Source organism: Chitinimonas lacunae, from assembly GCF_042650885.1.
GTDB classification, from domain to species: Bacteria; Pseudomonadota; Gammaproteobacteria; order Burkholderiales; family Chitinimonadaceae; genus Chitinimonas_A; species Chitinimonas_A lacunae.
Genome location: NZ_JBHSBU010000001.1, coordinates 2,918,514 through 2,976,184 on the forward strand (window position 1 = coordinate 2,918,514; position 57,671 = coordinate 2,976,184).

The window sequence follows — 57,671 nt, forward strand, 5'->3', positions numbered from 1 at the left end:
ATCGTAGAAGGCGGCATAGATCTCGTCGCGGCTCAATACCACCGACAGCGGCAGATAACCGCCCGTGATGCCCTTGGAGAGACAGAGGAAATCCGGCCGGATCGCCGCCTGCTCACAGGCAAACAGGCTGCCGGTACGGCCAAAGCCCACGGCGATCTCATCGGCGATCAGATGGATCTGGTAACGGTCGCACAGCTCGCGCAGCCGGCTCAGATAGACCGGGTCGTACATGGCCATCCCGGCCGCGCCCTGCACCAGCGGCTCGACGATCACCGCAGCGATCTGCTCGCTGCGCTCGGCAAATAGCTGCTCGGCTTCGGCAGCCATCCTCAGCGCATAGTCGTGGCCCGATTCACCGGGTGCCGCCAGCCGGCGATCGGGCGAGCCGATCCGGTGCGAGGGGCGCAGCAGCTCGGCGTAGGTCTCGCGAAACAGCGGTACATCGGTCACCGACAATGCCCCCAGCGTCTCGCCGTGGTAGCTCTGCGCCAGACTGACGAACTGGTTCTTGCCGGGACGGCCGCTGTTGCGCCAGTAGTGGAAGGACATCTTGAGCGCGATCTCGGTGGCGGAGGCGCCGTCCGAGCCGTAGAAAGCGTGGCCAAGCCCGCTCAGCGCGGCCAGCTGCTCCGACAGCTCGACCACCGGCCGCTGGGTGAAGCCGGCCAGGATCACATGCTCAAGCTGCTGCAACTGATCGGTGATGGCGCCGTTGAGTCGCGGGTGGCAGTGGCCGAACAGATTGACCCACCAGGAACTGACGCCGTCGAGATAACGGCGACCGTCGAAATCATACAGCCAGACTCCCTGTCCCCGTTCGATCGGGACAATCGGCAGGGTTTCATGGCGCTTCATCTGGGTGCAGGGATGCCATACCGCGCGCCGTGAGCGCGCCAGCCAGTCTTGATTGCTCATGCATTTTCCGCGGGATCGATCAGGCCATCATGATGGACCGGCCGGCCGCCCTGCGCCAGCCCGACGCTATAGCGGCCGCTGAGTCAGCGCCAACAGGCGCGCGAGCTCGGCCTGGCGCCGCGTGCCGGTCTTGCCGAACAGCGCCCGCAACTGGGTGCGGATGGTGGCCAGACTCACCCCCAACAGCTCGGCACATTCGACCGGGGAATGATCGTGAGCCAGCACGCCGGCCAGCCGCGTCTCGGCCGGGGTGAGGCCATAGAGCATCTGTAACCAGTTCGGATCAGGATCGATGGCCGCCCCCGGATCATCGATCAGCACCAAGGCCACCGGCTGGCTCAGGCTGGTGCGCCACGGCGATTCCGGGGCCAGCGGCAGGATGCTCAAGCGCAGCGAACAACCTGGTACGGCCAGCGTGCCGCCACGCGGTCGCACCGCGGTTGCGGCACTCAGCAGTTGCAACAGCCGGCTGGCCGCACCGCTATCGTGCGGCACCAGCCGCTGCTGGTGGCAATGCAAGGTCGTTTCCTGCTGGAACAGCCGCTCGGCGGCCGCGTTGGCGGCAGCGATCCGGCCATCGACTTCGAGCAGCAGCACGGCCGTGGCCAGGCTGTCGAGCGCCGCCCAACCAAGCCCGGCGCGCAATTGCAGCGCCCGCGCCCGGGCACCCAGCCGCGACGCCCGTTGCATATGGGGAAACAGCTGCGTCAGCCACTCCTTGGTGCCGGGGTCGAAATCGGGCTGGTCGAGCAGGCGCACGCAACTCAGGTAGTAATCGACCCCGTCGACCGCGTCGATCTTGACCGCCAGCACATGGCCCAGCCGGTGCGGCCGCATAAAGTCGCGGTAGAAGGGATCGTTAGCGAGTGTCCCGCCCAATTCCTGACTGTCGTGATACCAGCGGCCGGGTGCCCAGGCACCGAGCCGGGGGCGACTTGGGTCGAGACGGTAGAAATAGCGGTTGTAATCGGCCGCCGCGCCGCTGTCGTCGCCGACTGCGCTCAGCACCTGCCCGCCTTCCTCACTGCGGTTCCAGGCCAGCGCCGCGACCCGGGGGCTGCTACAGGCATTGGCCAGCGCCGCCATGGCATTGTGGTATTGAGCGCTGTCGAGGGCGCCCTCATAGAAAAGGGCCACGATCTCGTCATGGTTGGCCGAGCGTTGCATAGCATTTCCTCCTGACTGCCGCGCGTCGGTCACTTGGCCGCACGCTGGATTGCATTTCATCGATTTGGACGATGCCAGCCGCGCCAGCGCCCGCTAGTCTGCGGCGGGCAATGGCTGGGCGTCGCCTTCCACAGATATAGGAATAAATCGGCAGCAAGCGAAACGTCCGACGCATCGAGGAGGAGTCATGCAATCCCCACGCAACGGTAAGGCGGGCCGCCAGCTGCGGCTCGATCCCCCGATCAGCCGTCCGGTCCCGCGGCCGGCGGGCCATCACAACGGCCCCGACCGTCATGGCCCGGGACAGCGTCCCTGGCACCGGCCGGCCGCCGCGGACCCGGTCGCCATGCCGACTTAGAGAGGCGCGCGAAAAAGGCAGAATTGCTCCCTTCTTTTTTCCAGACCTTAACTGGTCAGGAACCGTTTTTTCCTTTTCTGATCTATCGGGCCGAGGTTCGCACTCGGGGCCGCTTGAGGCGACACAGCGGGAAGCAGGCTGTTATACGGCAGCGCAGGGCATCGGCGAAAAACTTGCCGACCCGCCCCTTGAAAACCTTACAGACGGTCCCTATTATTAGCACTCGTTAGCGACGAGTGCTAACAGTTGACTTCAAGTGATTGAATATTCACTGCTTGCATTCCGAACCGTCCCTATTAGGAGAGTCAATCCATGAAAATCCGTCCCCTGCACGATCGCGTGGTGATCAAGCGCGTCGAAGCCGAAGAAAAAACCGCCTCTGGCATCGTCCTGCCCGGCAACGCCGCCGAAAAGCCGGACATGGGTGAAGTGGTCGCCATCGGCCAGGGCAAGGTGCTGGAAAACGGCTCGGTCCGAGCCCTGCAACTCAAGGTGGGTGACAAGGTCATCTTCGGCAAGTATTCCGGCCAGACCGTCAAGGTCAACAACGAAGAACTGCTTGTAATGCGCGAAGAAGACATCATGGGTGTGGTTGAGGCCTAAGCCTCCCCCCGGTCTTTTTGCGACACCCCAACGAATTCGGAGAATCAACATGGCTGCTAAAGAAGTAAAATTCGGCGACTCCGCTCGCCAACGCATGATCGCCGGTGTCAACGTACTGGCCGACGCCGTTAAAGTGACCCTGGGCCCGAAAGGCCGCAACGTGGTGCTCGAGCGCAGCTTCGGCTCGCCGACCATCACCAAGGACGGCGTCTCGGTGGCCAAGGAAATCGAACTGAAGGACAAGTTCGAGAACATGGGCGCCCAGATGGTCAAGGAAGTGGCTTCCAAGACCTCCGATATCGCCGGCGACGGCACCACCACCGCTACCGTGCTGGCCCAGGCCATCGTGCTCGAAGGCATGAAATACGTGGCCGCCGGCATGAACCCGATGGACCTCAAGCGCGGCATCGACAAGGCCGTGACCGCCCTGGTCGGCGAACTGAAGGCCATCTCCAAGCCCTGCACCACCTCCAAGGAAATCGCCCAGGTCGGCTCGATTTCCGCCAATAGCGACGAGAGCATCGGCAAGATCATCGCCGACGCCATGGACAAGGTCGGCAAGGAAGGCGTGATCACCGTCGAAGACGGCTCCAGCCTGGAAAACCAGCTCGACACCGTGGAAGGCATGCAGTTCGATCGCGGCTACCTGAGCCCCTACTTCATCAACAACCCCGACAAGCAGATCGCTTCGCTGGACAATCCTTTCGTGCTGCTGCACGACAAGAAGATTTCCAATATCCGCGAACTGCTGCCGGTGCTGGAACAAGTCGCCAAGGCTGGCCGTCCGCTCCTGATCATCGCCGAAGACATCGAAGGCGAAGCGCTGGCTACCCTGGTGGTCAACAATATCCGCGGCATCCTGAAGACCGTCGCCGTCAAGGCCCCGGGCTTCGGTGATCGTCGCAAGGCCATGCTCGAAGACATCGCCATCCTGACCGGCGGCACCGTGATCGCCGAAGAAGTCGGTCTGACCCTGGAAAAAGCCACCCTGGCTGACCTGGGCCAAGCCAAGCGCATCGAAGTGGGCAAGGAAGACACCACCATCATCGACGGCGCCGGCAAGGAAGACGCGATCAAGGCCCGCGTGGTCCAGATCAACCGCCAGATCGAGGAAGCCACCAGCGACTACGACCGCGAAAAGCTGCAAGAGCGCAAGGCCAAGCTGGCCGGCGGCGTGGCCGTTATCAAGGTCGGTGCCGCGACCGAAGTCGAGATGAAAGAGAAGAAGGCCCGTGTCGAAGACGCGCTGCACGCTACCCGTGCCGCCGTTGAAGAAGGCATCGTCCCCGGCGGCGGTGTGGCACTGCTGCGCGCCCGCTCGGCCCTGGCCTCGCTCAAGGGCGACAACCATGACCAGGACGCCGGCATCAAGATCGTGCTGCGCGCCATCGAAGCCCCGCTGCGCCAGATCGTCACCAACGCCGGCGAAGAAGCCTCGGTGGTGGTGAACAAGGTGCTCGAAGGCCAAGGCAACTTCGGCTACAACGCCGCCAGCGGTGAGTACGGCGATATGGTGGAAATGGGCGTGCTCGATCCGACCAAGGTGACGCGCTCGGCCCTGCAAAACGCCGCCTCGATCGCCAGCCTGATGCTGACCACCGACTGCATGGTGGCCGAACTGCCGAAGGACGATGCACCGGTCGGCGGTGGCATGGGCGGTATGGGTGGCATGGGCGGCATGGATATGTAAGTCCGGCCCGGCCGAACCTTCCGCAGTACGCAAAACCCCGCCTCGGCGGGGTTTTGCTTTATCGACCGCCCATAACGACAGGGCTACCGCCTATCGCCACCGGGGTGCAAGCTGGCACCTCGGACACTACCATCCAGACAGCATACACAGACCGGAACCTGGCTCCGGCATTCCAGACCTCCTCGCGCTGATGGTTATGCTTATGCCCAAACCGCTTTGTTCCTCCCGCCGCACAGGCGGCTTCTCGCTGATCGAGTTGATGGTAGTGATTGCCTTGCTATCCATCCTGATGGCGATTGCCGTACCCAGCCTCAGCGATATGTTGCGCAATGGCACGATCAGCACCGAGAGCGCCAATCTCTATGCCGATCTGTCGATGGCCCGTACCGAATCGATCAAACGCAGCAGCGCCGTTACCGTCTGCCCCAGCAGCGACGGCAGCAGTTGCAGCGGCAGCAACGACTGGGCAGTCGGCCGCATCATCTTTATCGATGCCAATGCCAACGGTCAGATCGACACTCCCGACCTCGACCGCAACGGCGACAGCAATCTGACCTCGGCCGACGGCATCGCCGACCTCAACGGCGACGGCTCGCTGACCCTGGCTGACGCCGTGCTGCAAATCCGCGCGGCCTCGAGCCGCGGCGCCACGATCAGCTCGAGCCTGACCAGCAGTCCCTATGTGCTGACCTATCGACCGACCGGTACCTCACGCACCGGTGCCGTCACCTTTACCCTCTGCTATAGCGGCGCCACCTCGCTCAAGCAGCGCAATGTCCTGGTCAATGTCCTTGGCCGGGTGGAAACCCAGATAGCCTCGACCAACTGCACTTAAGGGCGCGCCAGAAAGGATCGACCATGCCAAGCCGCCGTACCGCCCATTCCGGTTTCACCCTGATTGAGCTGATGATTGCCGTGGCCATCATCGGCATTCTGTTGGCCATTGCCATTCCGTCCTACCGCAACTATGTCCAGTCCGCGGCCCGTTCCACCGTCAAGGCCGATCTGTCGGAAATCGTCTCGCTGATGGAGCGCCGCTTTACCGAGCAGGGCTTCTACGGCATCACCCGTGGCGTCAGCAGCGCCGCCAACTGTCCCTCGCTGACCACCCTGCCGTTCTTCAATGCCTCGCCCAAGGACAGCAATACCAAACACTACACGGTGGCCTTCCAAGGCAGTTGTGCCGACGACACCTACACCATCCGCGCCACCCCGATCGCCGGCGGCCTGATGAGCAGCGATGGGTATTTCGAAGCCAATTCGCAAGGGCAACGCCGTTGGGTCAACGGTAGCGTCACCAAATCCTGGTAGAGGCTTTATTTTTTAATATTTTTAATCAGTTAATTACTGTCTTGCATGGATTTTTCATAAAATTTTCCATTACTGCTTTGACCGCTTGATTGACCGCCTCTGTGGATAGCGGATAAGTGAGCACTCAGCGCAGTTTCAAGGCCAATTCGGTCCACTTGATAACAAAAACCCCATCAAACCGGCTCCTGCCGTGGCCTGATCGGCCTTAAGGTCCCTGTTTCCACCGCCGATCGGCCAACACAGCAGGCAAAAACCGCTGGCACGGTGCTTACGCCCGCTCGTCACCCTGGATTTTGGGGGTCAGACGGGCCTTGCTACGATCAGTGCGTGATACGGAACAACAGTCCAAATCACCCGCACCATCGGTCAATCTCCAGTCGCCTACACAGGGGAATTCGGCATGATCCGGCATCACTCCGCGCTTTCTCGGCAACAGGGCATGGGCATGATCGAAGTCATGCTCTCGATCGTGATCATCGCCATCGGCGTTCTCGGCCTCGCCGGCATCCAGGCCGCTGCCCTCAAGCACACCAATACCAGTTACGCCCGCGACCAGGCCATGCGGCTTGCTTACGACCTGGCCGACCGGATACGCGCCTACGACGCCCAGCAAGGTCAGGCCTCGGTCTTTGCCACTGTCAGCGGCACCACCCTGCTCACTCCCACCGTTACGGCTGCCTGCTACCAGACCTCCGGCTGCACCCGGGCCCAGATGGCCCAGAGCGAAGTGGCCTCCTGGCTGGCCGATGTGCGGCGCCTGCTGCCGCGTGGCGAAGCGCTGATCTGCCTCGATGACAACAACACTGACGAGGGCGCCACCGTGATCAATACGGCCAGCGACGGCGCCACCTACTCGGGCACCAACCACCGCTGTAGCAATACCGGCCCCACCTATGTCATCAAGATCTGGTGGGCCGATGATCGCTCCGGCCGTCTGACCCGCTACAACCTGGCCTACTAGGGGAGCCACCATGTCACGCAAGCGTCTTCTGGGTTTTACCCTGATCGAACTGATGGTGGCCATGACGCTGGCGATGCTGCTGCTCCTGGGCATCGGCCAGTTGTTCACACGTAACCGCCAGAACGTGACCCTGCTGGCCAATTTCTCCCGCTTGCAGGAAAACGGCCGCTTCGGCACCGAATATATGGGCACGCTGCTGCGGATGGCCGGTGCCCGGTCCGATATCGTGCCGCTGATGACGGTCTCCTTTCCGCAGGCCTCGATCAGTTCACCGGCATCCCTGACCTTCCCGGCCGGCGCCGTGATCGTCGGCCGCGACGGCAGCAGCAACTCGCCCGATACCTTCGCCATCCGCCAGACCGGCAGCATCAGCAAACCGGTGCAGGACTGCGATGGCCAGCAGGTTCCCACCAGTGGTGCCGCCATTACCCTGGTACTGACCTTCTTTGTCAGCAATGGCCAACTGATGTGCCATAGCAGCCGGACTTCCACCAGCGTGGCGCTGAGCGAGAACGTGGTCGACTTCCAGGTGCTGTACGGGCACGACAATATCCGCGACGACAACGCCGGCTTTCCCAACCGTTACCTCACTGCCACCCAGCTCGGCAGCACCGACTGGCGCTATGTGGTCGGTGTCCGCACCTGTCTGGCCCTGCGCTCGCGCGACAACAACATCACCTTGCAATCCCAGAGCTACCTCGGTTGCGGCTCGATCCTCGATCGCGGCAGCACCATGACCACCGCCTCGGACAAGCGCTTATACAAGACCTATGTCTCGACCTTCAATCTTCGCAACTCGGGAGTTGACGATGCCAAAGATGCCGCTACGTAACCGGGCGTTCCCGCCGCCACGCCGGCAGCAACACGGCTTCATTCTGATCACCACGCTGATCTTTCTGGTGGTGCTCACCCTGTTCGTGCTGTCCTCGGTCCGTACCGGCACCTTGCAATTGCGCATGGTGGGCAATCTGGCCGACCGCGGGGTAGCGTTCGAGAATGCCGATCTGGCTATCCGCGCGGGTGAACTGCAAGCCTATGGGTATAGCCACAACCTGCTGGCCTTCACGGCCGATTGCAATAAGAACGGCAACGCGACCCGGCGCGGTCTTTGCCTCGATCTGTCGAACAACTATTGGAAGACCTACCAATGGAATGACAACGCCTCGATGACGGTCCCGCTGAAAAACAGCGAGGCCGTCAGCCAGCCACGCTTCTATGTGGAATGGATGAATGAGGTCAAGAAGAACATTCTGGGGCAGGAACTCAAAGGTTCTGGCGGGAATGTCTATGTATTTAGCGTCGTCGGTCGTGCCCAGGGCAAAACCAATCAAAGCCTGGTCATCGCCGAGGAGATTGTCGCCATTCCCAAGCCGTCCCAGCAGCAGCAATGATGCGGCACAGGAGATTAGCCATGGAACTTCGATTGTTGAGCCGCTGCGGCGGCTATCTGTTGGCACTTGGCAGTGCCCTGTTGCCAGCCGCGGTGACGGCGGTGCCGCTGAATATTTCCGACACCCCACTATTTATTAAAGCCAAGGTCGCACCGCTCAATCTGCTGTTGATGGGACGTGACCATCGGCTGTACTACGAAGCCTATAACGACGCCTCCGACCTCGACGACGACGGCACGGTCGATATGCGCTACAAGCCGGACAATATCGACTATTACGGCTATTTCGACTCGTACAAGTGCTACAGCTACAACACCAGCAGCAGTATGTTCGTGCCCACTCGCACGACGGCCAATAAGCGCTGCACCACGGTCGATTCGGAATGGAGCGGCGACTTTCTCAACTACCTGACCACGGCACGGATCGACGCCATCCGTAAAGTGCTCTACGGCGGCTACCGCGTCACCGACACCGCGACCCAGACGGTGCTGGAACGCACCAGCCTGCCGCAGGACGCCCATAGCTGGGGCAAGGAATACAGCGACCCGGCCATCGACGGCTACGATATCCGCGACTATTCCCCGCTCGCGCTGCCTGGGGTATTCGACAGCACCAAGGCGGCTAACGACCCCACCCGTTATCGGCACCATCTGTTCGCCAATACCACTCTGCTCACCAATACCTCAGCCGGGCCGCTGCTGCGGGTAGTCACCACGCCCACCACCATCAGCGGGGTCAACTACAACTTCCGTATCTGGCAATGGCTGAGTGTGGAGCGGCCGGTTGCCGACGCCCAGTTCGACTCGGGCAACAATACCAAGCGGACCATCGCCCCGGCGCCGACCAACTACCGGGTCCGGGTACAGGTCTGCGTCGCCGGGCTGCTCGAGGACAATTGCCGGCTCTACGGTACCAGCGCCAAACCCGACGGACTATTGCAGGAATACGGTCGCAACGGCCGCATGCTGTTTGGTCTGATGAGCGGCAGCTATACCAATAACCTGGAAGGCGGTGTGCTGCGTCGCCCGATCGGCAATATCGACAACGAGATCAACTCGACCGACGGCACCCTGACCAGCACGGTGGGCATCATCCGCACGCTGGACCGGCTGCAAACCATCGAATTCGGCGGCAGCTATCAATACAACTGCGGCTGGTCGTTTGCCACCCAACAGCTCACCAACGGCAATTGCAAGATGTGGGGCAATCCGCTCGGTGAAATGATGTATGAGGCGATCCGCTACTACGCCGGCAAAGGCACGCCGATCTCCAGCTATACCAGCGGGATCACCAATCTGGACGACAGCGATGTCACCTTGCCGCTGGCCAGTTGGGACAATCCGTATGACCCGAACAAATTCGGTACTGGCAGCAGCGGCCGCGATGGGCGCGACTGGTGTTCCAAGGCGTTTATCACCACGCTCAGCGACGCCAACCCCTCGTTCGACGGTGAACTGCCGGGCACCGCTTTTGGCAGTGCCGTCAGTGGCAATGATCTGAGCGACCTCAATGTACAAAGCCTCGGCCAGGCCATGTGGGACAAGGAATTCGGCGCCGGCACCAGCCGCAGCATCTTCGCCGGCCAGGTCGGTTCGTCCAACAACGGTGCCCCGACCGCCAAGACGGCCTCGACCTTCGGCAATATCCGGGGCCTCGCGCCCGAAGATCCGACCCGGCAAGGGACCTATTACAGTGCAGCGGTCGCCTACTATGGCCGTACCCGTGACCTCAACAATGCCGTACAGGGTGTCCAGTCGGTAACGACCTACTCGATCGCCCTGGCTTCACCGCTGCCGCGTTTCCGCTTCAAGGTCGGCTCCGGCCATATCACCTTGATCCCGTTCGCCAAATCGGTTGGAGGTTCAAGCATCAGTGCCGCCAGCGGCGCATTCCAGCCGACCAACCAGATCGTCGATTTCTATATCGAAAGCATTAGTACCAACGCCAGTGGCGAGATGACTGGCGCGGTGTTCCGGATCAACTACGAAGACGTGGAAAACGGCGCTGACCATGATATGGACGCGATCGCCAAGTACACGGTGACCACCACCAGCAACCAGCTCAATGTGACGGTCGACTCCGACTACGCGGCGGGCGGCATCATCCAGCATATGGGCTATGTACTATCGGGCTCCAATAGCGATGGCATGTATCTGGTGGTCCGTGACCGCGATACGGCGGGCAGCACCGACCCCAACTACTATTTGGACCAACCGCACCCGGCCTCGTGTGCCAGCGGTGACCGCAACGGCGGCATCTGTCCGCTGCCGCTGACCGACAGCCGCAGCTTCACGGCATCCAGCTCCTCCAGCAGCGGCACCTTCCTCAACGGCCCGCTCTGGTATATGGCCAAGTTCGGCGGCTTTGAAGACCTCAAGGATGCCAACAACACCTATCAGTCGCTGGTGCTCGACGGCACCGATGAATGGGATGGCAATAACGATGGCGATCCGGACAACTACTTCCTGGTGATCAACCCGCTCAAGCTGAAACAGCAACTGGGCCGGGCGATCGACGATATCTTCCGCCGTTCCGCCAGCGCCGCCTCGGTCGCCACCAGCTCGACCTCGGTGCAGACCGACAGCAATATCTATCAGGCGCTATTTGACAGTAACTACTGGACCGGCGACTTGATCGCCCAAAAGATCGCGGTCAACAGCACGACCAACGAAGCCAGTATCGGTACCGTCACCTGGCGCGCCTCGACCATGAATCCGCGTGGCACCAGCGAAGCGGCTGCACGCAAGATCTTCACCACCAACAGCAGCACCCGCACCGGGGTCGCCTTTAACTGGGCCAACCTGTCGGCTGCCCAGCAGGCCGCCCTCAACTACAACCCCACCACCGGCACCACCGATACGCTGGGCCAGTCGCGCCTCAACTGGCTGCGCGGCGACGATGCGCTGGAACTGGACAAGGTAAACGGCATCTTCCGCAAACGCGGTAACGATATTCCCGGTCAGGCCAAGACCACCTTTCTTGGGGATATCGTCTACTCCAACCCGTTCTATGTCGGTGCCCCGGGCGCGGATATCGAAGATTCTGGCTATGCCACCTTCCGCACCGCCAATCAGAATCGGCGGCCAGCAGTCTATGTGGGCGCCAACGACGGTATGCTGCATGCCTTCGATGCCTCCTCGGTTCCGGCCGACCCGCCGCCCACTGCCCCCACCCAGCCCGGTGATGCCATCGCCGGCCAATCGGGCAAGGAGCTGTTTGCCTATGTCCCGAGCGCGATCTACCCCAATCTGAGCCAGTTGCCTGACAAGAACTATCAACACCTGTTCTATGTCGATGGTGCCCCGACGGTGGCCGATGCCCTGGTCAACAACGTTTGGACCTCGGTGTTGGTAGGCGGTCTCAACAAGGGCGGCAAGGCCATCTACGCACTCAATGTCACCGACCCGCTGACCTTCAGCGCCAGCAATGTGATGTGGGAGTTCAGCAGCAGCGATGACGCCGACCTTGGCTACACCTATAGCCAGCCGCAGATCGTCAAGCTCAATAACAATAAATGGGCGGTGATCATCGGCAACGGCTACAACAGCACCAACGAGAGGGCCGCGCTTTATATCGTGTTCCTCGATGGTCCGGGTGCCGACCGGATATGGAATATCAACTCCGAGTACATCAAGATCGACACCGGCTGGACCAACGCCAGCAATGGCCTGTCTTCGCCGACGCCGATCGATACCAATCTCGATGGCAAGGCCGACATCATCTATGCAGGCGATATACAGGGGAATATGTGGAAGTTCGACCTCAGCTCGACCAGCACCTCCGACTGGCGGGTCGGCCTGAGCGGCCAGCCCCTGTTCGTGGCCAAGGACGGCACTGGTGGTACGGCAAAACGCCAGCCCATCTATATGCGGCCCAAAGTCGCCCTGCATCCGGTCTATTTCAATCAGCAGCGGGTCAATACCAGTACCCGTAACTCCAATCCGGGTCTGATGGTCTACTTCGGAACCGGTAAGTATATGGAGGACTGCGACATCACCAATACCTGCGGCACCCACGCCAATATGCAGAGCTTCTACGGCATCTGGGACGACGATGTCACCATTGCCAGCCGCAACGATCTGCTGAGCCAGACCTATGCGCGCTACACGGGCAATACCGGTGCAGTGGAACAGGGCATCACCACCGATAACCCGATTGCCTGGCGCTTCTTCAATACCACGGTGCCCAATTCGGTGATGGGCTGGTACTTCGATATGACCACCGACCAGACCACCAGCCCAGCCAGCACCAATATCGGCGAACGGACGCTGTCGGCTCCGCTGATCGCTTCCAATCTGGTGATTGCCAATACCGTCAAACCTTCGCCACTGGCTTGTGACTTTGGCGGTACCGGCTGGCTGGTCTGCGCCAAGTACGACAATGGCGGCAAGTGCAGCAATATGAGCACCAAGGAAATCGGTGCAGCGCTCGGCGGTATCAACTTCGTCGACTCGTTCGCCCCGAGCGATCTGACCAAGCTGCGCCGGATCGACGAAGCCGTAGGCGGCTTCGGCAATACTACGGTGGCCATCATGACCACCACGGCTGGCGAAACCAAGGCGCAGAACGTCAGCCTGGAGCGCAAGATCCGCCGGGTCTCCTGGCGTGAGCTGACTTCGCAGTAGCACTCCCTCTCGCCCCCGCCGCGGTCCAGGCCCGGTGGGGGTGTTTTTTGGCAGTGCAGAGGTCTGCCATCCATCACATTAAAAAAAAGCGCCAAAACATCGGTAAAATCGAGGGGATCGGGCGGGACAGTCTCGCGCTTTATAGGTTCCCCTTCTCAAGCGCGACTATGACGAATCGGGCCCCAAACATCACGCCAATGTCATAGAAGGCTAATTTACGGAAAACCGCACCAGTACTGGTTTACAGACAGATCAGCTTATGCTCACACAGTATTTTCGTTGCGTTCTGCCGAGAGCTGAGCTTTAATGCCATTTCAATAATGCTTTGCAAAAGGCATTACAATTCCTACGCTTGTGGAAACAGTCTCAGAAAAGGATTGAACCGTGACCAAGGCTGCGCAATTTCTGCACACCCTAGCCGGTGTCAGGCACTGGGTGGTAGCCCTCTCCACGGTCGCTTTGGTGGCCTGTGGCGGCCCCTCCAGCGGCACGTCGGACAACACCACGCCCGGCCCCAAGAAAGAAGAACTCCAGATCGATATGGATCGGACCACCATCACCCCGGGAACCCCGGCTACAGTGAGCGTGGTATTGCGCAACGAGGCAGGTAAGCCGATTGCCAACGAGGTCGTCACTTTCTCGACCGTAACCGGTACTTACGCCACCTTCACCCCCGACTCCGCCACCGCCCTGACCGGCTCCGATGGCGTTGCCCGTATCATTCTGAACGCCGGCAAGACCTACGGCGCCGATACGGTGGTCGCCTCTGCCCGTGGCGCCACGGCCAAGAAGAGCTTCCAGGTCGGTTTTGACAATCTGACCGTCAACGATCTGCGCTTTGGCGTGCCAGCGCTGTCTGCCTATGGCACCACCAATGTCCAGGTCACGGTGAAGGCGGGTAATGCCCAGCTGTTCTCCCCGGTCGACGTCAACTTCACGTCGAAGTGTGCTGCCGCTGGCAAGGCCACGCTGAGCCCCAAAGTGACCACCATCGACGGCGTTGCCACTGCCCAGTACAAGGACAACGGTTGCGCCTCCGACGACGAGATCACCGTCACCGTGCCGGGCGCTGGCTCGATTACCGGCGTGCTGAAGGTGCAATCGGCTTCGGCAGGTTCGATCCAGTTCCTGAGCGCCACGCCCACCCGCATCGCCCTGAAGGGCACTGGCGGTGCCGGCCTGAGCGAGACCTCCGAAGTCAAGTTCCGCGTGGTCGACACTGGTGGTAAGCCGGCCAAGGCCGAAGTGGAATTCAGCCTGAGCACCTCGGTCGGCGGCCTGTCCCTGACCGCGATCCGTGCCACTTCCGATCCGAATACCGGTGAAGTCTCGACCATCGTCAACGCTGGTGTAGTCGCCACCCCGGTACGTGTGCGCGCCACGGTGCTGAACGCCTCGACCACCCTGGTCAGCCAGTCCGACCAACTGTCGGTCTCCACCGGCCTGCCGGATCAAGCCCACGTCTCGATCGCGGCCGAAACCCACAATATCGAAGGCTGGAACGTCGACGGTATCGAAAGCAAACTGTCGATCCGCCTGGCCGACCACTTCAGCAACCCGGTTCCGGAAGGCACCGTCGTCAACTTCGTTGCCGAAGGCGCTTCGGTGGATTCGACCTGTACCACCGATAAGAACGGTTACTGTGAAGCCGTGTTCCGCAGCCAGAATCTGCGGCCGCGTGATGGTCGTGTGACGGTGCTGGCCTACGCCATCGGTGAAGAAGCGTTTACCGACAAGAATGGCGACGGCGTACTGAGCCCGATCACCCAAGCTGACGGCACGGTCGAAAACTATCTGGAATTCGTCGATGCCAACGGTAGCAGCACCGATCTGACCGAAGCCTACGTTGACTACAACGAGAACGGCCAGCGCGATCCTGATGAGCCGTTTATCGACTTCAACCGTGACGGTAACTTCAACCTGGGCGACAAGCAGTACAACGGCTACCTGTGCAAGGAAAACTTCTTCCTGTGCTCGCCGCGCAAGAGCATCCATGTCCGTGATATGGATGTGATCGTGCTGTCCAGTAGCGATGCCCTGATCGGTGGTCCTGGTGTGGTCGATCTGTTCCGCTGCGGTGTGACCGTCGGTATCCCGGTCCAGATCACCGATGTGAACGGCAACCCGATGCCCAAGGGCACGACCATTACCTTCTCCGTGAACGGTAACGGTACGGCTGAAGGCACCACCAGCTACACCGTGCCGGACACCATCACCCGTCCGAATGGCCCCAACTACTTCTTCAAGGTGAAGGGCGATGCGCCGGAAACCAACGGCGTCTGCGGTGATGACAAGACCTCCAGCGGTACGGCCACGATTACCGTGACCACCCCGCGCGGTCTCAAGACCACGGCTGAAATCCGACTGATCAACTGATCACCGTCGATCCAGTCCGACAAAAAGCCACCGCCCTGCGGTGGCTTTTTGCTTTAGGGGGGGCCCCTGCCCTACTACCCCGGCTCCACGACCTCAGCCAGCCAACCAGTCGAACCACGCTGCGTGGACACGTGCCGAAGGATTGCCTCCGGTACTCCGGAGCCAGCCTGGACGCTGGCGCATTTCCAAGACACTGGGTGTTCTATCGTCCCGACACCAGGGGCAACCCGCGCGGCCAGCGGCTCCGCTTGAACACTCGGGTCGGCAGGCTGTCTCCCACGCAGGCCTCTCCAAGCCCGGAAGGGCAGCATCAACGCAGAGACCCACCGCACCATACGGCAACCTGCTTTACGCAAAAATAATAGCCGGCCCATTAATTGGACCGGCTATTTTCTTTTAATAACCCATAGTGCTTCGATTCTTGCACTACTTTTGCAGATTATTTTATTGAAGCTTCTCATCCGGGCTTCAGGAAGGAAAGCCCATCCTTCCCTCACCCTGGCTTCACACCTGCGGATGCGCCCGCTCCTCGTCACTGTTGAGCTTGCTCAACGCTGACAGATAAGCCTTGGCCGAGGCCGCGATGATATCGGTATCGGCGCCCTGGCCATTGACGATGCGGCCGTCGCGCGCCAGCCGCACGGTCACATCGCCCTGGCTGTCGGTGCCGCTGGTAATGGCATTGACCGAATAGAGCTGTAGCTCGCTTTCGCTTTTCACCACCGCCTCGATGGCCTTGAAGGTGGCATCGACCGGACCGGAGCCGGTGGAATGGCTGCGCCGCTCCACCCCATGGTCGGCAAACACGATTTCGGCATAGGGCAGCTCGCCGGTCTCGGTGCGGGTGGACAGCGACACGAACTTGTAATGCTCGCGCTCGGTCCCACTGGTCTCGGCGCTGACCAGGGCATGCAGGTCCTCGTCGAAGATTTCCGACTTCTTGTCGGCCAGCTCCTTGAAGCGGGCAAAGGCCAGATTGAGTGCTTCTTCGCTTTCCAGCTCGATACCCAGTTCCTTGAGCCGGGTGCGGAAGGCATTGCGGCCCGACAGCTTGCCCAGGGTCAGCTTATTGGCCTTCCAGCCCACATCCTCGGCCCGCATGATCTCGTAGGTCTCGCGATGCTTGAGTACGCCATCCTGGTGGATGCCCGACTCATGGGCGAAGGCATTGGCCCCGACCACCGCCTTATTGGGCTGTACCGGGTAGCTGGTGACGGTCGACACCAGTTTGGACGCCGCCACGATCTGGGTGGTATCGATGCGCAGCGACAGATCGAACACATCGCGCCGGGTCTTGACCGCCATCACGATCTCTTCGAGCGCCGCATTGCCGGCCCGCTCGCCCAGGCCGTTGATGGTGCACTCGACCTGACGGGCACCGGCCATCACGGCCGCCAGCGAATTGGCCACCGCCATGCCGAGGTCGTTATGGCAGTGGGCCGACCAGATCACCTGGTCCGAATTGGGTGTTCCCTCGATCAGGCGGCGGAAGAACTGGCCGCACAGTTCGGGAATCGCATAGCCCACCGTATCGGGCACATTGATGGTACGGGCGCCGGCCTGGATCACCGCATCGAACACGCGGCACAGGAACTCGGGCTCGGAGCGCAGCGCATCCTCGGCGGAAAACTCGACATCGTCGGTATATTCGCGCGCCAGCCGGACTGCCCGCACGGCCGCCTCGATCACCTGGTCGGGGCTCATGCGCAGCTTCTTCTCCATATGGATCGGGCTGGTGGCGATAAAGGTATGGATACGGCCGCTGGCCGCCGGACGGATTGCCTCGCCGGCGCGGCGAATATCGTTTTCATTGGCGCGGGCCAGCGAGCAGACGGTCGAGTCCTTGATCACCTCGGCAATCGCCCGGATCGACTCGAAATCGCCCGGGCTGGCGGCCGCGAAGCCCGCCTCGATGATATCGACGCCCAGTCGTTCGAGCTGGCGGGCGATACGGATCTTTTCCTCACGGGTCATTGCCGCGCCGGGGCTCTGTTCGCCGTCGCGCAGGGTGGTATCGAAGATATAGAGCCTGTCGGCCATGGTCGGTCTCCTAATAAAAACGTGGCGGCGGAACGCTCCACCCCGGGATTCAGTGGGTCGGCCGCAGCAGCGACAAAACCCGGACGCTTTGACTATCACGATACGCCGGCCCGGCCGCTTCGTGGGCGCGGAAACCCAACTGCTGCGCCAGGGCCAAACCAGCCTGGTCGGTGGGCGCCACAGACCAGACCACCTCGGCGATGCCATGCTGCCAGGCGCGGGCCAGGGCCTTTTCCAGCAAGGCCCGGCCTATGCCACGGCCACGATAGTCGCTCAGCACGGCAATCTCCAGTTGTCCTGACGCCTCGGCGCCGACGACGATATCGCACCAGCCCACTACCTCATGGGCGACAGTGGCCACCCAGCGCACCTCATCGCGGGCGATGGATTCGGCGATACGCGCCGTCACCTCGGCCAGCCGGGGCTGGTGTGGAGCGCGCACCACGCGGTCTAGCGCCAGACGCAGACCCGGCGCGTGATGGGGGCCGACAGGTTCGATCCGATACATGGTGCATGCTCCTGGAGTGATCAAAAACGAAAAAGCCGCCGGGCTGGGAGAGCCGGGCGGCGGTAGAGAGTGTTCTGCTTAGGATTCGGCGCGGGCGCCTCGTCAAGGCGCGGTCGCGTACAGCGGCCCGGCGAGGTCGTTCGCAGATAGTAGTAGCGAGTGCGGGCGGCTGGTAAGCATGGCAGGCAGGTTAAGAGTTGGGCCCTAGGCTTGTCAAGGCTTGGCAGCGGGACGCAGGCGGCGCCAGGCTGCATGGACATAGCCCGACACCCCATAGCTCAGAAACAACGCAAACAGCGCCACCGGCGGGCTGGCGGCAATCGCCACCAGTGCAAAGACCAGCGGCACCAGCACAAAGAACGGCACGGTCTTGCGGACGTTGATTTCCTTGAAGCTATAGAAGCGCACATTGCTGACCATGGTCAGCCCGGCAAAGGCCGTCAGCCCGAGGGCAAACCAGCGCAGCGGCTCGCCCTGCCATCCCATTTCGAGCGATACCCAGACCAGACCGGCCACCAGCGCGGCCGCCGTGGGCGAGGGCATGCCCTGGAAGAAGCGCTTGTCGACGACGTCGATATTGGTATTGAAGCGGGCCAGCCGCAGCGCAGCGGCCGCACAGTAGATAAAGGCCACCACCCAGCCCAGCTTGCCAAAACCCTGCAGTGCCCATTCATACACCACCAGCGCCGGCGCCACCCCGAACGACACCATATCGGACAGGGAATCGAACTCGGCGCCAAACGCGCTCTGGGTATGGGTCATTCGTGCCACCCGGCCGTCCATGCCGTCGAGCACCATGGCAATAAAGATCGCCACGGCCGCCGGTTCGAAGCGCTGGTTCATTGCCTGAACCACCGCATAGAAGCCGGCGAACAGCGCCGCCAGCGTAAACATATTCGGCAGCAGATAAATGCTTTGGCGGCGCAGATCGCGCTTGAGACCGTTCGAAGGCTGCGGACGCATGGCTTGGGATCAGTTCAGTTCGGCAAGAATGGTTTCGGTCGCTTTGACCTTATCGCCGACCGTGACCTTGGGCAGCGAATTCGGCGGCAGATAGAGATCGACCCGCGAACCGAAACGGATGAAACCGTAACGCTGCCCACGGGCCAGACGCTCGCCTACCTTGGTGTAGCAGAGGATACGGCGGGCGACCAGACCAGCGATCTGGACAAAGGTGATCTCTGTACCATCCGACATCCGTACCACCACGGCGTTCCGTTCGTTTTCGAGCGAAGCCTTGTTGAGGTCGGCGTTGACAAAGGAACCAGGGAAATATTCAACCTGCGTGACTTCACCATCGACCGGGGCACGGTTCGAGTGAACGTTGAACACGTTCATAAACACGCTGATCTTGAGTGCTTCACGCTTGAGATAGGGATCGGTGGTCTTTTCCACCACCACGATACGGCCATCGGCCGGACTCAGCACGCCGCGCGGCGAATTGGGTACGGTACGCGGCGGATCGCGGAAGAATTGCAGGACAAACAGGGCAATGATCCACAGCGGAACCAGGATCAGGGCCGCCACCAGCGTCGGCAGCGACAGCGCGCAGACCAGCCAGGTGGCGCCGGCGGCGACCGCTACGGCAATCGCCAGAAAGGGCCAGCCCTCGCGGGCAATAATCGGATGCGGATAATGACTCAAGTGGACCTCGGTCGACAGCGCCGGAGCGCGGGTTTTATCGGGCGGCTCATTCTACCGGCATTGCCAGGACGCCGCCATGCGAAGCCGGACAGCCTAAGCCTGCTACAGCAAGCCTTGTACCGCTAGCGCCAGGCAGTCCGGACAGCGGCTGCTCAAGCCGGGCCATCTTTGCCATCCTGCCGGCTGACATACCCTAGACGCATAGCTAGTTTTTATATCTACAAGACCAGCTCTGCCATACAACAAAAAAGCCATGCATGAAATGCATAGCTTCCGGACGCAACACTCCCCGATCGTGCCCGGCACGACCGGGGAGTCTGGCGCTTAGTTGCGGCTCTGGTCGACCAGTTTGTTGGCCTTGATCCAGGGCATCATATCGCGCAGCTTTTCGCCGACCACCTCGATCGGGTGAGCCGCGTTGAGGCGGCGGCGGGCGGTCATCTCGGGGTAGTTGGTGCGACCTTCGAGAATAAAGCGCTTGGCGTATTCGCCGCTCTGGATGCGTTGCAGCGCATTGCGCATCGCCGCACGCGAGCTTTCGTTGATCACCTCGGGGCCGGTCACATACTCACCGTACTCGGCATTATTGGAGATCGAGTAGTTCATATTGGCGATCCCGCCTTCGTACATCAGGTCGACGATCAGCTTGAGTTCGTGCAGGCACTCGAAATAGGCCATCTCGGGCGCATAACCGGCTTCGGTCAGGGTTTCGAAGCCCATCTTGACCAGTTCGACCGCTCCGCCGCACAACACGGCCTGTTCACCGAACAGATCGGTCTCGGTCTCTTCGCGGAACGAGGTCTCGATCACGCCGCCCTTGGTGCCGCCGTTGGCAGCGGCATAGGACAGGGCAATATCACGTGCCTTGCCCGAACGGTCCTGATACACGGCAATCAGGGAAGGCACGCCGCCGCCTTGCTTATAGGTCGAGCGCACCGTATGGCCCGGGCCTTTGGGGGCGATCATCACCACATCGAGATCGGCCCGCGGCACGATCTGGTTGTAATGGATATTGAAACCATGGGCAAAAGCCAGCACGGCGCCCTGCTTCAGATTGGGTTCGATATCGCGTCGATAGACGTCGGGCTGGTTCTCATCGGGCAGCAGCACCATCACCAGGTCGGCGCTGGCCACCGCTTCGGCCACTTCGGCCACCTTGACGCCGGCAGCCTCGGCCTTGGCCCAGGAGGCACCGTCACGGCGCAGGCCGACCGTGACGTCGACGCCCGAATCGGTCAGGTTGAGCGCGTGGGCATGGCCTTGCGAGCCGTAGCCGATAATGGCCACTTTACGGGCCTTGATCAGCGACAGATCGGCGTCTTTATCGTAGAAGACTTTCATGATGCTTTCCCTTCGGTATAAGGCGGACGAGGCGGCCGGCCATACGGCGCCGCCTCGACGGGTGGTCAGATTTTCAGGATACGCTCGCCACGTCCCACGCCCGAGGCGCCGGTGCGGACGGTTTCCAGGATCAGGGCGCGGTCGACTGCCTCGATAAAGGCGTCGAGCTTGGCGCTTTCCCCGGTCAATTCAATGGTGTAAGTCTTTTCGGTCACGTCGATGATGCGGCCACGGAAGATATCGGCCATCCGCTTCATCTCCTCGCGATCCTTGCCGGTGGCGCGCACCTTGATCAGCATCAGCTCGCGCTCGACATGGTCGGACTCGTTGAGGTCGATCACCTTGACCACTTCGATCAGCTTGTTGAGCTGCTTGGTGATCTGCTCGATCACATCGTCCGAGCCGTGGGTGACGATGGTCATCCGGCTCAGCGTGGCATCCTCGGTGGTGGCCACGGTCAGCGAATCGATGTTGTAGCCGCGGGCAGAAAATAATCCGACAACCCGGCTCAAGGCGCCAGCTTCGTTTTCAACGAGAATAGATAAAATATGTCGCATATCCGTCTCCTCAGCTCAGGTTGCCGTAATCGCGTTCCTTGGCGACCGGTCCTTGTTGCAGATTGCGCATATGCGGCGGCAGATCCATCTGGTTAAGGCCGCGATTGTTCTGGACCATTGGGAAGACGTTCTCGGTCTGGTCGGTGATGAAGTCCATAAACACCAGCCGCTCCTTGAGTCGCATCGCTTCCCTGAGCGCCGGTTCGACATCGGCCGGCCGCTCGATCCGCATGCCGACGTGGCCATAGGCTTCGGCCAGCTTCACGAAGTCGGGCAAGGCGTCCATATAGGACTCGGAATAGCGGTTGCCGTAGAAGAACTCCTGCCACTGCCGCACCATGCCCAGATAGCGGTTGTTCAGGTTCACGATCTTGACCGGGATGTGGTACTGCTTGCAGGTCGACAGCTCCTGGATACACATCTGGATCGATGCCTCGCCCGTGACACAGGCGACCGTGGCGTCGGGGTTGGCCAGTTGGGCGCCCATGGCGGCCGGCAGGCCGAAGCCCATGGTGCCGAGGCCACCCGAGTTGATCCAGCGGCGCGGCTTGTTGAAGCGGTAATACTGGGCGGCCCACATCTGGTGCTGACCGACGTCGGAAGTCACGAAGGCGTCGCCGCCGGTGATCTCGTACAGCTTCTGCACCACGAACTGTGGCTTGATGATGTCCGAACCCATATCGAATTTGAGGCAGTCGTGGCCGCGCCATTCCTCGATCTGTTTCCACCAGTTGCCCAGATGGTCGGGATTGGGCCGGCCGCCGTGCTGGCGCAGATGGGCCAGCATCTCGTCGAGCACATCGCGCACATTGCCGACGATCGGGATATCGACCTTGACCCGTTTGGCAATCGAGGACGGATCGATATCGATATGGACGATCTTCTTGGGCGAACTGAGGAAATGCGACGGCACCGAGACCACGCGGTCATCGAAACGCGCGCCCACGGCAATCAGCACATCGCAGTACTGCATGGCCAGATTGGCCTCATAGGTGCCGTGCATGCCCAGCATGCCCAGGCACTGCGGGTCGGTGCCGGGGAAGGCGCCCAGGCCCATCAGGGTATTGGTGCACGGCAGACCGAGCATCTTGACCAGCTCGGTCACCTGCTGCGAGGCATTGGACAGCACGGCGCCGCCGCCGACATAGACCAGCGGCCGCTTGGCGTCGAGCAGCAGATTGACCGCCTTCTTGATCTGGCCCGGATGGCCTTTCGAGGGCGGATTGTAGGAGCGCAGGCTGACCGATTGCGGATAGTGGAATTCCGTCCGTGCCAGCGTCACATCCTTGGGAATATCGACCACGACCGGGCCGGGGCGACCGGTGGTCGCGATATAGAAAGCCTTCTTGATCGCGGCCGACAGCTCGCGCACATCCTTGACCAGGATATTGTGCTTTACGCAAGGCCGGGTGATACCGACCATATCGACTTCCTGGAAGGCATCGAGACCGATGGCCGGGGTGGGCACCTGGCCCGACAGCACCACCAGCGGGATCGAATCGAGATAGGCGGTGGCCAGCCCCGTCACGGCATTGGTGGCACCCGGACCCGAGGTCACCAGCGCAACGCCGACCTTCTGGCTCGAGCGCGAATAACCGTCGGCGGCATGAACTGCGCCTTGTTCGTGACGGACCAGGACGTGCTTGAAGGCGTCCTGCTTGAAAATGGCATCGTAGATTTCGAGAACTGCGCCGCCAGGGTAGCCGAAGACGAATTCAACGCCTTCTTCCTGCAAACAGCGGACGACGATCTCCGCACCGGAAATTTCCATGTTGTACCCCTTTCGTGGAGGAGACACCGCAGCACGCTTTCGCGCGGCAGACGAACCGGATCGGAGCCAGATCCCGCACGGCGGGACCGGACATCGGCGCCTCATTGCCTCGGGCAATGCGACACGGCGATATCTTTACCGAAACGATCGCGAGACGTTGATGGACCGTCTCAAGCCGACTTGGATACGAAAATTGCGGACTGCGACCTTAAAGGTGCAGCTAAAAAGCCTTGTACGACTTTGTCAAAAAGCCAACCGGGCTCTCACCGGATGCCGCTTGTGGCGGGGGTGAGCATCGTGAAACGCTGCCGATGCGGCGCGCCGACAGCTGGTCGGGCACCGTCCGTGGCGGTAGGGATGCACGGAACATAGCCGAGCCCCGACAGACCGGTCAAGCCCTTTTATCGCGTTGCAGCAATGACTTGTCGCAGCCAGCAGGCGGATTTGCTAGTATCCCGCCCTTATTCAGGGGATGAAGTTGGCCAGCCACGAGGAATTGTCCGTCTTTCTCGCCGACGTAGAGCGACGTGCGTTCCGCCAGGCGCTGTACGCCGTTCACGACGAGGATGCCGCGCTCGACCTGGTTCAGGACGCGATGCTGCGGCTGGCCGAGCATTACGCCGAACGGCCGGCCGAGGAATTGCCGCTGCTGTTCCAGCGCATCCTGCAAAACGCCATCCGAGATTACTTCCGTCGTCACAAGGTCCGCTCGCTATGGGTGGGCCTGCTGTCGCTGCTCTCCCCGCGCCGCGACGACGAGGACGAGCCCGATCTGCTCGATACCCTGACAGTCGAGCCCATCAGCAGCGCGCTGCAACCGCCTGAGACGCAACTCCAGCGCGAACAACTGTTCAAACTTCTCGAAGAAGCCCTGACCCGCCTGCCGGCACGTCAACGCGAAGCCTTCCTATTGCGTTACTGGGAGGAACTGGACGTCGCCGACACGGCTGCCGCGATGGGTTGTTCAGAAGGCAGTGTCAAAACCCATTGCTCCCGTGCCACGCATACGCTTGCGGCGTGGCTCAAATCGAAGGGAGTCGAGCCATGACCGTACCCCAACACGACCAATTCAGCCGTCGCCTGACGCAGTGCCTCGACGATACTCCCCTGACCCCTTATCAGGCCCTGCGACTGCAACGCGCCCGCGAAGCCGCCCTGGCTGCCGCCCAGGCGCCCCGGCCACTGCGGCAGGAGCCGCGCCGCCGCTGGGCCCTGGGTTTCATGCTGGCCCTGGTCCTTGGCAGCGCCCTGTTCTGGGCCGGCAGAGAGGCCGACCATCTCGACGATGAGATCGATACCATGCTGCTGGCCGACGAACTGCCGCCCGATGTCTATCTCGATGATCAGCTGATCGAGCTGGTGCAGGAGTCCTGAGCGATGCAATCCTTCTGGATGCCCGGTCTGCTGGCGGCCTTGCTTGCCGCCGCCGCACCGGCCGCCTCGCTGGGCAAGACCGACTGGCACCGGCTCAGCGAGTCGGAGCGCCAGGTACTGGCCCCGCTCGCCGCCGAGTGGCCCAGCTATACGCCGACGCAACGGCAACGACTGCTTCAGGTGGCACGCCGCTATCCCAAACTCAACCCGACCGAGCAGGCGCGTATCCGGGAACGTCTGCAAGCCTGGTCGCGGCTCAGCATCGAACAGCGACGGCAGGCGCGCGAAAACTATCGCAAGGTCCAGTCGCTGCCGCCCGAGCGCCGCGCCACCGTCAAGCAGCGGCTCAAGGAAGCCCACCAATCGAAACAGGCCCAGACCGCGCCTTCGAGCGAGACGGCGCCAGAAGCCTCTCCTTCCACCGTTACCCCTTCCACCCCATGACCGAGACTTCCCCTCATCCAACGGCGCCGCGCTGGCGCCGGCTGGTTTCGCTGTGTTACGAAGCGCTGCTGCTGGTGGCCGTGCTGATGGCCTGCGGCATGCTGTTCGATCTGGTGCTCGGCCGGCTTGCGCCCGGCTCGCAAGGCCAGTCATGGCGTTCGCACCTGCAATTCGTCTATCTGCTGGCCATGCTGTGGGGCTATTTCATCTGGTGCTGGCGCCGCAGCGGCCAGACGCTAGCGATGAAGACCTGGCGGTTGCGACTCGATGCCCGCAGCGGCGGTCGCGCCAACCTCAAGTCGCTCAGTCTGCGCTTCACCCTGGCCGTGCTGATGCTGGGTCCGGCGCTGCCGCTGTGGATCGAGGCTCGGCACCGTCCCGAACTCAAATGGCTGGGCTGGGCCGCCCTGGTCTGGGCCGCCCTGCCCTATCTATGGGCCTGGCTCGACCGCGACCGCCAGTTCCTGCACGACCGGCTGGCCGGCACGCGCTTAGTGTTGCTGCCGATTGGATATGGCAAGGATTGAGTGAGTCCGCCGCTTACCGCCGGACCCGCCATAGCTGCCCCATCACAGCCTCCAGAGAGAGAAAAGGCGATTCAACCGAATCGCCTTTTTTGGCTATATATCTTCATATATCGATAAATAGCGCATCAGATTTTGCACACTATTTGCAACTATTTTTCCATTTGTGCTTTCCGCCGCCCACCCCACAGCGCCAGCACCCAGATGCCGCAGGCCAGCCAGACAAAAGGCTGATTTCCCCAGCCCATATAGGGCGTCTCGCCGCGATAGCCCTGCACGGTGGCGCTGAGCACCGCCTGGACCCGCTCGGGCAGACGGGCGCGGTAGCGGCCGTCGGGGCCGATCACGGCGGTGGTGCCGGTATTGGTGGCGCGCAACATGCTGCGGCCGGTTTCGAGCGCGCGGGCCTGGGCGATCTGGCCATGCTGGGCCAGCGCAACCGAGTGGTCGTACCAGGCCAGATTGGACAGATTCAGCAGCATCGTGGCCTGACGCGCCCCGGGCAGCAGTTCGGCACCGAACACGTCTTCGTAGCAGATATTGGCAGCGATCCGTTGCTCACCGACATGAAACGGCATCTGGCTCGGCCCGCCGGCGGTGAAATCGGCCAGGGGGATATTGAGCAGGCCGTTGTAGACCCAGCCGATCAGTCCACGCAGCGGGATATATTCGCCAAACGGCACCAGATGGGCCTTGTCATAGCTGGGTCGGTCGGGGTCGCTCAACAGTACGGCCGAGTTGTAATAGCGGATGCCCTCTTCCTGCCGTGGCGCCCCAACGATCAGCGCAGCCCCCTTGCGGCGCGACAGATCGACCAGCTCAGCCAGATAATCGGGCGGCAATTCCTGCAAGAAGATGGGCAGCGCGGTTTCGGGCAGCACCAGCAGATCGCCCTGGGCGGCCCGCACCTGATCGAGATAGGTGACGAGGTTGAAGCGCAGCAGTTCGGCGCTCCATTTCATATCCTGCGGAATCGCTCCTTGCAGCAGCGCCACCCGCAGCGGCCGGCCAACCGGGGTGGTCCAGGAGATTTCACCCAGCAGTCGCGGCGAAGCCAGCAGCAGCAACACCGTGGCGCCAAGCGCCAGACCGGGCCGGCCCGATACAGCACGCTCGCGCCAGACCAGATCGGCCAGCCAGGCAAGCACCCCCGCCAACACCGCCAGCAGCAGGCCGACACCATAGATGCCCAACAGTGGCGCATAGCCCGCCAGCGGACCGTCGGGAATCTGGCTGTAGCCCGCCGCCGCCCAGGGAAAACCGGTGAATAGCCAGCCGCGCAGCCACTCGGTCAACGCCCAGGCGGCCGGCAGGGCCAGGGTCAGGCGCCACAGTGGCTGGCGACAGGAACGATGGGCCAGCCAGCCGGCCAGTGCTGGATAGAGCGCCAGAAAAGCGGCAAAACCTGCGATACAGAACCCCGCCAGCGCAGCCGGCATGCCGCCGTAGCGGTGCAGCGCAATAAAGAGCCAATGAACAGAAGCACAGAAATAGCCGAAACCATATAGCCAACCGGTCGCTGCGGCAGCCCGCCCATTGGACGCGGTGGCCATCAGAAAGAAGCCGACTGCCAGTGACAGCAAGGTCGCCGGCCAGGCATAGAACGGGGCAAAGCCGAATACCGCCACCGCCCCGGCCAGTACCGCCACGACCGGGCGGGTTCCCAGACGTCGCCTCATAGCGGACCGCCCGCTGCCGTCTCGCGTTCGACCAGCAACATATGGATACGCCGGCTGTCGGCGCGCAGTACCTTGAAGTGGAAACCGCCCAGCGATATCGCATCGCCACGCTTGGGCACCCGGCCGAACTCGCCGACCACCAGTCCGCCCACGGTATCGAAATCCTCGTCACTGAACTGGCTGCCCAGTGCGCCATTGAGCTCGGCAATCGGCGTGATCGCCTTGATCCGCCAGCGGCCTTCGCGGTCGCTGCGGATCCGGTCGTCAACCGGATGGGTATCGTATTCGTCTTCGATATCGCCGACGATCTGCTCGACCACATCCTCGATGGTGACCAGCCCGGCGACCCCGCCGTACTCGTCGACTGCCACCGCCAGATGGTTGCGGTTGGCGCGGAATTCCTTGAGCAGCACATTGAGCCGCTTCGATTCGGGGATAAACACCGCCGGCCGCAGCAACTGGCGCAGCGGCAAGGGGGCGCCGGCGCCGAAACGCAGCAGATCCTTGGCCAGCAGCACGCCAATCACGTTGTCTCGACTGTCCTGATAGACCGGAAAGCGCGAATGACCGCTCTGGATCACAAAGGCAATGATGGCTTCGGGCGGATCGTCGACCGAGATCATGTTCATCTGGCCGCGCTGCACCATCACATCACGTACTTGTAGATCGCCGACCTGCAATACGCCTTCGATCATGGCCAGGGCATCGGCATCAAGGAGATGGCGCTCGAAAGCGGAATGCAGCAATTCCACCAGTTCTTCGCGGTCTTCGGGTTCACGCAACAGAAAGGCGGTCAGCCGTTCGAGCCAGGTGGGTTTGCTGGAGAGATGGCGCGAGGCCGGGCTAGAGGGTAAGTCCATGCGGGGGGGATAAAAACGCCGATCGGCCCATTATAGCCGGGTCAGGTCCGGCCACGGCGATTCAGCGCCGCTCGACCAGCTCGATCGGCAAACCGTCCGGGTCGGTACAGAAGGTGAAACGAGCGCCGGTATGAGGATCGACCCGCACCGGCTCGCAGCTCACTGCATAGTGGGCAAGCCGTTGCAGCGCGGCATCCAGATCCGCCACCGTCAGGGCCAGATGACGCAGCCCCAGGGCCTCGGGTCGGCTCAACCGCACCGGCGCCTCGGGAAAAGTGAACAGTTCAAGTTGGCCACCGCCTGGCAGCACCAGATCGACCTTCCAGGAAGCGCGCTCGGCCCGGTAATGCGCGGCCAGTTCGGCCAGGCCGAGCACTTCGCAGTAGAAACGCCGGGCAGTGGCCAGATCGGACACGATCAGCGCCACATGGTGGAAGGCCGTGATCATTCGAGACCGGGCGAGTGCTCGTCGGCATAGGGGTCGGGATAACCCAAGCCTTGCAGAATCAGGGTCTCCAGCGACTCCATCGTCTCGGCTTCGTCGTCTTCGAGATGGTCATAGCCTTGCAGATGCAGCATGCCGTGCACCACCAGATGCGCCCAGTGCGCTTCGAGCGACTTGCCCTGCTCGGCCGCCTCACGCGCCACCACCTCGGCACACAGCACCAGATCGCCGAACAGCCGGTCTTCCAGCCCCGGCAGCGGTTCGCCTTCGTTCAAGGCAAACGACAGCACATTGGTGGCGTAATCCTTGCCCCGATAGTCGCGGTTGAGCTGGCGGCCCTCCTCGGCATCGACCACCCGCACCGTCACTTCGGCATCCTGGCCGAAATCGAGTGCCGCTTCGGCCCAACGGCGGATCTGCTGCTCATCGGGCGTGCCCTCGGGCCGCACCATGTACTGGACTTCTAGTGCCAGTTGGCCATCGGACTCGTCACTCCCCTCGTCTTCGCACTCGACCTCGATCTCCACCCCATTGGCGCTGGTAGGCCGCAGCAGCAGCCGCGCCGGCGGCTCGTCAAACGGAGACGGGGTCTGTAGATGGAGGCGCTGACTCAGGCCATCGAACTCGATCTCCACCACGCTGCCGTCACCCAGCACCAGCCGCAGACTATCGGCCTCGATTTCACGCTGCTCGCCATCGACCACGGCAAAGCACTGCCAAGTGTTTTCGTTCATCGTCTTCTCACGGCCGGCACAGTACCGGCGCCAGGCAAAGGGGGCTAACTGATATTCTCGTTAAACATGGCATTCAAAACCTGCCATCTCGCAGCGTGCATCAGCCACATAGCGGCATACGGCATCATTGTCGCTGTCCGCATGGATACTGATGGAGAATATCGGGACGGGTACAACTCCAGGTGCTGTCTGCCCTGAGGGATTGCTTGGCTTGGACGCCGCCTCAAAGGCGAATCGGATCAGGACGATTCGCCTTCCTTGGCGCGAGCCTGCTTTTCATAGGCATCGACGATCTTCTGTACCAGCGGATGGCGCACCACATCGTCGCTCTTGAAGTAATGCAACGCGATACCGCGCACCTCACGCAGCACGGTCTGAGCATCGACCAGGCCGGATTTCTGGTTACGCGCCAGATCGATCTGGGTCACATCGCCCGTCACCACTGCCTTGGAGCCGAAGCCGATCCGGGTCAGGAACATCTTCATCTGCTCGGGCGTGGTGTTCTGTGCCTCATCGAGAATGATGAAAGCGTGGTTGAGGGTACGGCCGCGCATAAAGGCCAGCGGTGCCACTTCGATAATGCCGCGCTCGAACAGCTTGGTGACTTTATCAAAGCCCATCAGATCGTAGAGCGCGTCATACAGCGGTCGCAGATAGGGGTCAACCTTCTGTACCAGATCGCCGGGCAGAAAACCGAGCCGCTCACCGGCTTCGACCGCCGGCCGTACCAGCACCAGCCGCTTGACCAGATCGCGCTCCAGCGCATCCACGGCCGAGGCCACTGCCAGATAGGTCTTGCCGGTACCGGCCGGACCGATGCCGAAAGTGATGTCGTGCTCCTGGATGGCCTTGAGATAGTGGTTCTGCCGTGGCGTGCGGCCGCGCAGATCGCTGCGCTTGGTCTTGAGCACCGGCACGCCGTCCTCGAGCAGGCCGGCTTCGCCTACGGGCGGACGGGCCACTTCGATCAGGCCGAGCTGGATTTCCTCGACATCGATCGGTCGCACGGCAATATCGTAGAAACGCTCGAGCAGTTCTGCGGCGAGCTTGGTCTGGGCCACCCGGCCCGAGATGCTGAAATGTTCGGCGCGGCGCGAAATATCGACTTCGAGTGCGGTTTCGATCTGCCGCAGATTTTCATCGAGGGCGCCGCAGAGATTGGCGAGCCGGGCATTGTCGATCGGCTCGAAAGCAAGTTCCTTGGTGGCGTGACGAACAGTCATTCGGCCTCTGTGCGAGAAAGGGGCGGGCCGCTGGCCAGCCCCGGGTTCAGTGGGGCACCGTCAGACCGCCACCGTCTCACGGGTGACGATCTCGCCGCGCAGGCTATGCGGCAGGGCTTCGGTGATACGTACCTCGACGAAGCGATGCATCAAGCGTTCCTGGCCGACGAAATTGACGATGCGGTTATTGTCGGTACGGCCGGCCAATTCCTCGGCATTCTTGCGCGACACGCCTTCGACCAGCACCCGTTGCACCGTGCCGACCATGGCGCGGTTGACTTCCTGGGCGAACTCCTCGATGCGGGCCTGGAGGCGCATCAGGCGTCGGGTCTTGACCTCGGCCGGCACATCGTCGGCCAGATCGGCGGCCGGCGTACCGGGACGGCGGCTGTAGATGAAACTGAAGCTGGCGTCGAAACGCAAATCTTCAATCAGCTTCATCGTCTTTTCGAAATCTTCCTCGGTTTCGCCAGGGAAGCCGACGATAAAGTCGGAACTCAGGCACAGATCGGGCCGGGCTTCGCGCAGCTTGCGGACGATGGCCTTGAATTCGAGCGTGGTGTAGCCGCGCTTCATCGCCATCAGCACCCGATCGGAACCCGCCTGGACCGGCAGATGCAGATGCGACACCAGCTTGGGCAGCCGGGCGTAGCAGTCGATCAGCCGCTGGGTCATTTCCTTGGGATGGCTGGTGGTGTAGCGGATGCGCTCGATGCCGGGAATCTCGTGCACATATTCAAGCAGCAGCGCAAAGTCGGCGATTTCGCCGTCTTCCATCCGGCCAAGATAGGCGTTGACGTTCTGGCCAAGCAGCGTCACTTCCTTGACGCCCTGCTGGGCCAGACCGGCGATTTCGACCAGCACGTCTTCAAACGGCCGCGACACTTCTTCGCCGCGGGTATACGGCACCACGCAGAACGAACAGTATTTGGAGCAGCCTTCCATGATCGAGACAAAGGCCGAGGCGCCTTCGACTCGGGCGGGTGGCAGATGGTCGAATTTTTCGATCTCGGGAAACGAGATATCGACCTGGGCACTACCGGTGGCGCGTTTTTTGGCGATCAGCTCGGGCAATCGGTGCAGGGTCTGCGGGCCGAACACCACATCGACGTAAGGCGCGCGCTTGACGATGGACTCGCCCTCCTGGCTGGCGACACAGCCGCCGACACCGATGACCAGATGGGGATTTTGCTGTTTGAGATGACGAATCCGGCCCAGATCGGAGAACACCTTTTCCTGGGCCTTTTCCCGTACCGAGCAGGTGTTGAACAGGATGACGTCGGCTTCTTCGGGATTGTCGGTTTTGACCAACCCTTCGGCGGCATTGAGAACATCGGCCATTTTGTCCGAGTCGTACTCGTTCATCTGGCAGCCAAAGGTTTTGATAAAGACTTTCTTGCTCATGTGCGCAGAACCGGGCCAAAGCGGCCATGAAATCAGACCGTTATGGTACACCGCCACAAACGGCGCGGCGACGGAAGAGCAAACGCTGCTCTATAAACGACGAAGCCCGTCGCAAACGCGACGGGCTTCCGGGAAAACCTGGTGGCTATGACTGGACTTGAACCAGTGACCCCAGCATTATGAGTGCTGTGCTCTAACCAGCTGAGCTACATAGCCGAACCGAAGAGCGCGGATTATCCATAAAGCCTTATGGGCCGTCAAGCCTTCCACAGCATTTTTTGCACGACACCCCTTATCTTCGGCTCCATCCCACAAAGATCAATAAATCCGCAAAACCTCTTCAAGATCTGTGGCGGGATAGAAAAGAAAATAAATAACTTCTCGACTCCGCTTTTTACAACGCCGCTGAGCGGTCGTCACGGCGGAAACCCGCCAGCAGTCCGTCGAGCTGCATGTCCTTGGAAAAACCGATGGCCTTGAACAGCTCGCCCATCTCGGCCGGGCTCAGCAGGCGCTGTACGGCCGCAGCCACTGGGGCGTAGTGGCGGGCATCGGCCGGGTCATGCCGCGCCAGCAATTCCAGCAGCCCCGCATCGAGCAGAAAGCTCGCCTGGCTGGTATAGCCTTCGAGTCGCCAGCCGGCCAGGGTGGCGGCACGCCAGATCGCGGAGAAGTCGATATGGCAGGTGATGTCCTGCAAGCCCGGCCAGAACAGCGGGTCGTCATGGGCATGGTGGCGGTAGTGGCACATCAGGGTGCCGCCATGGCGCTGTGGGTGATAGAACTCGGCCGCCGGAAAGCCATAGTCGAGCAGCAGCAGCGCGCCGCGCTCGACCACCTCGAACAGGCTGGCAACAAAGCCCTGCGCCTCGCTCTGGACCTCGGTGGTATAACCCTCGGGATAATCGCCTGGCGGCAATTGCGCCGCCAGTTCCGGCTCGTGCAATGGCCGGTCTTCCCAGGCAAAGCCCTGACCGGCCGCGACGACACCGCGCTCCTGCCACTGGCCCTGGCGCTGCCGCAACAGCCGGCACGGCATGGCATCGAGCACCTCATTGCCGATCACCGCGCCGACCAGACGTTGTGGCAAACGGTCGAGCCATGCGACCCGGGCCAGCAGATCGGGGCGCTGCGCCAGCGTCTGGCGTTGCCGCTCGGCCAGTTCGGCCGACAATTCCAGAATCAGATAGCGCTCGGGCAGACGGCCCAGTCGGTCGAGTTCGCTCAGGATATCGAGCGCCAGGCGACCGGTGCCGGCGCCCGCTTCGAGTATCGAGCCACCGATTTCGTCCAGAACCTGTGCCAGCGGCCGCGCCATGGCCGCACCAAACAACGGCGACAGCTCGGGCGCGGTGACGAAGTCACCGGCGGCGCCGAATTTGCGGCTGCCGCCGCTGTAATAGCCAAGGCCGGGGGCATAGAGTGCCTCACGCATGAAATCGGCAAACGACAGCCAACCCGTCTCGGCCAGCCGGGCGTGCAGACGGGCGCTCAGGGCTTCGCTTGCGGCCTGCTGATCGGCGTCGGGTGCGGGTAGGGTGGGCATGTGCTAGATTCCTGCGAATTGTCCAATCGGCGAGTCTAGCGGGAGCATGTGATGCAAGGCAAAGTAGCATTGGTGACGGGCGGTGCGAAACGGGTGGGGGCGGCCATCGTGCGGCGACTCCATGGCGCCGGCGCCAATGTGATGCTCCATTACCGCAGCTCCGCCACCGAAGCGCGCGCCCTGGCGTCCGAACTCAATCTGCGCCGTCCCAATTCGGTTGCGCTGGCCCAGGCCGACCTGCTCAATACCGCCGGCCTGCCCGTGCTGGTGCAGCAGACCCTGCAACACTTCGGCCGGCTCGATGCACTGGTCAACAATGCTTCGAGCTTCTTCCCGACGCCCCTGGCCGAAGTCGACGAAGCCGCCTGGATCGACCTGATCGGCAGCAATCTCAAAGCCCCGCTGTTCCTCGCCCAGGCCGCCGCGCCCGAACTGCGCCGCAGCCAGGGCGCCATCGTCAGCATCGCCGACATCCATGTCGAGCGGCCGATGAAGAACCATGTGGTCTACAACATCGCCAAGGCCGGCCTGGTCGCCCTGACCCGCTCGCTTGCTCGCGATCTGGCGCCCGATGTACGGGTCAACGCCGTGGCACCCGGCGCCAATATCTGGCCCGACGGTGATTCGGTATTCGATGAAGTGGCGCGCCAGCGCATCATCAGCACCATCCCGCTCAAGCGGGTGGGCGAACCGGATGATCTGGCCCGGACCATCCTGTTCCTGCTCCAAGACGCTTCCTATATCACCGGGCAGGTGATCAATGTCGATGGTGGGCGCAGCGTCTATCTGTAGGCAAAGAACAGACAGGACAGGGCCGGAAATATTGCTTTTTTGATATCTCCGGCTATCCATCTTGCGTTTGTTTTTCCTAAAATTTTCCATTTATGGTTCGACCCTCACCGCGTCCGGCTTTTTCCCGCCCCTCCCCCGTCGCCTGCCCTCGATCGGCCCCTTGGCCCGATAAGGCTGCGACCTGACGATTTTCCCTGTAAAATCACGAGTTTTCGCAGTTCTCCCCTTCCGAGCATGGATATCGCCCCGGTTCTTCCCAGCACGGCCGACAAGAAGGCCAAATACAACGTCGACAAACTCAGCAAACGACTGCGCCATGCAGTCGGCGACGCCATCGACGACTTCGGCATGATCGAGCAGGGCGACCGGGTGATGGTCTGCCTGTCGGGCGGCAAGGACAGCTACACCATGCTCGACATCCTGCTCAATCTGCAAAAGAGCGCGCCGATCGATTTCGAGCTGATCGCCGTCAATCTCGATCAGAAGCAACCCGGCTTTCCCGAGCATGTGCTGCCGGAATACCTGACACAGCTCGGTGTGCCGTTCCGGATCGTCGAAGAGGACACCTACTCGATCGTCAAACGAGTGGTGCCCGAAGGAAAGACCACCTGTGGTCTGTGTTCGCGGCTGCGGCGCGGCATCCTCTATCGGGTTGCCGATGAGCTGGGCGCCACCAAGATCGCGCTGGGCCACCATCGCGACGACATTCTGGAGACGCTGTTCCTCAATATGTTCCACGGCGGCCGGCTCAAGGCGATGCCGCCCAAGCTGGTGTCGGACGATGGCCGCCATATGGTGATCCGCCCGTTGGCCTACTGCCGCGAGAAGGATATCGAGCGTTATAGCGAGATGCGCGAATTCCCGATCATCCCGTGCAATCTGTGCGGCTCGCAGGCCAATCTACAGCGCGAGATGGTAGGTCAGATGCTCAAGGAATGGGACCGCCGCTTCCCGGGCCGGCTGGAAACCATGTTCCGTTCCCTGCAAAACGTGGTGCCGTCGCATCTGGCCGATCCCAAGCGTTTCGACTTCAAGGGTCTCAAGACCCAGGACACTCCGTTTGAAGACGGCGATACCGCCTTCGACGAACCGGAGCTGCCGCAGGCCAGCGATCATCCACTGGCGCGGGTCAGCATTCTCGACAACCGCGACCGGTGCCACGACTGATGCGTTTCGGCCGCCGCAATAACCGCGCTCACGACGAGCCGGCCATCGATATCAGCGAGAAGGACGGCATTCGCTCGCTCCATCTCGGTTCCGAAGCCATCCAGAGCTCGATGCGGGTCAAGGATCCCTATGAGCTGGTGCTGAGCTATAGCCGCTGTATGTTTGCCTTCCTGCTGTTTCGCGACGAGCCGGGCAGTATGGTGGTGGTCGGACTGGGCGGCGGCTCGATTCCCAAATTTGTTCATCGCCATCTGCCGCAGACCCGGGTAGTGGCGGTCGAGCTGCTGCCGCAGATCGTCAGCGTGGCGCGCTCGATGTTCCAGTTGCCGCCCGATGATGAGCGGCTGCGGGTACTGGTGGACGATGGGGCGGCCTATATCGAATCGATGCCCGACCCGGTCGATATCATCATGCTCGACGCTTTCGGCCCGACCGGCATTGCACCGCCTCTGTCGACCGAGCGCTTTTTCGGCATCTGCCGCGACCGGCTGACCCAGGACGGCGTACTGCTGGTCAATCTATGGGGTTCCGACCCGCGCTTTCCGACCTATATCGAGCGGCTGTCGAACGTCTTCGACGGGCTGGTGCTGTGCCTGCCGGCGCGCCAGAAGGGCAATGTGGTCGCCATGGCCTTCAAACAGCCCTGCTTCAACCCGACCTGGGCCAAGCTAGACGAGCGGGCAACGGCGCTGGAAAAGCGCTATCCGCTGGAGTTCCGCGAGTTCGTTTCCGACCTGGCCAGGATGAATCTGCACAACGACAGACGGCTGCTGATCTAGGCTTCCGGCCCCGCTTTCCATCGCCGTGGCAATGTGAAAAAATCGAGACAATTTAACGAATTCCACGGTGATAACCATGCTCGACCGAGACGGCTATCGCCCCAACGTTGGCATCATCATCTGCAACGACAAGAATCAGGTGTTTTGGGGCAAGAGGGTTCGCGAGCATTCCTGGCAGTTTCCACAAGGGGGTATCAAGCAGGGCGAGACCCCGGAGCAGGCCATGTATCGCGAACTGATGGAGGAGGTCGGGCTAAGGCCGGAGCATGTGAAAATCCTCGGCCGCACGCGAGATTGGTTGCGTTATGACGTTCCGCTGCACTGGGTGCGGCGCGAATGGCGTGGCACTTATAAGGGACAAAAGCAGATCTGGTTCTTGCTGCGACTGGTCGGGCGCGACTGCGATGTCTGTCTGCGCGCGTCGGACCATCCCGAATTCGATGCCTGGCGCTGGAGCGACTATTGGTCGCCGCTCGATTCGGTGATCGAGTTCAAGCGCAATGTCTACCAACATGCGCTGTCGGAGCTGGCGCGTTTCCTAAAGCCATCGCCGCGCATGCTGTCGCGTGCCTACCACAATGGTCGTTGAGCGTCGCGGGCTCAATGGCTTGGCGCCGTCAATGCGCACTTTGGCAACTTGGGATGCGTTCGCAAACAAGGTAATATTGTTGCTATGCGACAACTATTACTTGTGACGGGCGGCGCCGGTTACATCGGCAGCCATACTTGCGTCGAGCTGCATCGAAACGACTACGACCTGGTCGTGATCGACAATTTCAGCAACAGCAAACCGGCCGTCCTTGAGCGTATCGGCAGAATCACCGGACGCCATCCGACCTGGTACGAAGCCGATCTACGCGACCGCGCCGCGCTCGACCGCATCTTTTCGCAATACCGCTTCGCCGGCGTACTCCATTGCGCCGGCGTTAAATCTATTGCCGAAGCCGAGCGCGATCCGCTCAAGTACTATCAGAACAACTTTGAAGCCAGCATGTGCCTGATCGAGGCCATGGCACACCATAATGTGCGGCGTCTGGTCTTCAGTTCCTCGGCCACCGTTTACGGCGAATCGGCCCGCGCGCCGTATCGCGAAGAAGCGCCGCTGGCGCCCAATACCGTCTACGGCCGCAGCAAGATGATGGTCGAGGAGGTGTTGCATGATCTGGTGCACGCCGACCCCTCCTGGCAGATTGCCATCCTGCGCTATTTCAATCCGGTCGGAGCCCATCCGTCCGGCCTGCTCGGTGAAGACCCCAACGGCATCCCGAATAATCTGATGCCTTATATCTGTCAGGTCGCCATCGGCAAGCTCAACGAACTCGCCATCTTCGGCCACGACTACCCCACCCCCGACGGCACCGGTGTGCGCGACTATCTGCATACGGTCGATCTGGCCCAGGGGCATGTCCGCGCCCTGCAACATCTATTCAGCAATCCAGGCCTCGCCACCTTCAATCTCGGTACCGGACGCGGCTATAGCGTGCTCGAAGTGGTCCGTGCCTTTGAGAGCGCCAGCGGCTGCAAGATTCCCTACCGCTTCGCACCACGCCGTCCTGGCGACATCGCCAATTACTTCGCCGATGTCACCCGCGCCGCCGAAGTGCTGGGCTGGCGTGCTCAACGCGGCCTGGCCGAGATGTGCGCCGACAGTTGGCGCTGGCAATCGCTCAACCCCGACGGCTACCGTTAGTCCCTCCCCTCGCAGCCCGGTTCCCGCCGGCCGCTGCGGTAATTCGACAGGAGACCGCCTTGATTCTCGTTACCGGCGGCGCCGGCTTTATCGGCGCCAATTTCGTGCTCGACTGGCTCAAACACCACGACGAGCCGGTCGTCAATCTGGACAAGCTCACCTATGCCGGCAACCGCGACAATCTCGCTGCCCTGGCAAACGATTCCCGCCACCATTTCGTCCAGGGCGATATCGGTGATACCGCGCTGATCGCCGAGCTGCTGACCACCCACCGTCCGCGCGCAGTGCTCAATTTCGCGGCCGAATCGCATGTCGACCGCTCGATCCATGGTCCGTCCGACTTTATCGAAACCAATATCGTCGGCACCTTCCGCCTGCTGGAAAGCGTGCGCCAATACTGGCTGGGCCTTGATGCTGCCGGGCGCGAGGCATTCCGTTTCCTGCATGTCTCGACCGATGAGGTCTATGGTTCGCTCGAACGCGAAGACGCCCCGTTCGCCGAAACCCACCCCTACCAGCCCAACAGCCCGTATTCCGCCTCCAAGGCCGCCTCCGACCATCTGGTCCGCGCCTGGCATCACACCTACGGCCTACCGGTGCTGACCACCAACTGCTCGAACAACTACGGCCCCTACCAGTTCCCGGAAAAGCTGATCCCGCTGATGATCGCCAATGCCTTGGCCGGCAAAGCGCTGCCGATCTATGGCGATGGCCAGAATGTGCGTGACTGGCTCTACGTCGGCGACCATTGCACGGCCATCCGCCGCGTGCTCGAAGCGGGCAGCCTCGGCGAGACCTATAACGTCGGCGGTTGGAACGAGAAGCCCAATATCGAGATCGTCCACACTATCTGCGCCCTGCTCGACGAGTTGCGGCCGCGGGCGGACGGCAAGTCCTACCGCGAACAGATCACCTTTGTCACCGACCGGCCCGGCCATGACCGCCGCTATGCCATCGACGCCCGCAAGATCGAGCGCGAACTGGGCTGGCGTCCGGCCGAGACCTTCGAGACCGGTATCCGCAAGACCATCGCCTGGTATCTGGCACATCAGGATTGGGTCGAGCGCGTCAGCAGCGGTGCCTACCGCGACTGGCTGGCCACCAACTACGCCCATCGGAGCTGAGCCATGAAGGGAATCATTCTCGCCGGCGGTTCCGGCACCCGGCTCTACCCCGCCACCCTGGCGGTGTCGAAGCAGCTATTGCCGGTCTACGACAAACCGATGGTCTATTACCCGCTGACCACGCTGATGCTGGCTGGCATCCGCGACATCCTGCTGATCTCGACACCACAGGATACGCCGCGCTTCGAGCAACTGCTGGGCGATGGCAGCCAGTGGGGCATCCGGCTCAGCTATAAGATCCAGCCCAGCCCCGATGGCCTTGCCCAGGCGTTTATCCTCGGCGAGGAATTTATCGGCGGCGACAGCGTGGCCCTGGTGCTTGGCGACAATATCTTCTACGGCCATGACTTCCAGCAATTGCTGACCAATGCCGCCGAGCGTCCCAATGGCGCCACAGTGTTCGCCTACGCGGTCAACGATCCGGAACGCTATGGCGTGGTCGAGTTCGACCAGCAGGGCCGTGCCATCAGTCTCGAAGAAAAGCCCAAGCAGCCCAAGTCGCGCTATGCCGTGACTGGCCTCTATTTCTACGATTCGCGCGTGGTCGAGGTGGCCAAGTCGATCAAGCCGTCCGACCGGGGCGAGCTGGAGATCACCGACGTCAACCGTCGTTATCTCGAATGGAACGATCTGTCGGTCGAGATCATGGGCCGTGGTTATGCCTGGCTCGATACCGGCACCCACGAGTCGATGCTCGAAGCCTCGCTGTTTATCCAGACGCTGGAAAAACGCCAGGGCCAGAAGATCGCCAGTCCCGAAGAGGTCGCCTTCCGCCAGGGCTATATCGATGCCGCCCAGTTGGAAAAGTTGGCCAAGCCGATGCTGAAGAACGCCTACGGTCAGTATCTGATGGGTCTGCTGTCCGATACCCGTCCGTTCCGCTGAGCGCTGTGCGGGTCGGCCTGCTCGTTCCCACCCTCAATGCCGGGCCGGCCTGGCACGACTGGCTGGCCGGCCTGGCCCGCCAGTCGCGCCAGCCTGACCGGGCGCTGGTGATCGATTCGGGCTCCGATGACGACACCGCTGCCCTGGCCCGGGCCGCCGGTCTGGAAGTCGAATCGATCGACCGCCGCGAATTCGACCATGGTGGCACCCGGCAGCGCGGCATCGACCGGCTGGCCGATTGCGCGGTAGTGGTATGCCTGACCCAGGATGCCATCCTGACCGATCCCACTTCGCTCGCGGCCCTGCTGAAGGTCTTCGACGATCCGGCCGTCGGCGCAGCCTGGGGCCGTCAGTTGCCCCACGCCGACGCGACACCCGTAGCGGCTCATGCGCGGGCATTCAACTATCCTGCCCAGTCACGCATAGTCAGTTACGACGACCGCCACCGCTACGGCATCAAAACTGCCTTCTGTTCCAATTCCTTCGCTGCCTGGCGCCGTGAGGCGCTCGACGCGGTAGGCGGTTTTCCCAGCGCGACCCTGCTGGCCGAGGACATGTTCGCCTGCGCCCGACTGCTCAAAGCCGGCTGGCGGGTAGCCTATGTGGCCGATGCAACGGTGCGTCATTCCCACAACTTCGGCTGGTTGGCCGAGTTCCGCCGCTATTTCGATACCGGCGCCACCCATGCCAGTGAAGACTGGCTGTTGCGGGAATTCGGCAACGCCGGCGGCGAAGGACTACGTTTTGCCCGCGCCGAACAGCACTTCCTGCGTCAGCATGGCTGGCGCTGGCGCTTGGTGGCCGTGCGACAGCTCACGGCCAAATGGGTCGGTTATAAACTCGGCCGCTTGGCACCGCGTCTGCCGACCGGACTATGCTGCCACCTGAGCAGCCAGCCGGCCTATTGGTTGCGGCGAAATGAGACGGCTCAGGCTGACAAGCAAAATAAATAAAATAAGAAAAATTACTGCAAGATATAGAGCCAACTTTTGTCAGAAATATATCTTTTCTGCCTATCCTTCTGACTCCTCTTCCTTACCACGCCACGACAGTGAGCCCGCCCTGACTCAGTCGGGTAAATTGCGTCAGAGCCCGCCAGAATCTCTTTACACCTGGCCTCCAATCCCACCACCCAGCAGGAAACATCAGCCACAAAACGGCCTAGCGCATTTCCACTGCAATCGGCGTCGCAGCAAGTTTGGTTGAGCGCTAGGAGCCGGTGCTTTGAGGGCCGGACCCACTGATCCCGCATTGACTGGAAATACGCTAATGCTCCGCCACTGCTGCGCTGACAGTTACCTAGGGCGGAGGCATCAGGTGGTCGGGAAGAAGGGTAATCCACCCTATGAACTTGATTCGCCTGGACGCCAGGTTGAAGACGAATTGGGGTCAGCCAGCATCAGGTGTCTGCCTTGCTGGATGATTTCTGCTATCGGACGGGATGGGCTGGCAGGAAAACGGGAGAAGAAAGGTTGATGCTGGGGAGAGGCAGGTGGGGATTAGCCGCAAAGGAAACTATTCAGACAAATCTTTGCAAGACTAATTGCGGAAGAAAAATAGAAATAATCCAACTCTGCAAAAACCTCTCCATCCTCTTCAATAAGCGCCTTTACGCCCCAGCACGACTCCGACGGTACGGAACAGGATGACCAGATCACGGCTGAAGCTCCAGTTGCGCACGTAATCGCTATCGAGCGCCACCCGATGCTCATAACTGGTGTCATTACGACCACTGACCTGCCACAGGCCGGTCATTCCGGGCCGCACGGCCAGATAGTCGGCCAGCTTGTCGCCGTAGCGCACCAGTTCGGCCTCGATCACCGGTCGCGGCCCGACCAGACTCATCTCGCCGCGCAGGACATTGAACAGTTGCGGCAGCTCGTCGATGCTGCTGCGCCGCAGGAAATCACCGAGCCGGGTCACACGCGGATCGTTCTTCAGCTTGAATTCACGCTCCCATTCGGCGCGCGCCTGCGGATCGGAAGCCAGCAGCTCGGCCAGACGGCGGTCGGCGTCAGGCACCATGGTGCGGAATTTGAAACAGCGGAACGGCCGGCCATCGCGCCCGACCCGCAAATGGCCATAAATGGCCGAGCCACCTTCGGCGCGCAACCGCCACATCAGCAGCAGCATGGGCAAGGCCAGCAACAGCAACAGCAGCGTGGCACCGATCAAATCGAACAGACGCTTGGCCAGACGTCCGAGCAGGGCCGAATCGCGGCGCGCCATCAGGCCAGCAGCCGACGCAGTTGATCGGGATCGAGCCGATCCAGATAGGCATGGCCGAGACTGCGCAGCAGGACAAAGCGAATATGGCCATCGACCACCTTCTTGTCCTGGGCCATCCATTCCAGCCACTGCTCAAACGGCAGTGCCGGCGGCTCGACCGGTAGCTTGGCGGCCTGCAGCAGACGCTCGAGCCGCGCCACATCGGCAACGGCCAGATGTCCCAGCAGTTGCGAAGCCCGCGCGGCCAGCATCATGCCAGCGGCCACCGCCTCGCCATGCAGCCAGACCCCGTAACCCATGCCGGCCTCGATCGCGTGGCCGAAGGTATGGCCGAGGTTGAGCAGGGCACGCTGGCCTTCTTCCCGCTCGTCAGCGGCCACGATACGGGCCTTGGCCAGGCAGCAGCGTTCGATGGCCTCTGCCAGTACGTCTGGCTGCTGCGCCATCAGGGCATCGATATGGGTTTCGAGCCAGGCGAGGAATGGGGCATCGTCGATCAGGCCGTATTTGATGACTTCGGCCATGCCGGCGGAGAACTCACGCTGCGGCAGCGTGCACAAGACATCGAGATCGGCCAGCACCAGCTTGGGCTGGTAGAAGGCGCCGATCATGTTCTTGCCTAGAGGATGGTTGATGGCGGTCTTGCCGCCGACCGAGGAATCGACCTGAGCGAGCAGCGTGGTCGGCACCTGGATAAACGGCACGCCGCGCTGGTAGACCGCTGCGGCAAAGCCGGTCATATCGCCGACCACCCCGCCGCCCAGGGCGATCAAGGTGGTCTTACGTTCGCAGCGCTCACGCAGCAGCACATCGAAGATCTGGTTGAGGCTGTCCCAGGTCTTGTATTGCTCGCCGTCGGGCAGGATCACCTCGACCACTGCAATCCCCTCGGCTTCAAGCGCAGCCTTGAAATCGGCCAGATAGAGCGCGGCGACCGTGGTATTGGTGACCACAGCGACCCGGGGCTGTGGCAGCAGCGAGCGGATCAGTCCGGTCTGCCGCAGCAGACCACGACCGATATGGATGGCGTAGGGCGCGTGGGCCAGATCGACGTTAACGAGAGGCATAGCGTTGGATCAGATCACGGTATATCTGTTGAGCCAGATGCTGGACACTCTGGCGGCTGGTATCGATCACCAGATCGGCGATCTCGCGGTAGAGGGGATCGCGCTGCTCGTAGAGTTCGGCCAGACGAGCACGCGGATCGGCGATCTGTAGCAGTGGCCGGTTGCGGTCCTGGCGGGTGCGCTGATACAGCTCATCGACCGAGGCACGCAGATACAGCACCAGACCATGCTCGGCCAATACCTTGCGGTTGTCAGGGTTCAATACCGCTCCACCACCGGTGGCCAGAACGATATCGGGGCGGCTGGCCAGATCGCGGATCACTTCGCATTCACGCTGACGAAAACCGGTTTCGCCTTCGATATCGAAAATGACCGGCACCCGAACCCCCGTCCGGGCTTCGATCTCATGATCGGAATCGTGGAATTCCTTGTCGGTCAGCCGCGCCAACGATCGACCGATGGTGGTTTTTCCGGCCCCCATCAGCCCCACTAGAAACAAATTGCCCGGCACTTTCATGCCGGGCATTGTAGCGGAGCCGGAAACTTAGCGCAGCGACAACGAATCGTCGAGGATGCGCGGCGTGATAAAGATCAGAATCTCACGCTTGGTTTCCTTCTTGGTGCGGGTCTTGAACAGATTGCCGACCACCGGAACGTTGCCAAGCAGCGGTACCTGGGTCTTGTCGTTGGTTTCTTCCATTTCGTAGATACCACCGAGCACCGCCGTATCGCCGTTGGGCACCAGCACCTTGGTTTCGATCGAACGGGTGTCCACCACGTTGCCAGGTTGCAGCGAGTCGTTGGTCACCTTGATCTCGAGGAACACACGGCGATCAGGCGTGATACGCGGCGTGACTTCGAGCATCAGCACAGCTTCCTTCTCTTCGCTGACGATACCGTCGGTGGTGACCCGGTTGACGTAGAACTTCTTACCTTGGCGGATCACGGCCTTCTGCTGGTCACCGGTAATCAGGCGCGGGCTCGACACGGTGCGGCCATTGCCTTCGGCTTCGAGTGCCTGTAGTTCCAGGCTCAGCAGGGCACCGACGCTACGGTTGAGCAGGGTGACACCGATACTGGCCGGCACGAAGGAGCCCAGACCGCTCGACGGCAGTTGCACGTTCTGGATCGTGGTGCCGCTATCGACACCATTGTGAATCACCGAGAACGAGTCGTTGACGCCGGAAGCGATACCGACCCGGGTCGAGTTGTCGATGGTGCGGTCGCCGCGCAGGCCGAGACGGGCGCCCAGGGTACGACCGAAGTCATCCTTGGCGATCACGATACGGCCTTCGATCATCACCTGCTTGGCCGGTGCATCGATACGGGCGATCAGATTACGGATCTCTTCGAGCTTCGAAGCGATCTCGCTCACGATCAGCGTATTGGTGCGCGGCTCGGCGATCACCGTACCGTTCTTGCTCAGGAAGGTGGTCGGGTTCTTATCGTCGCCACGGCTGGACAGCAGCATGGCCTTGATATCTTCGGCCTTCTGATAATTCAGCTGGAAGGTCTGGCTGCGCAGCGGCTCGATATCGGCGATGGCACGCTTGGCTTCGAGCGTCATCTTCTCGCGGGCGGCGATTTCGTCACGCGGAGCGACCCACAGCACATTGCCGTTCTCACGCTTGTCGAGGCCCTTGCTTTGCAGGATCAGGTCCATGGCCTGGTCCCACGGCACGTCCTTGAGGCGCAGGGTCAGATTGCCCGACACGGTGTCGCTGGTGATGATGTTCTTGCCGGTGAATTCGGCAATCACCTGCAATACGGTACGGACTTCGATGTTCTGGAAGTTGAACGACAGCTTCTCGCCCTTATAGGTCGGCTTGTCGAGCTCAGCCAGCTTCTTGGCCTGCTCGTCGATATTCTTGACCTCGACGATAAAGCGGTTTTCGGTCTGATAGGCCGAGTATTCCCAGGTACCCTTGGGCTCGATCACCATCTTGACGGTTTCGCCCTGGGTATAGGTGTCGATGCTCTGCACCGGGGTGGCGAAATCGACCACATCCATACGGCGCTCGAATTGACGCGGCAGCGAGGTCTTGCTGAACTCGACCACCAGGTTCTTGCCCTGTTGCCGCACATCGATACCGACGTTGGGGTTGGACAGATCGACCATCACGCGGCCTTCACCACCCTTGCCACGGCGGAAATCGATGTCTTTGATCGATTCGCGCTGGGTATTGGTAGCGGAGAACACGGCGGTGGCACTGCTGACCGGCTGGCCGGTGGGCGCCTGGTTCAGCGTCACCATCAGCTTATTGCCGCTGATCCGGGTCTCGTAGACCACCGATTTGATCAGGCTGAATACCACCCGGGTCCGACCGTTGGACTCGGCGATATTGACGCCCTTGAGGTTGCCACCGCTGACCGGCACGCTGGTCTTGCCCGAATCATTGGCAGTATTGACGAAATCGAAGGCAATGCGCGGCGGGGCGTTGACGACAAAGCTTGCCGGCACCTGCGCAGGGTTCTTCATAACGATGGTGATTTCCTGCCGGTCGGCAGAGTCATTTCTGACCTCGATGGACTTGATCGCATTGGGGTCCTGCGCCAAAGCCGCACCGGCCGCCATTACCAAGCAGGCAAGCTTCAGCCAGTTGAGCATGCGTTGCTTCATCATCATCATTTTTGTTGCTCCGTTTCGTCAAGCGACAGTACGCTTGTCCTTTCCGCCCAATCGCCACCGCTGTCTTCGACGATTTCTTTGAGGGTGATTTCGCTTTCGGTGATTTTAGTCACCATGCCGAAGTTCTGGCCCATATAACTGCCGACTTTGATCCGGTACAGATTGGCATCGGGAGTACGAACCAGCGCATTGAGTTCCTTGCCACGCTGGATCGTCCCGACCATCCGCAATTTCTCGAGGTCGTAGGCTTCAAGGGTTTCCTTGGGCCGATTCCGGTCGGGTTGCAGCCCTCCCTTGTCGCCGGCTCTGGCTACCTTCATCTTGATCCGGTTAAACGGATCGACCAGATCGTAGGCGTTGTAGACCAGCGGCTCGTAAGGCTTGACCTCAGGCAATGGCTCGATCTTGCCCCGCATATTCTGGGTGCTCTCGTTCATCCACGCCTTCAGGTCGCCGAACTCTTCTCCGGCACAACCGGAAAGAAGGCTCGCGAGCAAACCTATCGTCAGATATCTATTCATCGCTTCATATCCGAATCGTTACGAGCCTTACTGCGGCTTCTTCTGCGATTTTCTGGCCTGGACCGATTCTTCGGGGTCCAAGGCACGGTACGTCTTAGCCACCGCCATCATGGTCAAGGGACTGGAGGTCGCCTTGGGGTCGGCATTCGGCGGCATCGACAGTTGCATATCGGTCAGGGTGACGATGCGAGACAGCTGGGCAACATCGCTGGCGAATGCCGCCAGGTCGTGGTAGGTGCCGATAATGCGCAAAGTAACTGGCCGCTCGGCGAACTCTGGCGTCTTGCGTTCGTTGACATCAGGCCGGAACAGCTCGAACTGCAGACCACGGCCCACACCGGATTGGTTGATCTCGGTGATCAGGGTTTCCATCTCGGCCTTGGTCGGCAGTTGTTTCAGCAGCGCACCGAAGGATTGCTGGATTTCATAAAGCTGCTGCTTATAGGCCTCCAGATTGACCGCTTTCTGTTTCTTGTCCAGGAAGGCCTCTTTGAGTTGCCCTTCCTTGACCCGGCCCTGCTCGAGCTCTTCGCGCTTGGCATCGAGCAAGAGGAAATAGCCGAGCACGATGACCAGCACGATGATCACGAACAAGACCACCAACTGAACGACGGCCGGCCAATTACCAATGTCCTTGGGGTCCAGCCGACGCAGTTCATCCATCGTCATACTCATTGACTGCCTCGCATTTCGTCATCAATTCGGCTTGGGCTGGCCGTCTTTCTTCTTGCCCTTGTCCTGCTCGGGATCTTCACGCGTCACCTTGACCGTCAGGCGGAACTCGTTGAGGCGCTGACCGCCCACGGTTGCTGCCTGAATCTCGATCAGAACGGGTTGCTCGAAGATGGGCGAGTCGTTGAGGCTGCGCATCAAGGTGGAGACCCGGGCACTCGATTGTGCATAACCGATCATTTCGATCTGATCGTTGGTCTGCTTCAGATCACGCAGGTAGATGCCTTCAGGTGTCTGCCGCACCAACTGATCGAGAATCTGCACCGCCTCGGACCGGGTGGACTGGAGCTGTTCGACCACTTTCTTGCGGTCGAGCATGGCCTGTCTTTCCTTCTTCAGCGTCTCGATCTCCGCGATCTGCTTGTCGAGCCTGGCGTTCTCTTCTTCCAGGAAGGCGTTACGCTCTTCCTGGGTGGCGATCTGCGCACTCAGGAAGGTAAAGCCCGCACCGACCACGGCCGCGCCGATGCCGAGAGACAAGGCCGCCAACGCGCCGAAACGGCGTGCACGCGCCTTGCGCTTCTGCTCGCGGTGGGGTAACAGGTTGATGCGGATCATGGATCGAACCTCCGCAGCGCCAGTCCGCAGGCAATCAGCAGCGACGGCGCGTCGAGCAGCAGTTGACGCGTCTTAATCCGACTCGACTGCGTCATATTGAGAAAAGGATTGGCGATCATCGTGCTGACCTGGGTACGGCTGGCAACGACTTCGTCCAGCCCCTGGATCACGCTGCAACCACCCGCCAGCAGGATATGGTCGACCGAGTTGTACTGGGTCGAGGTAAAGAAGAACTGCAAGGCACGGGAAATTTCCAGCGCCAGTGAATCCATGAACGGCTGCAGCACTTCAGGTTCGTAGTTGTCCGGCAGACCGCCGTTGCGCTTGGCAGCTTCGGCCTCTTCTGCGGACAGACTGAACTTTCGTTGGATATCTTGGGTCAACTGGTTGCCGCCGAACGCCTGTTCGCGCGAATACACTTGCTGACCGTCACGCAACACGTTGATATGCATCATCGCCGCGCCGATATCCACCACCGCCACCGTCTGCCCTGCCCCATGGCTGGGCAACTGACGTTCGATCAGTTCGAAGGCAGCTTGGGTGGCGAAGGATTCGACATCCATGACCAGGGCCTTGAGCCCCGCCGCTTCGACCGCGGCGACCCGGTCTTCCACCTTTTCCTTGCGCGATGCAGCGATCAACACCTCGACTTCGTCGGGGGTGGCCGGCGACTGGCCGAGCACCTGGAAGTCCAGGTTGACCTCGTCGAGCGCAAAGGGGATGTACTGGTTCGCCTCGGTCTCGACCTGCATCTCCAGCTCATGGTCGGACTGACCGGCAGGGACGGTGATCTTTTTGGTGATCACGGCAGCAGCGGGCAGCGCCAGGGCGGCGTTCTTGACCCGCGTCCCCATCAGGCGCCATGCCCGCTTGACGGCCTCTCCCACCACATCTAGATTCGCGATGTTGCCATCGGTCACAGCGTCCTTCGGCAACGGCTCGATGACGTATCTTTCTACCGTCAATCCCTTGCCTGCCTCGGACAGCTCGACCATCTTGACCGCCGAAGTGCTGATATCGACCCCGATCAGGGGTGGCGCCTTCGGTTTCAGGAAATCGAGGCTCAACTTGAATTTCCTTTAAAAATTAGGTTTGTAGGAGACTTTTCTACGAAGTTGCACTAGATGCTAACAGCCTGCCATGTGAGTGTAAAGCCGATTTATGCATTTATACTAAAATCTGGCTGACCCTACAATGCAAACTTTCTAGTTCCCCCCTCGAAAGCTCCCATACCTATGATTAAACGCTGGTTCTTGACGGCCATCGGCATCCTGGTCGCCCTTGTGGTAGCGGCCGCTGGCGCCTTCGCGATTGCCGTCGCAGTCACCTACCCGCGCCTGCCTTCGCTCGACATCCTGACCGACTATCGACCCAAGATTCCGCTGCGCGTCTATACCGCTGACGGCGTCCAGATCGGTGAGTTCGGCGAAGAACGCCGCGCCTTCGCGCCCATCGCCCAGGTGCCGCAGCCGATGAAACAGGCCATTCTGGCCGCCGAAGATGAACGCTTCTATGAACACGGCGGCATCGACTACATCGGGGTGATCCGCGCCTCGCTGTTCAACCTGGTGCCAGGCCATCCCCAGTCAGGCGCCAGCACTATCACCATGCAGGTGGCACGTAACTTCTTTCTGAGCAGCGAAAAAACCTACAGTCGCAAATTCAACGAAGCGCTGCTGGCGTTCAAGATCGAGCACAACTTGTCCAAGGACCAGATTCTGGAGCTGTACCTCAACCAGATCTACCTCGGGCAACGCGCCTATGGCTTCGCTTCTGCCGCTCAGACCTACTTCGGCAAACCTCTCAATCAACTTAGCATTGCCGAGATGGCAATGCTGGCCGGATTACCAAAAGCGCCCTCGCTCTACAACCCGGTCGTCAACCTCAAGCGCGCCACCCAACGCCAGCACTATGTATTGAAGCGGATGCACGAGCTCGGCTTTATCACTGAAACGCAGTACCAGAGCGCCCTGACCGAGCAATTGCAGGTCAAGCGCAGCGTCGAGACCTCGTCCGGCCATGCCGACTATGTTGCCGAAATGGTACGGCAGGCGATGCTCGACAAATACAAGGAAGCCGCCTACACCCAGGGCTTCAAGGTCTATACCACCCTGGTATCCAGCCATCAGGAAGCCGCCTACCAGGCCGCCCGCGATGGCGTGCTCGACTACGACCGCCGCCACGGCTATCGCGGCCCCGAAGCCTATGTCGATCTGAACCCCGGCAGCGGCAACCCAGAAGAATGGCTGGAAGACCGCATGGCCGAGCTGCGCGATGCAGCCGGCCTCACGCCTGCCGTGGTCCTGGTTGCCTCGCCCAAGCGGGTGCGGGTGTTTATCAAGGGTGGCAAGGCGGTCGATATCGAAGGGGCCGGACTCAAGTTCGCCGCCCGTGCCCTGAGCGAAAAACTGCCGCCCAATGCCCGCATCCGTCCAGGCGCGGTGGTTCGGGTACAAGTCATGGAAAAAGGTGGCTGGCAGATCGTGCAGCTACCGCAGGTAGAAGTCGCCTTTGTCTCGCTCGACCCGAGCAACGGGGCCATCCGCTCGCTGGTGGGCGGTTTTGACTTCAACCGCAACCACTTCAATCACGTCACCCAGGCCTGGCGTCAGCCGGGCTCCAGCTTCAAGCCGTTTATCTATTCGGCCGGCCTGGAGCGCGGCTTCACACCGGCTACGCTGATCAACGACGCCCCCCTGGTGGTCGATCCGGCCCAGGTCGGCGGCCAGCGTTGGGAACCCAAGAACTTCGACGGCAGCTTCTCGGGCATGATGTCGATGCGCAATGCGCTGACCAAGTCGAAGAACCTGGTATCGATCCGCGTCCTGCAAGCGATCACTCCGCAGTATGCCCAGACCCATATCGCCAAGTTCGGCTTCGATGCCAAGCAGCATCCTGCCTATCTGACCATGGCCTTGGGCGCAGGCAGCGTCACACCGCTGCAACTGGCCGAGGGCTACGCGGTATTCGCCAATCAGGGCTATCGCGTGCGCTCCTATTTTATAGACCGCATCGAAGACAACCAGGGCAACGTGGTAGCCCGCACCCAGCCTGAAGTGGCAGGTCAAACTGCCCAACGGACGCTCGACCCGCGCAACGCCTTTATCATGACCAGCATGATGCGCGACGTGACCCGCTTCGGTACCGCCGCTCGTGCCGCCGTACTCGGCCGCAACGACCTGGCCGGCAAGACCGGCACCACCAGCGAATCGCACGATGCCTGGTTTGCCGGCTATCAACCCAATCTGGTCGCTGTCGCCTGGCTCGGCTTTGACCAGCCACGCTCGCTCGGGGGTTCGGAAACCGGCGGTCAGGCTTCATTGCCGATCTGGATCGACTATATGAGTAAGGCGCTCAAGGGCGTGCCCGAAGTGCCCTATCCGACACCCAACGGGGTGATCGTGCAGGCCATCGAGACCGAACGCGGCACCGTCAACGAGTATTTCTATGCCGAGTTCCCGCAGACCAATCCCGAACTCGGTCTGGACAATAGCTCCAACGGCGCCACCAATATCGACGACGAAGCCAAGGACCAGCTCTTCTAACCATGCACAGGGACCGCAACGCCAAAGGCACGCGCGAGCATATCGCCCATCTCGCCGCGCGCCTGATGGCCCAGGACCATATCGACGACTTTGCGCTGGCCAAGCGCAAAGCCGCCCACCAGCTCGGGCTGCCCCAGGGGAAAAATCTGCCCACCAACCAGGAGGTGGAGGCGGCGTTGCGGGAATACCGAGGTATTTATCAGCCGGAACATGACAATGCGCTAAATGCATTACGCCAAAAAGCACTGGTTGTCATGAAACGTTTCCAGGAGTTTCGCCCCTACCTGACCGGTTCGGTATTGAGCGGCCTGGCCGGGCCGCATTCCGATATCAACCTGGTGGTGTATACCGATAACCCCAAGTCGATCGAGATTTTCTGCCTGAACCAGGGCATCGCCTTTCGCAGCGACCTGCGGCGGGGCGATGATGACTATCCGACCCTGACGTTTGTGGCCGACGAAACCGTGGTCAGACTATCGGTGCGGCCGATCAAGGAAGAACGGCAATCGGCCCGGGCTCAGGGGCAGCAGATGCCCGAACGGGCCCGGCTGGCCCAGGTCCAGGCTCTGCTCGATGCCACGCCAACGGTAGAGTAGGCCATCCGTCGCGGGGCGCGGCACTGGCCGATGGTGCGGACTAAAATCCAGCCATGAAAAGCACCCAGCCTCCGTTGATGACCGATGCGCTACCGCTGCGCATCGAAACCGCAGAGCTAGCCGGCGCCGAGCAATTGCTGGTGACGACAAGAGCGGAAATCGTCCAGCTGCTACAGCAACTGTGCCAGCGGCGCGATCTGGTCAGTCTCTATCTGGACCATACCGACCATTTCGCGCTGACGCTCCCCTTAGTGGTCGACGAGGATCAGCTGGTACTAGACATGCCAAGCGGCGAGCTGCGCCATGCGGTATTCCAGGCATCGCAGCTCCAATGTACGGCCGCCCCCCAACAGATCAAGTTGCAGTTCTCCTGCGCCCATCCACGCCAGATCGACTGGGATGGCCGACCTGCCCTGGCCGTCGATCTGCCGAGCCAGATCCTGCGCCTGCAACGGCGCGAAACCTACCGCCTGACGGTCCCGCTCGGTCAGCCGCTATCGTGCTATCTGCCAAGCGGCCACGGCGACACGGTCGAAGTCTCGCTGGTCGATATCAGCATCGGCGGCATCGGCATTCTGGGCTGCGTGCCAGGATTGTCGCTGGCGCCCGGCACCCACTACCACGGCATCCATATCGAACTGCCCGACAGCGGCACGGTGGTGGCCGATATCGAAATCCGCACCAGCTTTGACCTGACCCTCAGAAACGGCATCAAGACTGTGCGCACCGGCGCCCGCTTCCTCCATCTGCCAACGACCACCGAAGCGCAGATTCAACGCTATATCACTCATGTCGAGCGTGAGCGGCTGGCACGTGAGCACGGAATAGAATAGACCAATTATTTTATTTTCTGTTTTTATTCCACATGATGTCTTGCGATGGATTTACCTGTTTATTTAATTTTCAGCTCTCTTTGCACCATGACCTCGATCAGCCTCAGCTTGGCCCGCCGATCGAGCTTCTTGATGGCCGCTTCGCGCCGCAGTGCTGACGAGCGGTCACTACAGTCTTCCCAATACACCAGCGTCACCGGCAATCTGGCCCGGGTATAGCGACTGGCCTGACCGGCGCGATGGCGGGCCAGCCTTTGCTGTAGACGGTTGGTCATGCCGGTGTAGAGCGTGCCATCGGCACAGCAGAGCAGATACACGCCCCAGTTGGGTTCAGAACACGCCATAACACAGTCCTGCTGCCAGGGTCAGCCCGAGTTCGGCGCAGCGGGCCAAACCGTCGGCATCGGGTTCGCCGCGTACGATGACCGGCTCAGCCACTTTCTGTAAGGGATAGCCACGAACGATCCGCTCGATGGCCATGACGGCACCGCTACCATCATTTCCCGCGCTGACGAACAGTCCATAAGGTCGACCGGCCACCCGGCCCTGGGCTGGATAGTAAGTACGATCGAAGAAGTTTTTCAGCGCGCCCGACATATAGCCAAAGTTTTCCGGGGTGCCGAACAGCACGCCGTCGGCCCATAGCAGATCATCCAGCCCGGCCTCGAGCGCACGGATGAGCCGCAGCTCGGGTGGCGGGTCGAGCGACAGGGCTCCCGCCACGGCTGCGCCCGCCAGCCGGGCAGTGTGGCCAGTCTGACTGCTGAAGATGATCAAGAGCCTGGCCATGGCCTCCTCCTGCTTTGCCTTGTTAAAAAGGAAAATTATCGGCAATCCATTCTCAAGATGTCATACGGAATTTATTAATAAATGAAAGATTTCGCCGATCAGGAAATATTCTCTGCATAGAGTGCCGCCAAGCGGGGCCAGTCGGTCGGTACAACGAAACCTCGACTGCGCTCACTGCCACTGGCTCTATCGTATTCCCCAAGCAGCAGGGGTCTGGCACCGCCAATTAGCTGCTGACCCAGCGCTTGGCGCACTTCGGTTTCACTAAGCAGTTCACCGCCCTGACGCGGGGCCATCCAGTCGCGCCGTGCCAGGATGCGCCAGCCGCTATCTGTGCCATGCTGCGGCCATTCCTCATCAAAGCGGCGCCACCAGCCGTAGAGCGGATCGTTGAGTGGGGGAGCACGCAGAAACAGCCGGCCGCGCAACCAGGCAAGCGCCTGTGTTGTGACACCCAGTGCAGCCAGGGCCGCCTGTCCGGCAGCCGTGTCGGCCAGTGGTAGTTGATGGCCGAACAACCGGGCTTCTTTACGGGCCCAGTTATCGCGTAAACCAGGGCCGACCCAGGCGATGTGGCCAACGCTCGTCTCCACCCCAAGATAAAACTTCACGGTCAGTTCGATATGCCAACAGCCGCCATCGGGGCGTTCCAGCACAAAGTCGAATTCGCCGATACTGCGTCCCTGTTCGCGTATCGGGTGCTGGCAGAGCAGCAGCCGATGAGCCGGCAGCCGCCGCAAGCCATCGCCGAACAGCGCTTCGGCGTAATGGCCAAGCCGGTTGGAAGCCGGCCAGCCAGGTGGGGTGTAGGGCATCGGGCTCAGACGGATGCCTTGCCACCATTCCTGCCCCAGTTGCGGAGAAGGGAGATAGCGACGGTATTCGTCCCGGCTGACCGGCAGCGTTGGCCCGGTCAATAACCAGGCCAAGTCGCGCAAGGTCTCGTCTTCGAGCGTCAGCCAGTCGGGGAGTGACGCGGGTTCGGCATACAATCGCTGCATCTTTTTGCGGGAGTTCTCGATGTCTTTCGCCTATAGCGTTACCGATCTGCGCCGTATCGAGCGGGAAGCACTCGCTGGCGGTCTGCCTTTGATGGAACGCGCGGGCCGGGCAGCCGCCGACTTCCTGGGTCGACGCCTGGGCCGCGACAGAAAGATTCTGATCCTGGCCGGGCCCGGCAACAATGGCGGCGATGCCTTGGTGACGGCACGTTATCTGTTCCAGGCCGGTTATCTGGTCGAAGTGGTCACGCCAGCGCTAGCTCAAAGACCCTACAGCGGCGATGCCGAACGGGCCTGGCTGGGCTGGCTGGCAGCAGGAGGTCAGGCTGCGGCGGATTTCGACCAGACTGGCGACTATGGCGCAGTCGTCGACGGTTTGTTCGGTATCGGCCTGGACCGGCCGCTTACCGGCGAGTACGTCAGGCTGGTCGAGCGGATCGACCAGCTGAACCGGCCAGTACTGGCGCTTGACGTGCCAAGCGGTGTGCTGGCTGATAGCGGCGCCGTACCGGGCGCGGCGATCCGGGCGAACTGGACCCTGGCCATGCTGGCGCCTTCGCGCGGTTTATTTACTGGCGCCGCGCTAGACCGGGTAGGCGAGCTGCATTGCGCGACACTTGGGGTGGAACCCGACCAGCGTGGGCTGCATCCGCTTCCCGTCTTAGCGCAGGCGCCGGAAACCTGTCGCCGATTATTGCGACGGCAGGACAGTCACAAAGGCAGCTACGGCTCAGTTCAGATTCTGGGCGGCAACGACGGTATGGTGGGCGCAGCCCTGTTGGCCGGGCGTGCCGCCGTGGCTGTCGGCTGTGGCAGGGTCAGTCTGGGGCTGCTGGCCAGGAATCCCCCGTCGGTCGATCCGCTCCAACCCGAGCTGATGCTGCATGGCCCTGGCCTCCTCCCTGCCGGCGATATCGCGGTGGTCGGTCCTGGCCTTGGCCAGGATGCAACCGCCCGGAGGGTATTGGCCGAGCGGATCGAGGCGCCGCAATCGCTGTTGCTTGATGCCGATGCATTGAATCTGCTGGCTAAACAGCCAGCGCTGCGTACCGCGTTGCGCCAACGGCAGGCGCCAACCCTTCTCACTCCCCATCCGACCGAAGCTGCCAGGCTGCTGGACTGCGCTACGGCCGAAGTGCAGGCACAACGCTTCGAGGCTGTACAAAAGTTGGCAGAAACCTTCGCTGCGATCGTGGTGCTCAAGGGCGCAGGCAGCCTGATCGCAAGTCGCGAGACTTGTGCCATCAACCATAGCGGCGGACCGGCCCTGGCCAATGCCGGCCAAGGCGATGCCCTCGCGGGCCTATTGGCAGGCTTATGGGCACAAGGATTAGCGGCATTTGAGGCAGCCACCATTGCCGTCTGGCTCCACGGTCGCTGCTGCGACACCTTGCTTGCCCGCCAGCCCGGCCGGCTGGCGGTCAGTGCCAGTGCAATCATCGCGGAAAGCGTCGAGCAACTTGGTCTGGCACTGGAACCACCGGCTAGCTGATCGGGCGCAGCAAGGTCAGCAGACGCAGGGACTCCTGCTTTTCCAGCCAATTGCCGGAGAGCAGCAGTTGTTCGAGCAAGACGATGGCCTGTTGTCGCTCACCTCGTCCCAGATACTCTGCCACCCGGGCCAGGGTATTGGATTGCTCGCGCGCCCGGGTATCCACGGTGATCTCTGGCGGCGGCGCAATGGTCGCCGGGTCGATAATCGGGAAATGATCGGACTCGGTGGCAGGTGGCCACGGGCCATTGCCATTACTCTCCAGTTGCAACTCCGGCAGTTCAAAGACCAAAGGCTCATCACTCACCAGGGGCGGTGGAGGAGCTAGCGGAGAAACGGACGACTGAGGGAATTCGAGCGGGACATCCAGAATCACTGGGGGGGGCGCCGTCTCAGGCACCGGCTCACGCGGCAATGGAGGTGGCACGCTTTCTAGCGGCGAGGCCGCCTGGCTGGCGGTGGTGGTCGCTCCCTGCAACATATCCATACCTAGATCGACCGAAGAATCGGGTCCCGCCCAGTCGGCATACAGGGAATCGTTCGGTGCAAGCTCCTTTCCCAGCTCGCTGACCTGGTTCCACAACCCTTCACTGGCAAACTGGCTGCGGAATTCCAGCGCCTGGATACGGAATTCCTCGACCATCCCTTCTGCATGCAATAAACGGAACAGGCTCATCCAAGCCGCCACATGGGCTGGATGCAGAGCAATTTCCTGCCGCAGCAATTCAATGCTCTTCTCAGGCAAGCCGCATTCGGCAAACAACATGGCCTGTTCCAGCACCGAAGTCGGCTGGATCACTTCGACATCGTCGAGCTGTTCGAACGCACCGGTAGTCTCAGCCTTGCGTGCAAACGATGCCGTCGGCTCAGGGACGGTCGTGGGAGGCTGGGCAGTGTTGAGATCGGATAGCCAACTCTGGAATGGACTGCTGTCGCTCGAGGGGGGTGAAGAGAAAGGAACAGTGGAGACCAGTCGGCGTCTTTCCCACCAGCGCAGTAGCAATACGAGCAACAGCGCGGCCAGGACCAGCACGGCCAACAGACTCAGAATATTCTGCAAACGATTGACCTGGCGTTCCCGCGCATCGCCGCGGGCTTTTTCGCGGTCGAGGGCAAGTTGCTGCTCCTCCAGATAGGCACTCATATGCTTCAACTGCTTCTCCATCTGTTGCAGCCGATGCTGCAACTGACCGAGTTCGGCATGCTGATCGTCACTGAGGGTGAGCAGCTTGTCAGCGACATGTTCCAACCGATTTAGATTGCTGCCGGAGGGAGGAGCGGAAGGACTGAGCGGGGAAGACAGGACCAATCTGTCACGCGACACAGTAGCGGACAGCGTCTGGTCTGGGTGTGGACCGCTGCCACGAGAAGCCGAAGGCAATCCAATCGTGAGCGGAGACGAGGTACCGTCAGTCGCAGCATCCGCTTCCTGACCTGGCCAGAGTGCCCCCACTTCGTTGCGGGTGGGCATCTTCAGTTTGAGGCCGGCAGCAAGCCGGCTGGTACGGTCCTGCGGCAAATCTGGGTACTGGCGTTGCAGATGGAGAATCAACTTGTCGCGGTTGGACTGCATCACCGGAAAATAGTGGCGGGCAATATCGTTCAGCGACTCGCCGCCACGGGTTTCCAGCATCCCGCCAAGTCGAGGATAGGTGGCACGCCGTGCAGGCGCTGCCGATGGCGCGAGTGGGCGGGTAATCACCTCAGGAGGCTGAGGCGCAGTTTGGAAGGATTCGGGGTCGAGAAAAGCG

Annotated in this window: 54 protein-coding genes and 1 tRNA gene (2 of these 55 cut by a window edge); 26 read left to right on the forward strand and 29 right to left on the reverse strand. The window is 61.4% G+C overall.

The window, feature by feature from the left end:
* A protein-coding gene (bioA, locus tag ACFOW7_RS12500; RefSeq protein ID WP_378164698.1) for an adenosylmethionine--8-amino-7-oxononanoate transaminase crosses the window boundary here: on the reverse strand, positions 1-915 show its 5' portion. 396 nt of this gene lie to the left of the window's left edge; 915 of the gene's 1,311 nt are visible here — the first part of the coding sequence; the start codon lies at positions 913-915; the stop codon falls past the left edge of the window.
* 66 nt (positions 916-981) lie between these two features.
* A complete protein-coding gene (locus ACFOW7_RS12505) occupies positions 982-2,082 on the reverse strand; it encodes a helix-turn-helix transcriptional regulator (protein ID WP_378164700.1) in 1,101 nt (366 codons plus the stop codon).
* Positions 2,083-2,269: 187 nt separating this feature from the next.
* Here ACFOW7_RS12505 and ACFOW7_RS12510 point away from each other — a divergent pair, with 187 nt between their 5' ends.
* The 10 genes from ACFOW7_RS12510 (at position 2,270) to ACFOW7_RS12555 (ending at position 15,397) form a co-directional block, all read left to right on the forward strand.
* Positions 2,270-2,440 (forward strand): hypothetical protein, encoded by a 171-nt coding sequence (locus ACFOW7_RS12510; RefSeq protein ID WP_378164702.1) that lies wholly within the window; start codon positions 2,270-2,272, stop codon positions 2,438-2,440.
* Between the two features lie 312 nt (positions 2,441-2,752).
* Entirely contained in the window at positions 2,753-3,043 is a 291-nt protein-coding gene (gene groES / locus ACFOW7_RS12515) for a co-chaperone GroES (protein ID WP_378164704.1), read from the forward strand.
* A 49-nt stretch (positions 3,044-3,092) separates the two neighbouring features.
* Positions 3,093-4,733, forward strand: a complete 1,641-nt coding sequence (gene groL / locus ACFOW7_RS12520) for a chaperonin GroEL (protein WP_378164706.1) — start codon at positions 3,093-3,095, stop codon at positions 4,731-4,733.
* Positions 4,734-4,935: 202 nt separating this feature from the next.
* Positions 4,936-5,568, forward strand: a complete 633-nt coding sequence (locus tag ACFOW7_RS12525; protein WP_378164708.1) for a GspH/FimT family pseudopilin — start codon at positions 4,936-4,938, stop codon at positions 5,566-5,568.
* A gap of 23 nt (positions 5,569-5,591) precedes the next feature.
* Positions 5,592-6,044, forward strand: a complete 453-nt coding sequence (locus ACFOW7_RS12530; protein ID WP_378164710.1) for a type IV pilin protein — start codon at positions 5,592-5,594, stop codon at positions 6,042-6,044.
* 400 nt (positions 6,045-6,444) lie between these two features.
* Entirely contained in the window at positions 6,445-7,005 is a 561-nt protein-coding gene (pilV, locus tag ACFOW7_RS12535; RefSeq protein WP_378164712.1) for a type IV pilus modification protein PilV, read from the forward strand.
* A gap of 10 nt (positions 7,006-7,015) precedes the next feature.
* On the forward strand, positions 7,016-7,837 hold the full coding sequence (locus tag ACFOW7_RS12540) for a PilW family protein (protein WP_378164714.1): 822 nt from the start codon (positions 7,016-7,018) through the stop codon (positions 7,835-7,837).
* Complete coding sequence (locus tag ACFOW7_RS12545; RefSeq protein ID WP_378164716.1) at positions 7,815-8,396, forward strand: pilus assembly PilX family protein; 582 nt, start codon at positions 7,815-7,817, stop codon at positions 8,394-8,396. The genes ACFOW7_RS12540 and ACFOW7_RS12545 overlap by 23 nt, the downstream gene beginning before the upstream one ends.
* 20 nt (positions 8,397-8,416) lie before the next feature.
* Positions 8,417-13,021 (forward strand): pilus assembly protein, encoded by a 4,605-nt coding sequence (locus tag ACFOW7_RS12550; RefSeq protein ID WP_378164718.1) that lies wholly within the window; start codon positions 8,417-8,419, stop codon positions 13,019-13,021.
* Between the two features lie 384 nt (positions 13,022-13,405).
* Positions 13,406-15,397 carry a hypothetical protein gene (locus ACFOW7_RS12555; RefSeq protein WP_378164720.1) on the forward strand — a complete coding sequence of 664 codons (1,992 nt, stop codon included), beginning with the start codon at positions 13,406-13,408 and terminating at the stop codon, positions 15,395-15,397.
* 504 nt (positions 15,398-15,901) lie between these two features.
* Here ACFOW7_RS12555 and ACFOW7_RS12560 read toward each other — a convergent pair.
* The 7 genes from ACFOW7_RS12560 to ACFOW7_RS12590 form a co-directional block, all read right to left on the reverse strand.
* Positions 15,902-17,437, reverse strand: a complete 1,536-nt coding sequence (locus ACFOW7_RS12560) for a 2-isopropylmalate synthase (protein ID WP_378164722.1) — start codon at positions 17,435-17,437, stop codon at positions 15,902-15,904.
* Positions 17,438-17,486: 49 nt separating this feature from the next.
* Positions 17,487-17,945 carry a GNAT family N-acetyltransferase gene (locus ACFOW7_RS12565; RefSeq protein ID WP_378164724.1) on the reverse strand — a complete coding sequence of 153 codons (459 nt, stop codon included), beginning with the start codon at positions 17,943-17,945 and terminating at the stop codon, positions 17,487-17,489.
* Between the two features lie 213 nt (positions 17,946-18,158).
* On the reverse strand, positions 18,159-18,908 hold the full coding sequence (pssA, locus tag ACFOW7_RS12570; protein ID WP_378164727.1) for a CDP-diacylglycerol--serine O-phosphatidyltransferase: 750 nt from the start codon (positions 18,906-18,908) through the stop codon (positions 18,159-18,161).
* Positions 18,909-18,917: 9 nt separating this feature from the next.
* The gene (locus tag ACFOW7_RS12575; protein ID WP_378164729.1) at positions 18,918-19,589 is read right to left on the reverse strand and encodes a phosphatidylserine decarboxylase; all 672 of its coding nucleotides are present in this window, start codon (positions 19,587-19,589) and stop codon (positions 18,918-18,920) included.
* A gap of 324 nt (positions 19,590-19,913) precedes the next feature.
* Positions 19,914-20,930, reverse strand: coding sequence for a ketol-acid reductoisomerase (gene ilvC / locus ACFOW7_RS12580; protein ID WP_378164731.1), 1,017 nt, complete (start codon positions 20,928-20,930; stop codon positions 19,914-19,916).
* A 65-nt stretch (positions 20,931-20,995) separates the two neighbouring features.
* Entirely contained in the window at positions 20,996-21,487 is a 492-nt protein-coding gene (gene ilvN / locus ACFOW7_RS12585; protein ID WP_378164734.1) for an acetolactate synthase small subunit, read from the reverse strand.
* Positions 21,488-21,497: 10 nt separating this feature from the next.
* Complete coding sequence (locus ACFOW7_RS12590) at positions 21,498-23,363, reverse strand: acetolactate synthase 3 catalytic subunit (protein WP_378164736.1); 1,866 nt, start codon at positions 23,361-23,363, stop codon at positions 21,498-21,500.
* 373 nt (positions 23,364-23,736) lie between these two features.
* Here ACFOW7_RS12590 and ACFOW7_RS12595 point away from each other — a divergent pair, with 373 nt between their 5' ends.
* From ACFOW7_RS12595 to ACFOW7_RS12610, 4 genes are read left to right on the forward strand one after another with little or no spacing between them, the layout of a single operon-like run.
* Positions 23,737-24,306, forward strand: a complete 570-nt coding sequence (locus tag ACFOW7_RS12595; protein ID WP_378164738.1) for an RNA polymerase sigma factor — start codon at positions 23,737-23,739, stop codon at positions 24,304-24,306.
* Entirely contained in the window at positions 24,303-24,632 is a 330-nt protein-coding gene (locus ACFOW7_RS12600) for a DUF3619 family protein (RefSeq protein ID WP_378164740.1), read from the forward strand. The genes ACFOW7_RS12595 and ACFOW7_RS12600 overlap by 4 nt, the downstream gene beginning before the upstream one ends.
* A gap of 3 nt (positions 24,633-24,635) precedes the next feature.
* A complete protein-coding gene (locus tag ACFOW7_RS12605; RefSeq protein WP_378164742.1) occupies positions 24,636-25,076 on the forward strand; it encodes a DUF3106 domain-containing protein in 441 nt (146 codons plus the stop codon).
* A complete protein-coding gene (locus ACFOW7_RS12610) occupies positions 25,073-25,603 on the forward strand; it encodes an RDD family protein (protein ID WP_378164744.1) in 531 nt (176 codons plus the stop codon). Before ACFOW7_RS12605 ends, ACFOW7_RS12610 begins: the two co-directional genes overlap by 4 nt.
* Before the next feature lie 149 nt (positions 25,604-25,752).
* Here the strand turns inward: ACFOW7_RS12610 and lnt are convergent, their stop codons facing one another.
* The 8 genes from lnt to ACFOW7_RS12650 all read right to left on the reverse strand — a co-directional run bounded on the left by lnt (position 25,753) and on the right by ACFOW7_RS12650 (position 33,491).
* The gene (gene lnt / locus ACFOW7_RS12615; protein WP_378164746.1) at positions 25,753-27,279 is read right to left on the reverse strand and encodes an apolipoprotein N-acyltransferase; all 1,527 of its coding nucleotides are present in this window, start codon (positions 27,277-27,279) and stop codon (positions 25,753-25,755) included.
* Entirely contained in the window at positions 27,276-28,139 is an 864-nt protein-coding gene (locus ACFOW7_RS12620; RefSeq protein ID WP_378164748.1) for an HlyC/CorC family transporter, read from the reverse strand. Before ACFOW7_RS12620 ends, lnt begins: the two co-directional genes overlap by 4 nt.
* Before the next feature lie 61 nt (positions 28,140-28,200).
* Positions 28,201-28,587 carry an SMU1112c/YaeR family gloxylase I-like metalloprotein gene (gene gloA2 / locus ACFOW7_RS12625; protein WP_378164750.1) on the reverse strand — a complete coding sequence of 129 codons (387 nt, stop codon included), beginning with the start codon at positions 28,585-28,587 and terminating at the stop codon, positions 28,201-28,203.
* Positions 28,584-29,318, reverse strand: coding sequence for an rRNA maturation RNase YbeY (gene ybeY, locus ACFOW7_RS12630; protein ID WP_378164752.1), 735 nt, complete (start codon positions 29,316-29,318; stop codon positions 28,584-28,586). The genes gloA2 and ybeY overlap by 4 nt, the downstream gene beginning before the upstream one ends.
* 239 nt (positions 29,319-29,557) lie before the next feature.
* Positions 29,558-30,541 carry a PhoH family protein gene (locus ACFOW7_RS12635; protein WP_378164754.1) on the reverse strand — a complete coding sequence of 328 codons (984 nt, stop codon included), beginning with the start codon at positions 30,539-30,541 and terminating at the stop codon, positions 29,558-29,560.
* Between the two features lie 60 nt (positions 30,542-30,601).
* A complete protein-coding gene (gene miaB, locus ACFOW7_RS12640; protein WP_378164756.1) occupies positions 30,602-31,945 on the reverse strand; it encodes a tRNA (N6-isopentenyl adenosine(37)-C2)-methylthiotransferase MiaB in 1,344 nt (447 codons plus the stop codon).
* Between the two features lie 139 nt (positions 31,946-32,084).
* A tRNA-Met gene (locus ACFOW7_RS12645) sits at positions 32,085-32,161 on the reverse strand.
* Positions 32,162-32,339: 178 nt separating this feature from the next.
* Entirely contained in the window at positions 32,340-33,491 is a 1,152-nt protein-coding gene (locus tag ACFOW7_RS12650) for a class I SAM-dependent methyltransferase (RefSeq protein WP_378164758.1), read from the reverse strand.
* A 51-nt stretch (positions 33,492-33,542) separates the two neighbouring features.
* On the opposite strand from ACFOW7_RS12650, the gene ACFOW7_RS12655 reads away from it, so the two are divergent.
* From ACFOW7_RS12655 to ACFOW7_RS12690, 8 genes are all read left to right on the forward strand, one after another.
* The gene (locus ACFOW7_RS12655) at positions 33,543-34,283 is read left to right on the forward strand and encodes a pteridine reductase (RefSeq protein WP_378164760.1); all 741 of its coding nucleotides are present in this window, start codon (positions 33,543-33,545) and stop codon (positions 34,281-34,283) included.
* A 234-nt stretch (positions 34,284-34,517) separates the two neighbouring features.
* Positions 34,518-35,450: a tRNA 2-thiocytidine(32) synthetase TtcA gene (gene ttcA, locus ACFOW7_RS12660; protein WP_378164762.1), complete on the forward strand. Its 933-nt coding sequence runs from the start codon at positions 34,518-34,520 to the stop codon at positions 35,448-35,450.
* A complete protein-coding gene (locus tag ACFOW7_RS12665; RefSeq protein WP_378164764.1) occupies positions 35,450-36,229 on the forward strand; it encodes a polyamine aminopropyltransferase in 780 nt (259 codons plus the stop codon). The genes ttcA and ACFOW7_RS12665 overlap by 1 nt, the downstream gene beginning before the upstream one ends.
* Positions 36,230-36,305: 76 nt before the next feature.
* Positions 36,306-36,818: an RNA pyrophosphohydrolase gene (locus tag ACFOW7_RS12670; RefSeq protein ID WP_378164766.1), complete on the forward strand. Its 513-nt coding sequence runs from the start codon at positions 36,306-36,308 to the stop codon at positions 36,816-36,818.
* A gap of 84 nt (positions 36,819-36,902) precedes the next feature.
* The gene (gene galE, locus ACFOW7_RS12675; protein ID WP_378164768.1) at positions 36,903-37,919 is read left to right on the forward strand and encodes a UDP-glucose 4-epimerase GalE; all 1,017 of its coding nucleotides are present in this window, start codon (positions 36,903-36,905) and stop codon (positions 37,917-37,919) included.
* A gap of 59 nt (positions 37,920-37,978) precedes the next feature.
* Positions 37,979-39,043, forward strand: coding sequence for a dTDP-glucose 4,6-dehydratase (rfbB, locus tag ACFOW7_RS12680; protein ID WP_378164770.1), 1,065 nt, complete (start codon positions 37,979-37,981; stop codon positions 39,041-39,043).
* A 3-nt stretch (positions 39,044-39,046) separates the two neighbouring features.
* Entirely contained in the window at positions 39,047-39,928 is an 882-nt protein-coding gene (gene rfbA / locus ACFOW7_RS12685; protein ID WP_378164772.1) for a glucose-1-phosphate thymidylyltransferase RfbA, read from the forward strand.
* A gap of 5 nt (positions 39,929-39,933) precedes the next feature.
* Positions 39,934-40,881 carry a glycosyltransferase gene (locus tag ACFOW7_RS12690; RefSeq protein WP_378164776.1) on the forward strand — a complete coding sequence of 316 codons (948 nt, stop codon included), beginning with the start codon at positions 39,934-39,936 and terminating at the stop codon, positions 40,879-40,881.
* A gap of 643 nt (positions 40,882-41,524) precedes the next feature.
* On the opposite strand, the gene ACFOW7_RS12695 is transcribed toward ACFOW7_RS12690, so the two are convergent.
* The 8 genes from ACFOW7_RS12695 to ACFOW7_RS12730 are packed head-to-tail and all read right to left on the reverse strand — an operon-like array spanning position 41,525 to position 48,731.
* The gene (locus ACFOW7_RS12695) at positions 41,525-42,157 is read right to left on the reverse strand and encodes a sugar transferase (RefSeq protein WP_378164779.1); all 633 of its coding nucleotides are present in this window, start codon (positions 42,155-42,157) and stop codon (positions 41,525-41,527) included.
* On the reverse strand, positions 42,157-43,224 hold the full coding sequence (aroB, locus tag ACFOW7_RS12700) for a 3-dehydroquinate synthase (protein WP_378164782.1): 1,068 nt from the start codon (positions 43,222-43,224) through the stop codon (positions 42,157-42,159). Before aroB ends, ACFOW7_RS12695 begins: the two co-directional genes overlap by 1 nt.
* Complete coding sequence (gene aroK, locus ACFOW7_RS12705) at positions 43,211-43,750, reverse strand: shikimate kinase AroK (protein WP_378164784.1); 540 nt, start codon at positions 43,748-43,750, stop codon at positions 43,211-43,213. The genes aroB and aroK overlap by 14 nt, the downstream gene beginning before the upstream one ends.
* Positions 43,751-43,768: 18 nt before the next feature.
* Positions 43,769-45,853 carry a type IV pilus secretin PilQ gene (gene pilQ, locus ACFOW7_RS12710; protein ID WP_378164786.1) on the reverse strand — a complete coding sequence of 695 codons (2,085 nt, stop codon included), beginning with the start codon at positions 45,851-45,853 and terminating at the stop codon, positions 43,769-43,771.
* Entirely contained in the window at positions 45,850-46,374 is a 525-nt protein-coding gene (locus tag ACFOW7_RS12715) for a pilus assembly protein PilP (RefSeq protein ID WP_378164788.1), read from the reverse strand. Before ACFOW7_RS12715 ends, pilQ begins: the two co-directional genes overlap by 4 nt.
* 27 nt (positions 46,375-46,401) lie before the next feature.
* On the reverse strand, positions 46,402-47,037 hold the full coding sequence (gene pilO / locus ACFOW7_RS12720; RefSeq protein ID WP_378164790.1) for a type IV pilus inner membrane component PilO: 636 nt from the start codon (positions 47,035-47,037) through the stop codon (positions 46,402-46,404).
* 33 nt (positions 47,038-47,070) lie between these two features.
* Complete coding sequence (locus tag ACFOW7_RS12725) at positions 47,071-47,664, reverse strand: PilN domain-containing protein (protein ID WP_378164792.1); 594 nt, start codon at positions 47,662-47,664, stop codon at positions 47,071-47,073.
* On the reverse strand, positions 47,661-48,731 hold the full coding sequence (locus ACFOW7_RS12730) for a pilus assembly protein PilM (protein ID WP_378164808.1): 1,071 nt from the start codon (positions 48,729-48,731) through the stop codon (positions 47,661-47,663). The genes ACFOW7_RS12725 and ACFOW7_RS12730 overlap by 4 nt, the downstream gene beginning before the upstream one ends.
* Positions 48,732-48,899: 168 nt before the next feature.
* Here ACFOW7_RS12730 and ACFOW7_RS12735 point away from each other — a divergent pair, with 168 nt between their 5' ends.
* From ACFOW7_RS12735 to ACFOW7_RS12745, 3 genes are read left to right on the forward strand one after another with little or no spacing between them, the layout of a single operon-like run.
* Complete coding sequence (locus ACFOW7_RS12735; protein WP_378164810.1) at positions 48,900-51,209, forward strand: penicillin-binding protein 1A; 2,310 nt, start codon at positions 48,900-48,902, stop codon at positions 51,207-51,209.
* Between the two features lie 2 nt (positions 51,210-51,211).
* Complete coding sequence (locus ACFOW7_RS12740; protein WP_378164812.1) at positions 51,212-51,805, forward strand: nucleotidyltransferase domain-containing protein; 594 nt, start codon at positions 51,212-51,214, stop codon at positions 51,803-51,805.
* Between the two features lie 53 nt (positions 51,806-51,858).
* A complete protein-coding gene (locus ACFOW7_RS12745; RefSeq protein WP_378164814.1) occupies positions 51,859-52,638 on the forward strand; it encodes a flagellar brake protein in 780 nt (259 codons plus the stop codon).
* A gap of 59 nt (positions 52,639-52,697) precedes the next feature.
* Here the strand turns inward: ACFOW7_RS12745 and ACFOW7_RS12750 are convergent, their stop codons facing one another.
* The 3 genes from ACFOW7_RS12750 to ACFOW7_RS12760 all read right to left on the reverse strand — a co-directional run bounded on the left by ACFOW7_RS12750 (position 52,698) and on the right by ACFOW7_RS12760 (position 54,428).
* Positions 52,698-52,982: a GIY-YIG nuclease family protein gene (locus ACFOW7_RS12750; protein ID WP_378164816.1), complete on the reverse strand. Its 285-nt coding sequence runs from the start codon at positions 52,980-52,982 to the stop codon at positions 52,698-52,700.
* Complete coding sequence (locus ACFOW7_RS12755; protein ID WP_378164818.1) at positions 52,969-53,427, reverse strand: flavodoxin family protein; 459 nt, start codon at positions 53,425-53,427, stop codon at positions 52,969-52,971. Before ACFOW7_RS12755 ends, ACFOW7_RS12750 begins: the two co-directional genes overlap by 14 nt.
* Positions 53,428-53,525: 98 nt before the next feature.
* Entirely contained in the window at positions 53,526-54,428 is a 903-nt protein-coding gene (locus ACFOW7_RS12760; protein ID WP_378164820.1) for a DUF1853 family protein, read from the reverse strand.
* Positions 54,429-54,447: 19 nt separating this feature from the next.
* On the opposite strand from ACFOW7_RS12760, the gene ACFOW7_RS12765 reads away from it, so the two are divergent.
* Positions 54,448-55,920 (forward strand): NAD(P)H-hydrate dehydratase, encoded by a 1,473-nt coding sequence (locus ACFOW7_RS12765; protein WP_378164822.1) that lies wholly within the window; start codon positions 54,448-54,450, stop codon positions 55,918-55,920.
* Here the strand turns inward: ACFOW7_RS12765 and ACFOW7_RS12770 are convergent.
* Positions 55,913-57,671, reverse strand: partial view of a type IV pilus assembly protein FimV gene (locus tag ACFOW7_RS12770; protein WP_378164824.1) — the 3' portion only. It continues 317 nt past the right edge of the window; the window shows 1,759 of its 2,076 coding nt (coding positions 318-2,076); its start codon lies beyond the right edge, outside the window — the gene reads right to left on this strand; its stop codon occupies positions 55,913-55,915. The two genes, ACFOW7_RS12765 and ACFOW7_RS12770, sit on opposite strands and share 8 nt — an antisense overlap.

Coding starts and splice junctions, on each gene's coding strand:
- ACFOW7_RS12735 (WP_378164810.1), top strand. CDS start 48,900: ATGATTAAACGCTGGTTCTTGACGGCCATCGGCATCCTGGTCGCCCTT.
- ACFOW7_RS12590 (WP_378164736.1), bottom strand. CDS start 23,363: ATGAGGCGCCGATGTCCGGTCCCGCCGTGCGGGATCTGGCTCCGATCC.
- ACFOW7_RS12530 (WP_378164710.1), top strand. CDS start 5,592: ATGCCAAGCCGCCGTACCGCCCATTCCGGTTTCACCCTGATTGAGCTG.
- ACFOW7_RS12510 (WP_378164702.1), top strand. CDS start 2,270: ATGCAATCCCCACGCAACGGTAAGGCGGGCCGCCAGCTGCGGCTCGAT.
- ACFOW7_RS12740 (WP_378164812.1), top strand. CDS start 51,212: ATGCACAGGGACCGCAACGCCAAAGGCACGCGCGAGCATATCGCCCAT.
- ACFOW7_RS12655 (WP_378164760.1), top strand. CDS start 33,543: ATGCAAGGCAAAGTAGCATTGGTGACGGGCGGTGCGAAACGGGTGGGG.
- ACFOW7_RS12755 (WP_378164818.1), bottom strand. CDS start 53,427: ATGGCCAGGCTCTTGATCATCTTCAGCAGTCAGACTGGCCACACTGCC.
- ACFOW7_RS12505 (WP_378164700.1), bottom strand. CDS start 2,082: ATGCAACGCTCGGCCAACCATGACGAGATCGTGGCCCTTTTCTATGAG.
- pilQ (WP_378164786.1), bottom strand. CDS start 45,853: ATGATGATGATGAAGCAACGCATGCTCAACTGGCTGAAGCTTGCCTGC.
- ACFOW7_RS12540 (WP_378164714.1), top strand. CDS start 7,016: ATGTCACGCAAGCGTCTTCTGGGTTTTACCCTGATCGAACTGATGGTG.
- ilvC (WP_378164731.1), bottom strand. CDS start 20,930: ATGAAAGTCTTCTACGATAAAGACGCCGATCTGTCGCTGATCAAGGCC.
- ACFOW7_RS12560 (WP_378164722.1), bottom strand. CDS start 17,437: ATGGCCGACAGGCTCTATATCTTCGATACCACCCTGCGCGACGGCGAA.
- ttcA (WP_378164762.1), top strand. CDS start 34,518: ATGGATATCGCCCCGGTTCTTCCCAGCACGGCCGACAAGAAGGCCAAA.
- ACFOW7_RS12760 (WP_378164820.1), bottom strand. CDS start 54,428: ATGCAGCGATTGTATGCCGAACCCGCGTCACTCCCCGACTGGCTGACG.
- ACFOW7_RS12550 (WP_378164718.1), top strand. CDS start 8,417: ATGGAACTTCGATTGTTGAGCCGCTGCGGCGGCTATCTGTTGGCACTT.
- ACFOW7_RS12745 (WP_378164814.1), top strand. CDS start 51,859: ATGAAAAGCACCCAGCCTCCGTTGATGACCGATGCGCTACCGCTGCGC.
- aroB (WP_378164782.1), bottom strand. CDS start 43,224: ATGCCTCTCGTTAACGTCGATCTGGCCCACGCGCCCTACGCCATCCAT.
- ACFOW7_RS12605 (WP_378164742.1), top strand. CDS start 24,636: ATGCAATCCTTCTGGATGCCCGGTCTGCTGGCGGCCTTGCTTGCCGCC.
- galE (WP_378164768.1), top strand. CDS start 36,903: ATGCGACAACTATTACTTGTGACGGGCGGCGCCGGTTACATCGGCAGC.
- ACFOW7_RS12765 (WP_378164822.1), top strand. CDS start 54,448: ATGTCTTTCGCCTATAGCGTTACCGATCTGCGCCGTATCGAGCGGGAA.
- ACFOW7_RS12635 (WP_378164754.1), bottom strand. CDS start 30,541: ATGACTGTTCGTCACGCCACCAAGGAACTTGCTTTCGAGCCGATCGAC.
- ACFOW7_RS12750 (WP_378164816.1), bottom strand. CDS start 52,982: ATGGCGTGTTCTGAACCCAACTGGGGCGTGTATCTGCTCTGCTGTGCC.
- groL (WP_378164706.1), top strand. CDS start 3,093: ATGGCTGCTAAAGAAGTAAAATTCGGCGACTCCGCTCGCCAACGCATG.
- ACFOW7_RS12665 (WP_378164764.1), top strand. CDS start 35,450: ATGCGTTTCGGCCGCCGCAATAACCGCGCTCACGACGAGCCGGCCATC.
- rfbA (WP_378164772.1), top strand. CDS start 39,047: ATGAAGGGAATCATTCTCGCCGGCGGTTCCGGCACCCGGCTCTACCCC.
- groES (WP_378164704.1), top strand. CDS start 2,753: ATGAAAATCCGTCCCCTGCACGATCGCGTGGTGATCAAGCGCGTCGAA.
- ACFOW7_RS12565 (WP_378164724.1), bottom strand. CDS start 17,945: ATGTATCGGATCGAACCTGTCGGCCCCCATCACGCGCCGGGTCTGCGT.
- ACFOW7_RS12545 (WP_378164716.1), top strand. CDS start 7,815: ATGCCAAAGATGCCGCTACGTAACCGGGCGTTCCCGCCGCCACGCCGG.
- pilO (WP_378164790.1), bottom strand. CDS start 47,037: ATGGATGAACTGCGTCGGCTGGACCCCAAGGACATTGGTAATTGGCCG.
- ACFOW7_RS12620 (WP_378164748.1), bottom strand. CDS start 28,139: ATGGACTTACCCTCTAGCCCGGCCTCGCGCCATCTCTCCAGCAAACCC.
- ACFOW7_RS12650 (WP_378164758.1), bottom strand. CDS start 33,491: ATGCCCACCCTACCCGCACCCGACGCCGATCAGCAGGCCGCAAGCGAA.
- miaB (WP_378164756.1), bottom strand. CDS start 31,945: ATGAGCAAGAAAGTCTTTATCAAAACCTTTGGCTGCCAGATGAACGAG.
- ACFOW7_RS12695 (WP_378164779.1), bottom strand. CDS start 42,157: ATGGCGCGCCGCGATTCGGCCCTGCTCGGACGTCTGGCCAAGCGTCTG.
- pilV (WP_378164712.1), top strand. CDS start 6,445: ATGATCCGGCATCACTCCGCGCTTTCTCGGCAACAGGGCATGGGCATG.
- ACFOW7_RS12610 (WP_378164744.1), top strand. CDS start 25,073: ATGACCGAGACTTCCCCTCATCCAACGGCGCCGCGCTGGCGCCGGCTG.
- ACFOW7_RS12715 (WP_378164788.1), bottom strand. CDS start 46,374: ATGAATAGATATCTGACGATAGGTTTGCTCGCGAGCCTTCTTTCCGGT.
- ybeY (WP_378164752.1), bottom strand. CDS start 29,318: ATGAACGAAAACACTTGGCAGTGCTTTGCCGTGGTCGATGGCGAGCAG.
- lnt (WP_378164746.1), bottom strand. CDS start 27,279: ATGAGGCGACGTCTGGGAACCCGCCCGGTCGTGGCGGTACTGGCCGGG.
- gloA2 (WP_378164750.1), bottom strand. CDS start 28,587: ATGATCACGGCCTTCCACCATGTGGCGCTGATCGTGTCCGATCTGGCC.
- ACFOW7_RS12670 (WP_378164766.1), top strand. CDS start 36,306: ATGCTCGACCGAGACGGCTATCGCCCCAACGTTGGCATCATCATCTGC.
- pssA (WP_378164727.1), bottom strand. CDS start 18,908: ATGCGTCCGCAGCCTTCGAACGGTCTCAAGCGCGATCTGCGCCGCCAA.
- ilvN (WP_378164734.1), bottom strand. CDS start 21,487: ATGCGACATATTTTATCTATTCTCGTTGAAAACGAAGCTGGCGCCTTG.
- aroK (WP_378164784.1), bottom strand. CDS start 43,750: ATGCCCGGCATGAAAGTGCCGGGCAATTTGTTTCTAGTGGGGCTGATG.
- ACFOW7_RS12525 (WP_378164708.1), top strand. CDS start 4,936: ATGCCCAAACCGCTTTGTTCCTCCCGCCGCACAGGCGGCTTCTCGCTG.
- ACFOW7_RS12725 (WP_378164792.1), bottom strand. CDS start 47,664: ATGATCCGCATCAACCTGTTACCCCACCGCGAGCAGAAGCGCAAGGCG.
- ACFOW7_RS12600 (WP_378164740.1), top strand. CDS start 24,303: ATGACCGTACCCCAACACGACCAATTCAGCCGTCGCCTGACGCAGTGC.